Annotated in this window: 50 protein-coding genes (1 of these 50 running past the window's edge); 33 read left to right on the top strand and 17 right to left on the bottom strand. The window is 59.9% G+C overall.

What is annotated here, in order from left to right; translation table 11 throughout:
- The first annotated feature begins 395 nt into the window (after positions 1-395).
- From GDA65_06955 to GDA65_06930, 6 genes are all read left to right on the top strand, one after another.
- Positions 396-3,152 (top strand): response regulator, encoded by a 2,757-nt coding sequence (locus tag GDA65_06955; protein MBA5862430.1) that lies wholly within the window; start codon positions 396-398, stop codon positions 3,150-3,152.
- A 50-nt stretch (positions 3,153-3,202) separates the two neighbouring features.
- Entirely contained in the window at positions 3,203-4,279 is a 1,077-nt protein-coding gene (locus GDA65_06950; protein MBA5862429.1) for a response regulator, read from the top strand.
- A 179-nt stretch (positions 4,280-4,458) separates the two neighbouring features.
- Positions 4,459-5,331 (top strand): metallophosphoesterase, encoded by an 873-nt coding sequence (locus tag GDA65_06945; GenBank protein MBA5862428.1) that lies wholly within the window; start codon positions 4,459-4,461, stop codon positions 5,329-5,331.
- A gap of 62 nt (positions 5,332-5,393) precedes the next feature.
- The gene (gene nikR / locus GDA65_06940) at positions 5,394-5,810 is read left to right on the top strand and encodes a nickel-responsive transcriptional regulator NikR (GenBank protein MBA5862427.1); all 417 of its coding nucleotides are present in this window, start codon (positions 5,394-5,396) and stop codon (positions 5,808-5,810) included.
- Between the two features lie 7 nt (positions 5,811-5,817).
- Positions 5,818-7,863 carry a TonB-dependent receptor plug domain-containing protein gene (locus GDA65_06935; protein MBA5862426.1) on the top strand — a complete coding sequence of 682 codons (2,046 nt, stop codon included), beginning with the start codon at positions 5,818-5,820 and terminating at the stop codon, positions 7,861-7,863.
- A gap of 384 nt (positions 7,864-8,247) precedes the next feature.
- Positions 8,248-8,823 (top strand): DNA-3-methyladenine glycosylase, encoded by a 576-nt coding sequence (locus GDA65_06930; protein MBA5862425.1) that lies wholly within the window; start codon positions 8,248-8,250, stop codon positions 8,821-8,823.
- A 59-nt stretch (positions 8,824-8,882) separates the two neighbouring features.
- On the opposite strand, the gene GDA65_06925 is transcribed toward GDA65_06930, so the two are convergent.
- The 8 genes from GDA65_06925 to GDA65_06890 form a co-directional block, all read right to left on the bottom strand.
- Positions 8,883-9,248, bottom strand: coding sequence for a hypothetical protein (locus GDA65_06925; protein MBA5862424.1), 366 nt, complete (start codon positions 9,246-9,248; stop codon positions 8,883-8,885).
- Positions 9,249-9,802: 554 nt separating this feature from the next.
- The gene (locus GDA65_06920) at positions 9,803-11,632 is read right to left on the bottom strand and encodes a GAF domain-containing protein (protein ID MBA5862423.1); all 1,830 of its coding nucleotides are present in this window, start codon (positions 11,630-11,632) and stop codon (positions 9,803-9,805) included.
- Positions 11,633-11,834: 202 nt separating this feature from the next.
- Entirely contained in the window at positions 11,835-12,308 is a 474-nt protein-coding gene (locus GDA65_06915; protein ID MBA5862422.1) for a phage holin family protein, read from the bottom strand.
- A 6-nt stretch (positions 12,309-12,314) separates the two neighbouring features.
- On the bottom strand, positions 12,315-12,635 hold the full coding sequence (locus tag GDA65_06910) for a hypothetical protein (protein MBA5862421.1): 321 nt from the start codon (positions 12,633-12,635) through the stop codon (positions 12,315-12,317).
- Positions 12,636-12,657: 22 nt separating this feature from the next.
- Entirely contained in the window at positions 12,658-13,275 is a 618-nt protein-coding gene (locus tag GDA65_06905) for a cytochrome C (GenBank protein MBA5862420.1), read from the bottom strand.
- Positions 13,276-13,379: 104 nt separating this feature from the next.
- Positions 13,380-14,189 carry a carotenoid biosynthesis protein gene (locus GDA65_06900; protein ID MBA5862419.1) on the bottom strand — a complete coding sequence of 270 codons (810 nt, stop codon included), beginning with the start codon at positions 14,187-14,189 and terminating at the stop codon, positions 13,380-13,382.
- Between the two features lie 118 nt (positions 14,190-14,307).
- The gene (locus GDA65_06895) at positions 14,308-15,291 is read right to left on the bottom strand and encodes an NAD-dependent epimerase/dehydratase family protein (GenBank protein MBA5862418.1); all 984 of its coding nucleotides are present in this window, start codon (positions 15,289-15,291) and stop codon (positions 14,308-14,310) included.
- A 108-nt stretch (positions 15,292-15,399) separates the two neighbouring features.
- Complete coding sequence (locus GDA65_06890) at positions 15,400-16,290, bottom strand: geranyl transferase (protein ID MBA5862417.1); 891 nt, start codon at positions 16,288-16,290, stop codon at positions 15,400-15,402.
- Between the two features lie 472 nt (positions 16,291-16,762).
- Here GDA65_06890 and GDA65_06885 point away from each other — a divergent pair, with 472 nt between their 5' ends.
- The 10 genes from GDA65_06885 to GDA65_06840 all read left to right on the top strand — a co-directional run bounded on the left by GDA65_06885 (position 16,763) and on the right by GDA65_06840 (position 24,798).
- A complete protein-coding gene (locus tag GDA65_06885) occupies positions 16,763-17,179 on the top strand; it encodes a hypothetical protein (GenBank protein MBA5862416.1) in 417 nt (138 codons plus the stop codon).
- 27 nt (positions 17,180-17,206) lie between these two features.
- Positions 17,207-17,587 carry a hypothetical protein gene (locus GDA65_06880; GenBank protein ID MBA5862415.1) on the top strand — a complete coding sequence of 127 codons (381 nt, stop codon included), beginning with the start codon at positions 17,207-17,209 and terminating at the stop codon, positions 17,585-17,587.
- A 317-nt stretch (positions 17,588-17,904) separates the two neighbouring features.
- The gene (locus GDA65_06875) at positions 17,905-18,534 is read left to right on the top strand and encodes a hypothetical protein (GenBank protein ID MBA5862414.1); all 630 of its coding nucleotides are present in this window, start codon (positions 17,905-17,907) and stop codon (positions 18,532-18,534) included.
- A gap of 153 nt (positions 18,535-18,687) precedes the next feature.
- Complete coding sequence (locus tag GDA65_06870; GenBank protein MBA5862413.1) at positions 18,688-19,338, top strand: hypothetical protein; 651 nt, start codon at positions 18,688-18,690, stop codon at positions 19,336-19,338.
- Between the two features lie 45 nt (positions 19,339-19,383).
- A complete protein-coding gene (locus tag GDA65_06865) occupies positions 19,384-20,445 on the top strand; it encodes a hypothetical protein (GenBank protein ID MBA5862412.1) in 1,062 nt (353 codons plus the stop codon).
- A 73-nt stretch (positions 20,446-20,518) separates the two neighbouring features.
- A complete protein-coding gene (locus tag GDA65_06860) occupies positions 20,519-20,965 on the top strand; it encodes a hypothetical protein (GenBank protein ID MBA5862411.1) in 447 nt (148 codons plus the stop codon).
- 104 nt (positions 20,966-21,069) lie between these two features.
- The gene (locus GDA65_06855; GenBank protein MBA5862410.1) at positions 21,070-22,182 is read left to right on the top strand and encodes a DUF2914 domain-containing protein; all 1,113 of its coding nucleotides are present in this window, start codon (positions 21,070-21,072) and stop codon (positions 22,180-22,182) included.
- A 145-nt stretch (positions 22,183-22,327) separates the two neighbouring features.
- On the top strand, positions 22,328-23,335 hold the full coding sequence (locus GDA65_06850; GenBank protein ID MBA5862409.1) for a DUF2167 domain-containing protein: 1,008 nt from the start codon (positions 22,328-22,330) through the stop codon (positions 23,333-23,335).
- A complete protein-coding gene (locus GDA65_06845) occupies positions 23,332-24,045 on the top strand; it encodes a site-2 protease family protein (GenBank protein ID MBA5862408.1) in 714 nt (237 codons plus the stop codon). Before GDA65_06850 ends, GDA65_06845 begins: the two co-directional genes overlap by 4 nt.
- A 42-nt stretch (positions 24,046-24,087) precedes the next feature.
- Positions 24,088-24,798, top strand: coding sequence for a hypothetical protein (locus tag GDA65_06840; GenBank protein ID MBA5862407.1), 711 nt, complete (start codon positions 24,088-24,090; stop codon positions 24,796-24,798).
- A 180-nt stretch (positions 24,799-24,978) separates the two neighbouring features.
- Here the strand turns inward: GDA65_06840 and GDA65_06835 are convergent, their stop codons facing one another.
- Positions 24,979-25,164: a hypothetical protein gene (locus GDA65_06835; GenBank protein ID MBA5862406.1), complete on the bottom strand. Its 186-nt coding sequence runs from the start codon at positions 25,162-25,164 to the stop codon at positions 24,979-24,981.
- A 146-nt stretch (positions 25,165-25,310) separates the two neighbouring features.
- Between GDA65_06835 and GDA65_06830 the strand changes: the two genes are divergently transcribed.
- Both GDA65_06830 and GDA65_06825 read left to right on the top strand, forming a co-directional pair.
- Entirely contained in the window at positions 25,311-25,754 is a 444-nt protein-coding gene (locus tag GDA65_06830; protein ID MBA5862405.1) for an S-adenosylmethionine decarboxylase, read from the top strand.
- A complete protein-coding gene (locus tag GDA65_06825; GenBank protein ID MBA5862404.1) occupies positions 25,672-26,160 on the top strand; it encodes a hypothetical protein in 489 nt (162 codons plus the stop codon). The genes GDA65_06830 and GDA65_06825 overlap by 83 nt, the downstream gene beginning before the upstream one ends.
- A gap of 154 nt (positions 26,161-26,314) precedes the next feature.
- Here GDA65_06825 and GDA65_06820 read toward each other — a convergent pair whose 3' ends face one another.
- The 5 genes from GDA65_06820 to GDA65_06800 all read right to left on the bottom strand — a co-directional run bounded on the left by GDA65_06820 (position 26,315) and on the right by GDA65_06800 (position 32,669).
- Complete coding sequence (locus tag GDA65_06820) at positions 26,315-29,494, bottom strand: MMPL family transporter (protein MBA5862403.1); 3,180 nt, start codon at positions 29,492-29,494, stop codon at positions 26,315-26,317.
- Positions 29,495-29,572: 78 nt separating this feature from the next.
- The gene (locus GDA65_06815; GenBank protein ID MBA5862402.1) at positions 29,573-30,766 is read right to left on the bottom strand and encodes an efflux RND transporter periplasmic adaptor subunit; all 1,194 of its coding nucleotides are present in this window, start codon (positions 30,764-30,766) and stop codon (positions 29,573-29,575) included.
- On the bottom strand, positions 30,756-31,427 hold the full coding sequence (locus tag GDA65_06810) for a TetR family transcriptional regulator (protein ID MBA5862401.1): 672 nt from the start codon (positions 31,425-31,427) through the stop codon (positions 30,756-30,758). The genes GDA65_06815 and GDA65_06810 overlap by 11 nt, the downstream gene beginning before the upstream one ends.
- A 111-nt stretch (positions 31,428-31,538) precedes the next feature.
- A complete protein-coding gene (locus tag GDA65_06805; protein ID MBA5862400.1) occupies positions 31,539-32,078 on the bottom strand; it encodes a hypothetical protein in 540 nt (179 codons plus the stop codon).
- 3 nt (positions 32,079-32,081) lie between these two features.
- Positions 32,082-32,669 (bottom strand): hypothetical protein, encoded by a 588-nt coding sequence (locus GDA65_06800; protein ID MBA5862399.1) that lies wholly within the window; start codon positions 32,667-32,669, stop codon positions 32,082-32,084.
- Positions 32,670-32,769: 100 nt separating this feature from the next.
- Here GDA65_06800 and GDA65_06795 point away from each other — a divergent pair, with 100 nt between their 5' ends.
- The 14 genes from GDA65_06795 to GDA65_06730 all read left to right on the top strand — a co-directional run bounded on the left by GDA65_06795 (position 32,770) and on the right by GDA65_06730 (position 48,645).
- Positions 32,770-33,267, top strand: coding sequence for a sulfopyruvate decarboxylase subunit alpha (locus GDA65_06795; GenBank protein MBA5862398.1), 498 nt, complete (start codon positions 32,770-32,772; stop codon positions 33,265-33,267).
- Positions 33,264-33,842, top strand: a complete 579-nt coding sequence (locus GDA65_06790) for a sulfopyruvate decarboxylase subunit beta (protein ID MBA5862397.1) — start codon at positions 33,264-33,266, stop codon at positions 33,840-33,842. Before GDA65_06795 ends, GDA65_06790 begins: the two co-directional genes overlap by 4 nt.
- A gap of 69 nt (positions 33,843-33,911) precedes the next feature.
- Positions 33,912-35,006 carry an aminotransferase class V-fold PLP-dependent enzyme gene (locus GDA65_06785; GenBank protein MBA5862396.1) on the top strand — a complete coding sequence of 365 codons (1,095 nt, stop codon included), beginning with the start codon at positions 33,912-33,914 and terminating at the stop codon, positions 35,004-35,006.
- The gene (locus GDA65_06780) at positions 35,003-35,722 is read left to right on the top strand and encodes an NTP transferase domain-containing protein (protein MBA5862395.1); all 720 of its coding nucleotides are present in this window, start codon (positions 35,003-35,005) and stop codon (positions 35,720-35,722) included. Before GDA65_06785 ends, GDA65_06780 begins: the two co-directional genes overlap by 4 nt.
- 29 nt (positions 35,723-35,751) lie before the next feature.
- Positions 35,752-37,299 carry a hypothetical protein gene (locus GDA65_06775; GenBank protein MBA5862394.1) on the top strand — a complete coding sequence of 516 codons (1,548 nt, stop codon included), beginning with the start codon at positions 35,752-35,754 and terminating at the stop codon, positions 37,297-37,299.
- Complete coding sequence (locus tag GDA65_06770; protein MBA5862393.1) at positions 37,292-38,287, top strand: flippase-like domain-containing protein; 996 nt, start codon at positions 37,292-37,294, stop codon at positions 38,285-38,287. The genes GDA65_06775 and GDA65_06770 overlap by 8 nt, the downstream gene beginning before the upstream one ends.
- 198 nt (positions 38,288-38,485) lie before the next feature.
- The gene (locus GDA65_06765) at positions 38,486-39,649 is read left to right on the top strand and encodes a glycosyltransferase (GenBank protein ID MBA5862392.1); all 1,164 of its coding nucleotides are present in this window, start codon (positions 38,486-38,488) and stop codon (positions 39,647-39,649) included.
- Between the two features lie 17 nt (positions 39,650-39,666).
- On the top strand, positions 39,667-40,878 hold the full coding sequence (locus GDA65_06760; protein MBA5862391.1) for a glycosyltransferase: 1,212 nt from the start codon (positions 39,667-39,669) through the stop codon (positions 40,876-40,878).
- Complete coding sequence (locus tag GDA65_06755; GenBank protein MBA5862390.1) at positions 40,815-42,002, top strand: glycosyltransferase; 1,188 nt, start codon at positions 40,815-40,817, stop codon at positions 42,000-42,002. Before GDA65_06760 ends, GDA65_06755 begins: the two co-directional genes overlap by 64 nt.
- Positions 41,999-43,246, top strand: a complete 1,248-nt coding sequence (locus GDA65_06750) for a hypothetical protein (GenBank protein ID MBA5862389.1) — start codon at positions 41,999-42,001, stop codon at positions 43,244-43,246. The genes GDA65_06755 and GDA65_06750 overlap by 4 nt, the downstream gene beginning before the upstream one ends.
- A 20-nt stretch (positions 43,247-43,266) precedes the next feature.
- Positions 43,267-44,805 (top strand): oligosaccharide flippase family protein, encoded by a 1,539-nt coding sequence (locus GDA65_06745; GenBank protein MBA5862388.1) that lies wholly within the window; start codon positions 43,267-43,269, stop codon positions 44,803-44,805.
- A 15-nt stretch (positions 44,806-44,820) separates the two neighbouring features.
- Positions 44,821-45,738, top strand: coding sequence for a glycosyltransferase (locus tag GDA65_06740; GenBank protein ID MBA5862387.1), 918 nt, complete (start codon positions 44,821-44,823; stop codon positions 45,736-45,738).
- On the top strand, positions 45,731-47,035 hold the full coding sequence (locus tag GDA65_06735; GenBank protein ID MBA5862386.1) for a DUF2088 domain-containing protein: 1,305 nt from the start codon (positions 45,731-45,733) through the stop codon (positions 47,033-47,035). Before GDA65_06740 ends, GDA65_06735 begins: the two co-directional genes overlap by 8 nt.
- A complete protein-coding gene (locus GDA65_06730; protein ID MBA5862385.1) occupies positions 46,891-48,645 on the top strand; it encodes a hypothetical protein in 1,755 nt (584 codons plus the stop codon). Before GDA65_06735 ends, GDA65_06730 begins: the two co-directional genes overlap by 145 nt.
- A 62-nt stretch (positions 48,646-48,707) precedes the next feature.
- Here GDA65_06730 and GDA65_06725 read toward each other — a convergent pair whose 3' ends face one another.
- From GDA65_06725 to GDA65_06715, 3 genes are all read right to left on the bottom strand, one after another.
- Positions 48,708-49,715 (bottom strand): alpha/beta fold hydrolase, encoded by a 1,008-nt coding sequence (locus GDA65_06725; protein MBA5862384.1) that lies wholly within the window; start codon positions 49,713-49,715, stop codon positions 48,708-48,710.
- Positions 49,716-49,834: 119 nt separating this feature from the next.
- Positions 49,835-50,230 (bottom strand): hypothetical protein, encoded by a 396-nt coding sequence (locus GDA65_06720; protein MBA5862383.1) that lies wholly within the window; start codon positions 50,228-50,230, stop codon positions 49,835-49,837.
- Positions 50,231-50,416: 186 nt separating this feature from the next.
- On the bottom strand, positions 50,417-51,064 hold the full coding sequence (locus GDA65_06715; GenBank protein MBA5862382.1) for a glutathione S-transferase family protein: 648 nt from the start codon (positions 51,062-51,064) through the stop codon (positions 50,417-50,419).
- A 350-nt stretch (positions 51,065-51,414) separates the two neighbouring features.
- On the opposite strand from GDA65_06715, the gene GDA65_06710 reads away from it, so the two are divergent.
- On the top strand, positions 51,415-52,118 hold the 5' portion of the coding sequence (locus GDA65_06710) for a carbon starvation protein A (GenBank protein ID MBA5862381.1). 1,303 nt of this gene lie beyond the right edge of the window; the window shows 704 of its 2,007 coding nt (coding positions 1-704); its start codon is at positions 51,415-51,417; its stop codon lies beyond the right edge, outside the window.

Genomic DNA, 52,118 nt, shown 5'->3' with positions numbered 1-52,118 from the left:
GTGGTGGTGGAGCCTCAGGTGGGGCGGGGGGCGGTGCGGGTGGTACGAGCCCCAGCGGAGGCGCTGCTCCGAGTAGCAGCGCGGCACCGCCTCCTTCCGGTGCAGGAGGAGGCGGTTCTTCCAGCCCGGCCTCCAAGAAATCATCGCCCACCAGCTTCTGGTTCGAGCCCGACAGTGCGTATGCCGCGGCGCCGCTCAGCACCGGACGTCCAACTCAACCGCGCAAGGATCGCTTTCTCCATCCGATCAATTCCGACTATGACCTGTACAGTGTGGGGAAAGATGGTGAGACCGTCATTCCTCTCACGGCCAGGCCAAGTCACGACGACGTGATCCGCGCGAACGACGGCAGCTTCGTCGGGCTGGCCGTCGAGTTTTAACGAGACGAAGGTATCGTGCAGATCGAATATTCCTTCCTCCGCAGCCGTGTCGCCCGCCGCGTGTTTTGGCTCTTTCTTCTCTGTGCCTTGTTACCTGTCGGTGCGTTGAGTCTGGTATCGCTCAGCGACGTGACTAGCCAGCTCACGCAGCAGGCGGAGCGCCGTGTGCGACAGGAAAGCAAGGCCATGGGCATGGCCATCTACCAACGGTTCTTACTCCTCGAAGCGGAACTGCTTTCGGCCATCGCACAACAGCGAGCGGGTGTGGCGACGCAGTCCGGGGAGGTGTCCCCACCGGTGTTGGCGCGCCTTCCGGGATTTGCCGGAATGGCCTCCGTGTCCGAGACTGGTGAAACCTCTCTGTTTTTCGGTGAGCTACAGGGAGTCCAGGCCTTGGCCCAGCGACAGCGGGCGCTGCTTCGTCAGGACAAGACGTTGCTCACGGTCGAGCCGAATGGCCTGGAAGGGGCCAGGATTTTTCTCTCGCGACTCTCGGAACTTGACGGGCGCGTGGTGGTGGCGGAAATCAGTCACGAAAATTTGTGGGACTTGGGCGGGAGTATGACCTTGCCCGACGATACCTCGATGTGTGTCTTTGGCCACGATCGCAATGTCCTGTTTTGCAGTCATGCGGTATCGGCGACGTTGATGCAACAGTGGGCGGCGCAGGGAAGCGGTCGTGCGGGGCTGTTCGAGTGGCGAGACGAGCAGGACGTGTATCTGGCCAGTTCCTGGGCGATTCCACTGCGATTTCAATTTTTATCGGCGCCTTGGACGGTGATGCTCAGCAAGCCCAGGAGTTCGGTGTTGGCGCCGCTGGCGAGTTTCCACTATCGGTTTCTTCTGATCGTCGTGATCGCGTTGCTCGCCGTGGCCCTGCTCAGCGTGACCCAGATCCGGAAGACAATGGTGCCGCTTGAGCAGTTGAGGGAGGGCACCAGGCGCGTCGCGGCGCGAAATTTCTCGCAGCCGGTTCAAGTCCGGAGCGGCGATGAGTTCGAGGAGCTGGCCTCATCGTTCAACGCCATGGCGGGGCGATTGCACCAGCAATTCACCCAGCTAGCCACCATCCATGAAATCGGTCGTTCGGTGCTGTCCGTGCTTGATCCCAGCCGCATCGTGGATACTGTCCTGGCGCGCTTGCGTGAAGTCTCGCCGTGCGAGGGGATCGCGATCCTGCTCATCGATCCGGCAGATGCTGCCCGTGGCTGGCTCTATGCGCGGGTCGGATCGTCCGGTGCGGAGACCAGCATGACGGGGGTTGCGGTGAGCGGGCAGGAACGCGCAATGCTCGTGGCGCACCAGGGCAGCGCGGCAGTAAGCGGTCTGGTGGCGGGCGGGGTGTTCGGGCCTCTCTGCGGGGCCGGCGCGGAGTCGCTGTTGGTTCTGCCGTTGTTCCGGGGGCGGGACCTGCTGGGCGGGATTGCGTTGAGTTACCGGCGCGCTCCCGGCATGGATGACGAGCGCCTGGCGCAATTGCGCCAATTGGCCGATCAGGTGGCGGTGGCATTGAGCAACGCTTCGGATCTGGCGGAGCGGAAGCGGGCGGAGACGTCGCTGCGTGAGAGCCACGCCCGGCTGGAGCAAACCATGACCGACCTGCAGACCGCGCAACAGCAGATGGTGCAACAGGAGCGGCTCCGCGCGTTAGGTCAAATGGCCAGCGGCATTGCCCACGATTTCAACAATACGCTGTCGCCCATTATGGGCTTCAGCGAACTGTTGCTCATTGCCCCGCAGATGTCCGCCGATCCGGCGCAACTGAAGGAATATCTGCAGACCATCAATATGGCGGCCAAGGATGCGGCGAAGGTCGTGAGCCGTCTGCGTGAGTTCTATCGTCCCCGCCTCGATGCGGACCTGGCCGGCATTGTGGATCTGAACCGGTTGGTCGAGCAGAGTGTGAAGCTCAGCCAGCCGAAATGGAAGGATCAGGCCTTGTCCAATGGAGTGGCCATCGAGATCAAAACGGAATTGGATTCGGTGTCGCCGGTGGCCGGCCACGAATCGGAGTTGCGCGAGGTGCTGACGAATCTGGTCTTTAACGCCGTCGATGCCATGCCGAAGAGCGGCTCGATCACGTTGCGGACCAAGGCGGACGGCGACCATGTGCGACTGGAAGTCAGCGATACCGGCACAGGCATGACCGAAGACGTGCGCCAGCGTTGTCTCGAACCATTTTTTTCGACAAAAGGAGAAAAGGGATCCGGGCTCGGGTTGGCGATGGTGTATGGCATTATCAAGCGGTTGCGGGGCACCATCGACATCACCAGCGCCGTCGGGGTTGGCACGACCTTCAGCATCCGATTGCCGATTCAGGCGGGGCAGGAGGTGAGCCACAAGCAAGAGAGCAACAGCCTGGATGGCGTGCGGCTGCAGATATTGGTGGTCGACGACGATCCGCTGGTGGGGCGTGTCACCGGAGAGTATCTGCGGGTGGCGGGCCATCAGGTGGAAGTGGTCACCAGCGCGGCCGAGGCTGTGAAACGATTCAACCCTGAGCGGGTGCATCTGGTCGTGACCGATCACGGCATGCCGGACATGACCGGCCGGCAATTGGCCGAGGTGATCAAACGGGTGTCGCCCGAGACCCCGGTGGTACTCCTGACCGGCGGCGACGAGATTGAAGTGAAGGAAGTCGCTTCGGCGGCCGTGGATGCCGAACTCTGCAAGCCGCTGACCATGGCGGCCCTCCAGCGGACACTGTCGACCTTGACGTTTCCAGGTGCCCTTTTTGCGGAGAGCGGAAAAGAAATTGGTGATGCGGCCTGAGGGTGGTAGGCTCAACGGAACACATATACGGGCGAAGGAGTGGTGAGAGCGTGATGCAGGACCTTGATCTGACGACTATCAAGATTCTTCTGGTTGACGACGAAGCCCATTGCACCAAATTGATGGAAGCGGTGCTGAAGCAGGCCGGGTATAGCCGCATCGTGATGACCAACGATTCCCGGCAGGCCGTCTCCTTGTATCAAGAGGGCAAGCCGGATCTGGTGGCCCTGGATATGCGTATGCCTCACATGGACGGTTGTGAGGTCATGCGGCAATTGAGGCAGCTCATCCCTGCCGAAGACTATGTGCCGATTCTGATCATCACGGGTGAGTTGGACGCGCCGACGAAACACAAAGCCTTGGCCGAAGGCGCCAACGACTTCATCAACAAGCCTGTGGACGCGACGGAAGTGGTGTTGCGGATCAAGAACCAATTGGAGACCCGGCGGCTACATCGACAGATCCGGATGCATAATGAACATCTGGAGGCCCAGGTCCGGTTGCGCACCAGAGTTGTGGAGCAGACGCAGCTGGATCTGCTCAATCGATTAGTCCTGGCGTCCGAATACCGGTACGATGCGAAGGGCGCCCATGCCTGGCGTGTGGGCCGTGTGGCCATGTTGCTGGCAGACATGAAGGGGTTGCCGCCGGATCAGGTAGACATGATCAAGAAAACCGCTCCACTTCATGATGTGGGCAAGATCGGCCTGCTCGACTCCATTGTTATGAAGGAAGGCGCCTATACTGCGGTTGAGCGGGAAGCGATGAAGACGCACACCAAGATTGGATCGAAGCTTCTGGCCGATAGCCAGGCGCCGCTCTTGATGATGGCGCGCGAGATTGCGTTGACGCACCATGAACGGTGGGACGGCGCCGGATATCATCGGCTGAAGGAGGTGCAAACTCCCCTGTCCGGGCGGATCGTCGCGCTCGCGGATGCGTTTGATATCATGACCCATGCCTGTTCGTATAAAGCCACATTGCCTCTTGCGCAGGCGAGGGCAGAGATCGAGCGGAATGCCGGAACCCAGTTTGATCCCGAGTTGAGCGCCCTCTTTCTCAAGCTCATCGATCGCGAAGGAGAGAATCTGCTGGCCGATGCGACGGCTCAGCAGTTGTTTGCGTAATCTCCGTTTCCCCCCCGACGCACCGGCCTGCCCGATCGGGCGCAATCGCAGTCACCGCACTCAATTCATCCTCGAGCGAAACGGTACTATGAAGTGGCGAGTCCCGATGTTGAGACCGCTCCGTCGTTGGACGCACGGCCAGATGGGCGTGTGCCGGTAAGGATGCTGCCTTGATGGCCATGCGAGTCAGACGGTGGACGCTGCGTGGCGCGGGCTATTTCCTGAGCGGGCTCCTGGTTGTGCTGGCCGGTTGGGGATTGTGGTGGGAGCCGGCCTCCCTGTCTACGCGGGAATATGAGCTCGCGCTCCCTGGATGGCCCGCCTCTGCCCGCGACCTTCGTATTGCGGTGTTGGCTGATTTGCATACCGGCTCTCCGCATAACGATCTGGAGAAATTGCAGGACATAGTGCAGGCAGCCAATCGCGCTCAGCCGGACCTTGTCCTGCTGGCGGGGGATTTCGTGATCCATGGCGTGGTCGGCGGGCATTTTATCGAACCCGAAGCGAGTGCCAGGGTCCTTCGATCACTGCAGGCGCCGCTCGGCGTGTATGCGGTCTTAGGCAATCATGATTGGTGGTTTGACGGTACCCGCGTACGGAAGGCGCTAGAGGCCGAGGGGATTCCGGTTCTGGAGGATCGCGCCATTCCTCTCATGTTCCATCACACGTCGATCTGGTTAGCCGGTGTGAGTGATTTCTGGGAAGCGGCACATGATGTGCGCCGTGCGTTGAGCGGTGTGGATGAGACGAGTCCGGTGATCGTCGTGACGCATAATCCGGATGTGTTTCCCGAGATCCCGGGCCGGGTGACTCTCACCATCGCCGGGCATACCCATGGCGGGCAGGTTGCGGTGCCCGGATGGGGACGGCCTGTCGTGCCGTCACAATTCGGTGAACGGTATGCCATTGGGCATATCGTGGAAGGGGGGCGGCATTTATTTGTGAGCACGGGCATCGGCACCAGTATCCTGCCCGTTCGCTTTCGAGTCCCTCCCGAGATATCGATTATGACCATCCGCTCTACGCTCACTCCTAATCAGTCCTCCTCGTGATTGACGCCTCCTTCATTCTGGTGTTACAAAAAAATATTTGGTAGCACGATGGAGAAGGCGTCATGGACACACTCGCGCGATTCGGGATCTCACTTGACCGGCATCTACTCCATGATTTTGATCGTTTGATCGAGCGGCGGAAATACACCAATCGCTCTGAGGCTATCCGCGACCTGATTCGGGATAGCCTGGTCAGTCAGGAATGGAACGAGAACAAGGAAACGGTGGCGACGATCACCTTCGTCTATGACCATCATGTGCCGGATCTCGCCAGAAAGCTCACTCGCATTCAGCATGAGTTTCAGGGCCGCATTATGGCCGGGATGCATGTGCATCTGGACCATGACCATTGCCTCGAGGTCCTCGTGGCACGGGGCAAAGGGGGCGCCATCCGCAGGATCGCCGACGCCTTGCTCAGCGTCAAAGGCGTGAAACACGGCAAGCTCACGATGACGACGACCGGTACAGGGCTGCGGTGAGCCGCCGGTGACGCGTGCGTGTCGCTGCTTCGTGATTGCGCTCGGTGTGATCCTCTGGACTGCGCCGGTGGCCGCCCATGATCCGGATGCCGTCGATCTCGAGGTGCCGGAAGTCGAAGTCTCCACCGATCGCCCCGTGGCGGCGTCCTCCCAACAATTCATTCCCGACAAGGAATTTCTCATGCAGCCGCAGGGGCGACCGGCCCAGGTGTTGCGGCTGATCCCCGGATTCATTGCGGTGGAACATTCTGGCGGAGCCGGAAAGGCCGATCAGTATTTCCTGCGCGGGTTCGATGCCGACCACGGGACGGACGTCGCGTTTTTCACCGACGGGATGCCGATCAATTTGCGGAGTCATGCCCACGGGCAAGGGTACACCGATCTCAACTTCATCATTCCAGAAACCATCGAAGGGGTGGATGTCTACAAGGGCGCGTATCTTCCGGAGTACGGCGACTTTGCGACGGCGGGCGCGGTGAATTTTCGCACGCGTGAAATGGTGAAAGAAGGGGTCGTTCAGTCGGCCGGCGGACAGTTCAACACCCAGCGGCATCTTGTGATGTTCTCGCCGACCAAGGATGCGGTGCGAACACTGTTCGCGGCGGAGGGCTACTACACCGACGGGCCGTTTCAGAGCGATAATCGCTATTTCCGAGGGAATCTATTGGGCAAGGCCACGATGAATCCGCTCGGCCGGGACGAACTGGTCATTACCGGCACGTTTCAGAAGTCGCAGTGGAACGGTTCGGGCGAGATTCCATTGCGGGCGGTGCACGATGGATCGCTCGACCGGTTCGGGTCCATCGATCCGAGCGAGGGAGGCAAGACGCTTCGCAGCACCGGACGGATCAACTACCATTACGACATGCCGTCTGGTGGCCGCTTCTTCGCCAATGCCTATGCGCAGTATTACCGGTTCGATCTGTTTTCGAACTTCACGTTTTTTCTGAACGACACGGTCAATGGCGACGGCTTTCAGCAATCAGACCGGCGAGTCGTCTATGGTGGGGATGTGGGCTACAAACAGCCCGTTCGATTTTTCGACATGGACGGCGCCGCGACAGTGGGCTTCCAGACACGGGTGGACGATATCCATGCGCGTCTGGCGCCACAGGTGAAGCGGTCGCCGCTGGGGACAACCGTGGACAGCACCATGCTCGAAGCCTCCTCCGCACCGTTCCTGAAAGTGGACCTGCAGCCGGCGCCCTGGTTGCGACTGTCTGGTGGTGTTCGCACCGAGGTGTTCACGTTCGATGTGCGGAACCGCTGTGCAACCTGCTCGGAACAACCAGCCGGCAATACGAGTTCAGGGCTCGTGCTGCCGAAAATGAACGTCATGCTGGGGCCCTGGTTCAGGACGGAGTTCTTTGCCAACTACGGCGAGGGGTATCACAGCAACGATGCCCGTTCGGCCATAGCCCGGGCTGCCTCCCCTCTGGCCAAAGCGAGAAACTACGAAGTCGGCATTCGTTCCAAGCCCTGGGGGCCTGACGGAGTCGAACTGATCGCGACCCTCTGGGCGCTAGATTTGAAGCAGGAACTGGTGTTCGTGGGAGATGAAGGGACAACGGAGATACGCGGGGCCTCGCGCCGCCGCGGCATGGAGGTCGCGGCACGTGGACAGATCTGGGGACCGCTCTACTTCAACGGCAGCGTGACCTGGACGAAGGCGGAATTCACCACCGGCGCCGCGATTCCGCTGGCTCCGGAAGTGACGGCGTATGGAGCGTTGCTGCTGCGCTGGCCGGAAGGGCTGATGTCACAGATCCAGGCGACTTATCTCGGCGTGCGGCCGCTGGTGGAAGACCGCAGCGCGAAAGCGCCGTCCTGGACTACGTTCGACCTGTCGGAACGGTACCAACTTCCGGTGAAACTGCCGCACGGTCGGTTGGAGGCATTTCTCTTCGTGCAGAATCTCTTCAACGCGAAATGGGAACAAGCCACGTTTTTCTTTGAATCGCGCCTGCGTCACGAAGCAGCCGGTGTCGCGGATACGCATTTTGTGCCGGGGAGTCCACGGTTTGTGATGGCCGGTCTCGCCTGGTACTTCTGACAGGCGGCTGAAACTGCCCGCCAGCTTCGTTCTCACCTCGGCATCATCCTCGACGTAGCCAGAGGCTACGCCTCCGGAGCTGACATCGGCTGCGGCCTTGCTGAACGGGCAGTTTGAGCCGCCTGTCTCGACCGCTGAAAACGACTTCGAACGCCGTTCTCAGCTCGAAAATATCCTCAACGTACCGCAAGGGTACGTCTGCGGTATTTTCTCGCCTGCGGCCTTGCTAGCAACCATTTTGAGAAGGCTATTTAGATACATCTGAGTGATCAGCCGCTACGCGCCGGTGCTGCCATCGGCTGCAGCGGCGCCTCCATTGATTGAACGTATGGATGATCGCCATGTACAGTTGGGGCTGTCCGGTTACCTTAGGTTGGAGCGGCGATGATTCTTCCTCGTGACTATTTCGATCGTCCCACCCTCGAGGTGGCCCGTGCATTGGTGGGGAAATATCTCGTACGCGAGCAGGGCAGCGGGCTGCTTGCCGGAAGGATCATCGAGGTCGAGGCGTACATCGGCACGGAGGATAAGGCCTGCCATGCCTCGAAGGGGCGGACGGCACGGACGGACGTGCTGTTCGGACCGCCGGGACATGCCTACGTGTACCTGTGTTACGGCATGTATGAAATGCTAAATGTGGTGACGGAGCAGGAGGGATTTCCGGCGGCGATCCTCCTGCGGGCAGTGGAATGCGAGGGACGGGTGATCGATGGCCCCGGGCGGTTGACTCGTGCCTTCGACATCGATCGCCGCTTGAATCGTTGCGATCTGACGATCGGCCAGTCCCTCTGGTTTGAAGACCGCGGCGAGGTCGTACCGACCGGCGTGCTGAAGACCCATCCGCGTATCGGCGTGGATTATGCCGGTGAGTGGGCGCACAAGCCCTGGCGGTTTCGTCTGACAATGGAGCCGTCCAAGCCCCGCCGTACCACCGCCAGATTCTCTAGTCCCAAGAAATAAAAACGGGGAAGCCGGTGTGCGGCTTCCCCGTTGGAGAACAGAGTCGGAAGAATTAAAAACTAGTCGATCTTGCGCTCGCCGGTGATCTTCGTTGCTGAGGTCACAGGCGGCTCGATCTTGATCTGCGGGCCCTGCACGTTCGGCAAGCGGCCTGCGCCCTGGCCTTCGGTGATCCGGGCATTGTCCGTTTTGGTCAACTTCTGTTCGGCATGCTTCGTGGATTCGAAGGACTTGAGCAAGGTGGACTCCCCGCGTGCGTCCTTTTGTCCGGGATCATTGGCCGTCGGCTGTCCGTTCACCGGGCTACCGTCGTTCTTCATCGGATAACCTTCGTGCTTCGGCAACAGCGCCGGGTTTGCGGAGGCCATCGAACACAAAAACAGTACACCTGCAAGGGTCGCGACGCTGCCGATCACGAGTTTCATACCCCTACTCCTTTGAAAGAATGTGAAAGTATGGTGGTCGAGTATATAGACGTTAAAAGCCTTAAGAGTGCCGGAATATTAGCTGCCTGAAGAAGCCGTGTCAAGAATAAAGGGGGGAGGAGAGTGGGTGGTCATGAGGCCATCCAGTTGCTCGCAGACCGCGCACCATCGGAATGTGCTCGGCCCATGCGCGCAGGCGGACGGCCTCGATGACCACCCGCAGGTATGTGGGCGATTGGTTCGGAGGGATGTGACCTTGAATCGGCTTTGCTTGTGAAAAGCGGCCTTTTGGCGCAGCCAGTGGGTAAAGCGGATGACCGGCGCGAGAGCCTCCTTTGCTCGCGCAACGCGCGGCCTCAGAAGGCCCTCGTTGGACGCGCGCAGGAGAAGGCTCACCCCGCCGGTCCGTATGAATGCGAAGGATAATGGCATGTTCGGCGCACGCGCGCGACTGGCCGGACCTAGGAGGAGACGTTGTTCGACGCGAGAGAAAACGCGCTGAGGGATAAGTTGTGAGAGATACAACCTTCGAATTTTGAAAAGTAAAAGCCGAATTAGGAGGCGGCGGTGGGGCGGCGCGGCGGGCGGCGGCCGCGCCCCCGATAACGATGCGCAGGCCCACGGCTGACACCGGGCAGGCGAATGGTTACCGTCGTGCCTTCGCCGGGTGTGCCTGAAATCCCGATACTGCCCTGATGCTCCTCCACGATCTTTTTGACCGTGGCGAGACCGAGGCCCGTGCCGGAGCGTTTTGTCGTGAAGAACGGCTCGAAGACCTTGTCGACATGTTCCGGCGGGATCGGCGTTCCGTTATTCTTGATCAGGATCTGGACTTCCAGATGTTTTCCGGCCCGTTGGTTGTTCATGGTGATCGTCAGGATTCCACCCGGGGTCATGGCCTCGATCGCATTTTTGAAAATGCTAAGGAAAACCTGCTGCATCTTGGCTTCATCGGCACGCACCGGGGCGAGAAGCCCGGGATATTCTTTGACCACTTGAATGCGGGTGGCTTCCAGTTCGGTGGCGACGACGGTCAGCGCGTTTTCGACCATTTCCGGGACGCGGCAGAGCCGGCGCGTGAGATCCAGTGGTTTGGCGAAATCGAGGATTTCGTTCAAAATCGCTTCGATGCGGATCAGGTCTCGCATGGCGTTCTCGACACGGGTCTGCGGGTCGAAATCGAGAATGCCCTCCGCAGTGACCTCTTCCAACTGGGCGCGAATGGAGCCCAGCGGCTCCCTGATCTCAGTGGCGAGGAAGGCGCTGAACTCTCCAATGGCGGCCTGCCGTTCCTGTTTTCTGATCACCGGCTCAGCTGAAATCAGCGCCGCGGAACCAGCTTCGGAATCGGCCGCTCCTTCGACTTTAGGGGCGCCTGCCGCGGAAGGAGGCGCAGTCTGGAGCAGATCCACCAACTTGAGGTTGATCGGCTCGAGCAGGCGGGCATCGGGTACCGTGTACCGGTCTGCTTCCTTCGATGCCAGCGTGATGGTTCCCCCGACTTGGCCGCGCAAGAAGAAGGGCAGAACCAACGACGACTGGAAACGGTCCTTGTACAAGTGCTTGTGATCGAGAAAGCGCCCCTGCGTGGAGGCGAGATCATGGTCGACCCGCGGCTTCCGGTGACGCACCACCCACCCGGCGGCGGAGGCATCGAGTGTCAGGCGCTGGCCTGCTTTGAGATCTTTCTTTTGGTCTTTGGGGTCGGTTTTTTGTTCCCCGGCGATTCCCAGAACTTCCACGTTGCCGGCGAGTGGGTCATAGGCGCCGATCCAGGCGCGATCGAAGGCCAGGGTTTGGTTCAGCTCATTCAGCAGCACCACGATTTTCCCTTGGATTTCAGGCGTGGCGTGGGAGGTTGGGGCATTGTAGACATCGGGGGCGGCAATGACCGGTTGCGGCTCCTGCAGCACCAGCGGGCGACTGAGCAGCACGTTGAGGTCGAAGAGGCTGTCGCGCTCGAGGGCCTTGGTAATGTCGTCGCCGGCCTGCTCGAGCATGGTCTTGTCTTTTTTGGCATAGACCGCATTGTCTTTCCGCCCGATGACCAGAAATCCATAGGTGCGGTTCTTGTGGCGGAGCGGCATGCCGAGGAGCGACTTGGCGCCAGGGGTGATCAGGCGAAGGCGAATGGTGCGCGACGCTTCGGGATCGTTCCCGACCGGAACCGACGTGAACACCTTCTGCGAGGACAACGTGCGGCCGATCGATTGGACGTCCCGCGGGGTAAATCCTCGATGCACCTGCGTGGTCAACGGACCCTGTTCCTGATGGAAAATCGCGACCAGCGCGGCATCAGCCGGCAATCCGTTGAGGACCGAGGTCAGGGTGCGTTGAAGATGGGTTTCCGCTGTGGCTTTCGCTGGTTCGACTGGAGGACTCATCGACCTCTATGCAGGATGCTTGCGATCATGCAGGGGGGCGGCGATTGTCGATCGGCGCGTTCAGCGCTGATCGTGAACCATGCCCCGCAGCACGTTCGAAACACGATGCCGGTTATAGGTTGTACGCTCTCTGCGGTGAAGATCGAGCGCCGGGGCGCATTGTAACAGTCATATCAGAGTAACTCAAGGAAAGACGCAGCCCTCACGAATGCTCTGACCCGTCGGGATTGATGATGGTTGGCGGGCGTTGCGGACGCTGGCCCGGTTCGATCCGGCTCTGTTCGACCACCAGCAGCATGTTGAGAATGCTGCTGACCAGACTGATGACGAGGGCGCCCCAGAAAGACGCGCCGAATCCGGCGACGGTAAACCCTTTGACCAGGGCAGCCGTGAGTTGCAGCAACAAGGCGTTAATGACGACCATGAACAGACCGAGGGACACGACGATCAGCGGGAGCGCCAGCAGGTACAACAGCGGGCGAATCAGGCTGTTCAGCAGCGTCAGGACCAGCACGGCGGCCACCCCGGCACCGAGACTGTCGGACTCAATGCCGGGCACAGTGGTCACGGCCAGAAAGACGGCGAGGCCCATGATCAGGACCCTCATCATCAACGGCCGAAGGCCGTCGCCGCCCGGTCTGGCTTGCTGGTTGTGAGAAAGTTGAAACACGCGCATGGAGGGTTATTGGGCTGCCTTCGGTTGCGAATCAGAATAATGCACTTCCGTCGCCGTCAGACCATCGGTCCCTTTCTCCGCTTCGACGACCACCCGGTCTCCCACCTGAGGCGGACTCTTCGGGCGGCGTAGATTGCGCACCTTGTACTGGGTCTTGTCCGTGAGGCGAACCGAGACCATCTGGCCCTTCGGAGTTTTGATTTCCATGTGGGTGGCATCAATGGCCGAGACGACGCCGAGCACATGTTGCCCGCTGCCGTGGGCGGCGACGATAGCCGGTGCGCAGATGAGAAGGAATGCGGCGATAAAGAGTCGAAGGAATGTCACGGGGGGTCCTTTCGTTGGTGCATTAATGGCGGTGCGCGCCGGCGGCCTTGGACGCGGCGGCGTCGTCTCCGCTCAGGAACTGGTCGATCAGCAATTCTTCTTGTAACTCTTTCTTCGTCTTGGGATTCAGGGCGGCCATTTCCTGCAGTTCTTCTTCGGTAATGCTGGGCAGGTGACGAATGAAATGCACGAGTTCCCAGCTCCCGCTGTCCTTCGCCGGGTCGCCGGTACCCCAGCCGGGCATGGCCGTGAAACGAATGCCGTTTTGAATGATGAAGAACAGCTCGCCGTCCGACATCGTTTGTGTGTCGGGGAGGCGGAGGTCCGGCGCTTTCGGGTACACATTCCTCCCGATCACCGTGTCCCCGCTGCCGTTGTTGGCATGGCAGGAGGCGCAATGGTCGGCGAAATGGGCGCGGGCTTCCTTCATCATCTCTTGCGTGACGGGCAGGGGATTGCGGAGTCGCCTATTTTCATATGGGATGGCCAGATGTCGAACTTGCCTGGCGATCAACACTTCCAACTCGTTCGGTTCGGCTTTGGCGCTGAACCCGGTCGTGTAGGATTGGTAACCGAACCACCCGAGAATTCCCAGGGTCGCGAGGAAGCCGATCATCAAGAGTCCGCAAATTTTCTTCATCAGAGACAAACCTTCCTGCGCTGGCGTCGCGCCGTTCTCCACTATACCGTCTCAGTCGAATGAATGCCAATTGGCCCCGCTTCGCCACAGGCGGAACACGCGGATTACGCGGACGCCGGCGCAGGGGCGAGCAATCGTAGCAGGAGCATGGCAGTGACCGGCACGTACATCAAGAGGCCGGTCGTGCCCTGGAGTGACTCGCCGATCCAGAAGGTGACCGCCAGGTTGAAGATCAACACGCCATAATAGAGGCCGGTTCCCAGGAGGAGTCGGTGCGTCGTCGACGGTGTATGCGGCGGGAGCGGGTCGGCCAGCCGCTGGTCGAGGGGAAAATAGACCAGGAGCGAAATCGCCCCGACGACCGCCCAGCCGATATAGTTGGCCATCGGCACGCCGTAGTGCACGCCAGGATCGGGATAATAATAGATCTTGCCGAGGAACCAGCGGTCGCCGCGCAGTGCCACGGGATCGATCACCATGTCGATGAAGGCAAAGAACAGCACGGTCAAGATGAACACCGGCCAGGAAGTCCGCTCGGCGGGCGCGAACGAAAGGCGGGGGAGTCGCAGGCCCGGTCCTCGGTGGTCCTGTGCCATCGGCAGGAGCAACATGAGCGCGAGCGTATAACTGGCGAAGAGTAGGAACGAAAACGAGATCGAATCCATGAACGGAATATTGGAAACGTAGAGTTCCTGGCCGACCGTGGACCCGTTGTAGTGGTACCAACCGAAGGGAATGCCGTTACGCGTGGAGGAGTACTCACAGACGAAGGCCGTCATCCAGCTGATGAGCCAGAACCGCCACGTCCGCGGCCAGCCGATCAGCGCAATGGCTGAAAACAAGAACGCCGCCAGAAAGGCGAACACGTAGGGGCGGAGGAGGATCGTCTTCGCAAAAAGAAGGAGAAGTTCCATCGGGTACGTTGAGGATGCTCAAACAGGTCTTCCGGCAAGGCCGCAGGCGTACCCTTGGGGGTACGTTGAGGATCTTGCCGAGCCGAGAACGCAGCTGGAGGCCTGTTTCAGCATCCGATTAGGCATAGCCATGCTCGCGAAACCACCTCACCGCCTTTTCCAGCGCGACCTCGACCGGCGTTTGCGGTAAGCCGAGTTCGCGGATGGCCTTACTGCAATCGTAATGCATTTTATACTTGGCCATCTTCACGCCTTCGAGCGGGATACGTGGGGGCACGCCGGTCAGGTTCGCGATCCACTGATTCGCGTAGGCGAGCGGCAGGATGGCCAGGCGCGGCAGCTTGACGGAGGGCGCCTTCACCCCGGTGATCCGGCTGAGGATCTGAAACACCTCGTTCAACAACAGATTTTTATTGCCGAGGATGTAGCGTTCTCCCTGACGGCCCTTCTGCATCGCCAACAGGTGGCCCTGGGCTACGTCGTCCACATCGATCAGGTTCATACCCGTTTCGATATAGGCGGGCATGCGGCCCTTCATGAAGTCCACGATGATCTGCCCGGTGGGGGTCGGTTTCACGTCGGCTGCCCCGACCGGCGCACTCGGGTTGACGATGACAACCGGCAGGCCTTCCTGCGCGAGTCTCTGTACTTCTTGTTCGGCGAGATATTTGGAACGTTTGTAATGTCCCGCCATCTGTTCCAGCGAGACCGGCGTCTCTTCGGTGCCGAGTCCTCCGCCCGGCGGCAACCCGATCGCACCGATCGTGCTGCAATACACGCTGCGCTCTACACCGACCTCGCGCGCTGTCTCGAGAATGTTCCTCGTGCCGGTGACATTGATGTCGTAGAAGATCGACGGATCTTTGGCCCAGAGGGCGTAATGTGCCGCCACATGATAGAGCTGCCGGCAGCCGCGTAGGGCCTGGCGAAGGGAGTCGCGATTGCGGAGGTCTCCATGCACTTGTTTGACCGGAAGCCCGGCCAGGTTTTGCAGATCGGCGCCTTTGCGCGTGAGGACGCGGACCTCCGCGCCGGCTTGGACCAGCGCACGCGCCACGGCCCCACCGACAAACCCGGTTGCTCCGGTCACGAGAGCATTCATGGGTACACCCTCGTGAGGCGTGAAGCGTGAATGGTGAAATGTGAGTGACGGGAGATGAGCGCGTGATCGAGGAGATTGCGTTTCACGTCTTACGTTTCACGCCTCACGTCAGTTTTTTCGTGCGGTGATATAGCGGGCCAGCTCGCGGAGGGGATCGGCCTTGGCGCCGAAGGAGGCGAGACGGTCGTTGGCGCGAGTCACGCAGTCATCGGCCAGTTGCTTGGCCCCTTCAACGCCATAAAACGTTGGATAGGTTTTCTTGCCGCGTTCCGCATCGGTGTTCGGATTCTTGCCCAATTCCTCGCGGGTGCCCGTCACGTTCAGCACATCGTCGGCAATTTGGAATGCGAGCCCGATGTCCTCAGCGTAGCCGGTGAGGTCGTCGAGTTGCCGATCGGAGGCGCCTGCGGCGATGGCCCCCATGCGAACGGCGGCCCGGATCAGCATCCCGGTCTTGTGTTTGTGAATGTTCTGCAGCGTGGGCAGGTCGATATCCTGGTTCTCGGCCTGAATGTCGAAGACCTGGCCGCCGACCATGCCCAAGTTTCCGGAGCCGTAGGCCAATTCCCGTATGATGCGTATCTGTCGCGAGGGTTCGCAGCCCTTCATGAGGTCGGGGTGGCTGATCAAGTCGAAGGCCATGGTCAGCAGCGCGTCACCCGCCAAAATGGCCATCGCTTCGCCATAGACCTTGTGGTTGGTCGGTTTGCCCCGGCGAAAGTCATCGTTGTCCATCGACGGCAAGTCGTCGTGGATCAGGGAATAGGTATGGATGAACTCCAGCGAACAGGCGACGGCCATCAGCCCGGGCGGCGTCGTCCCTACTGCTTCGGCCGCAGCGATCGTCAAGATCGGGCGGACCCGCTTGCCGCCGGCCATCAGGCTATAGCGCATGCTCTCGTGGAGCGTCGTCGGCGGGGTGGCAGCCGGAGGGCTAACCTCATCCAGGAATCGGTCCACCGCAAGCCGGTTGTGTTCGAGATAGTCCTTAATGTTCATGGGTATATAGGGTGCCGATCAGGAATGGTGTAGAACCGGCGCGGAGAGTAGCAAATGGGTTGAAGGGGTGTCAATGAAGCCGGGCCTCACCGGCATCCTCTTATTCGTGGAACGCGCGACATAGGCATTCGATCATTCCTACGTCTCTTACCAAGGAGCTCACCTGGCAGTCCTTCACTGCGCGCCTAGGTTGATGTGCATCGCCTCCTTCCTCCCCTTCCCTCCTTGTTTTTTCTTGGACCCCTTCGTTATACTGCCGCCCCATGAATATTCTTCGCAATGGCGGTGGTGACTGGGAGCCGATGCTGCTGGGGATCGAACCCCGGAACTGCAAGGTGTGCAACCAGGGATTGTACCGCGATAAGACGATGCTCCGCGGGGGATGGTCGCGCTGTGCAGTCTGCGACGAGTTCGTTCATTATAGTTGCCTTGCGAGCGGGAAAATCAGCTTCCTCAAGCAGCGCCCGCGGATGTGCAAAACCTGCAAAACCGCCGCAGAGCAGGCCAAACAAACCCCTTCGGCTCCGTCCAGCCAACCCGCGCCCGTCGGGTCATGACCCTGTTACTGGATCCGCAGCAGCGTTCGACCAGGCCGGCCTGGCATGTGTTCTTTTCGCACAGCCTTCGGTATGTGCTCGCGCCGCTGCTCTTCGTGTCCAGCGGATTCTTTACGGCCAATTTCATTGTGAGCGGTCATTACACCTGGCCGCGTACGAGCCGGGTTTTCGTATTGACCCTCACCCTGCTGATTCTTGCCTACGAGTTTATCTACAAGGATCGCGCCATTCAGTCGAATGCCCCGGATCGAGCATTCAATGCGGTGCTGTATTCCTGTATGATTCCCTATGCGCTTGGTGTCCTCATGATGCTGGCGTTGGCAAAACTGTAGCAAGTCCCGTTTCCTGGTGCTTCATCGGTGGCTATGGCACAGCGGTTTCAAAGCGGCGCCTTCGTGCAACAATGTTTTGCCGTCCATCCCTTGTGTCTGTCGCTGAAGCGCATTGACGAGAACGGACGGCTCGTGATCGCCTGCACCTCCTGCCGCATGATGCATCTCATGAGACCTGATCAGGTCGTGGGCCGGGTGGCGGCCGTGCCGCTTGGCGGCGAGGTGGAGAGTCCCAAAGTTGTGCCCACGGCGAGAGAATCGCTGGAAGACTGTCTACGCGCCCATCCCGTGTCCGTGACTATCAGGGAACTGGATGTGATCCGCGACACGGTCGGATTGCGCTGCGGTGAGTGCCGGCGAATATTCGATATGCAGGTCTCGACGTTTGAATCCCACCAGAAATCCTAGCCGGATGCTGAAAAAGTCCGCCAGCAGCGTTCTCGCGTCGTTCGGACCCTCAACGTACCCCGGAGGGGTACAGAGCCTGTCGCGGCAGGCTCAGGGTGGGCGGGTAAGAACGTGACGCCTGCGGCAAAGACACTGCCCGCTCACCGACTCGCGGGCGCGCACAAACGTGATGCTCCTTATTCGTCGCATCGTGCGCCTCGCTACGGCGGGACAGCCTTTTTGAGCATCCGACGAAAGCGGGGTACTATGCCGCTACACGCCTGGGCATTCGGAGTTCGCACCCGTCAATATTGTGTTTCTGTGAGCTGTTAGCCTCCGTGGTCTTCCCATCACAAAACCAGTCCCTGACACCCGCTGAGTTCGCGCTGGTTGCGGACGGGGAACTCTTTCGCGCCAAGGAACGGATCATCCTCAAAGTGCAGGTGTTGCTGGCAGCGCTTCAGGCGGGGTTGCAGGACGATCTGGCACGGATGACATTGCTGGCGCCTCCCGGGTTCGATCAGACGAAGGCGCAGTCTGTGAAAGGCGAGCGGCTGGAGGCCTGCCCCTACCAATACTTGGACTATCCGAAACATTTTCTCGGCGACGAGAAGTTCACCTTTCGCTCGTTGTGTTGGTGGGGCCACCATCTGGTGTTTGCGATGATCATCGAGGGCGGTCAGGTCAAGCAGTGCAAAAAGAATTTTTTTGACCGGTTTCACCAGCTGGCCGGCCAGGGGCTAGAGCTCTCTCTGGCTCCCACGTTATGGGAATGGAAGCGGGGGGAGGGCTACACCTTGCCGATCACGCACGATCGGAAGGCTCAGTTGGCCGCCGTGTTGTCTGGACGAGCCTGGTTCAAGATCGCCCGATTTGTGCCGCTGGATTCGCCGGCCTTGCGCGAGGGCCGTCTCCCGGAGATCGGACGGGAGACCTTTCGAAGCCTCCTCCCCCTCCTTGGCCCCTGACCCGCCCGATGTTCTGATTCCGACCCGGCAAGGCTCCATTGGGCCGGCCGCGAATTTTCCTGCTGAACCGGGCCCTTCCTGTTTGTTATCCGGCTGCGAGTTGGGTAGACTGGGCCCGTTTTAGTAAGGCCACATACTGACAGGGAGGCACGTGTGATTGCACAAGGATGTCGAATCGCGAGTCAGGTCTGTATTGCGGTGGGGTTGGCGCTGCTCTGGGGCTGTGCCGGAACCGGAGAAATGGTGTCGCTCAATGTGCAGCCGCAGCAACCGTTTGTGCAGAGCGGCCAGCCCGAGCCGCTGAAGATCGTCATTGAACCGTTTGAAGACCACCGCGCGGACAAAACCAAGATTGGTCAGCGCACTCATCTGGGCGGCGGGGTCACGAATTTTAATGTCAGCGGAGGCTCGCCGGGAGTCACGATCGCCGAAGCCTTGGCCGAAGCGTTGCGGTGGCGGGGCTGGAACCGCCGTGGCTGGGATGCGCGCGTGGTGCAGTCGGGCGTCGAGGTTTCGGGCGCAGACATCGTCATCGGCGGAGAAATTCGGGATTTTTCGGCCAACGCCAAGAGCCGCGTGTTCAATACGAAATTAACGGGCGAGAGTCGCCTGGTGATTCGAGCCAGGAACATGGCGGACGACAGCAGCACGCAGCGCAATCTGCAGGGCGAACAGAGCAAGCTGGTGTTCTGGTTTACCAGTGAGGATCTCGAGATCCTCATGTCCGGTCTGTTGCAGGACGGCATCGAACGGTTTATCGCCGATACGAAGATTGAGGGCCGCGCGCTGAAGTCGACCAAGTGAGGCAGCTCAGGTGTGACAGCGGCGCGGGGATCGCGGAGGAGCGTTGTGCGTGAACGCCGCTGGGAGACCGCCGGCAAGCTGACCTTTCAGGAGATCCTGGCGGTCGGCGAGCGCCTGGGGGCCTTGGGCCTCAAACCGGCCCAACCCGCCAAAGACGTGATCTGCTATGTGGAGGATTGGGCCGTCGAGTCTCCTCAGGCTTTTGATCAGCTCGATCAGTGGGCCACGGAAGACGTCACGCTCCTCCACATTCGCGACGCCTGGCAGGGCGATTTTTTTCTGCTGGCAGGCGGCTACCACACCGTGTATCAGCGGTTTCAGGATGTCGGTACCTACTGCTCGATCAGTCATCCCTGGCGCACCAGACCCGGCTTGCGGTTTCATCACCCGACATCCATGTTCTGGCTGGGGTTTCGTCACAATCATGCCTTTATCCGGGTGCGTCTTCACACGCGGGAAGTGGTGACGCCGGGGGAAACGCGCGAGGATGCCCGGCGGACCGAGTGGATCGATGAACGGCGGGCAATCTTTCTCGATGCGATCGCCACGCTGGATCTGCCGGTGGAAACATCCGTCGATAAGGGGAGCCTGGTGCTGACGCCCGCCGACCCGGCGACCCCGTTTTTCTGTTCCTGGCCGGATGCCTTCGGACCCTGCCAGTTTGAATACAATTCGCTCGACGCCTATGAGTTTCTCGTGCCGGCGAGCCGGTTGGCTGCTACGTTCACGCCGCAAGCGGCCTCGGTGCGTGCGTACCTCACAGGATTTTCCGAACAGGCGCTCGAGGCCTTCGCCGCCGTGCAGCCGGGCGCCCGGTCGGTCTACCGCTGCTCCGTCCATTGCGCGCTGGGTGAATTGCCGGAAGTGCTGGCGACCATCGAGCCGCAGGGCCGCCTCTACAGTACTCTCTGCGAGTTTCAGACTCAGGAATTGATGCCTGACGGGGAGGATGCCTCGGCCATTATCGGGATTGTCGGCACGGCCGCGGGGTTTCAATTGGAGGCCCGTCTCAATCGTGCTCCGCTACCGGAGGACCACATGGCCGGTTGGTTGGAACGCCTCTTGGGGATGCCGGTCGTCTATGCGCCGCTCCCGCCGTTTATGTAATTCCTCGGTAGTGTCTCAGTTTAGAAATGAAAACAAAGATACACAGGTTTCTTTATGGAGGACGAACGAGAGTATGATGCACTCACTACTCGTTGGCTTCATGGCGCTGCTCCTCACCGGCTGCACGATCCTCTCGCCACAAGAAGAAGCGCACTACCGCTCGCGGGTCTACAATCTGAGCCAACCCGTCGTCTTTGACGCCGTCAAGGCTCAGATGATCGATTATACGATGGCGCTCGCGACGGTCGATCCGGCCAAAGGCCTCCTCAAAAGTCAGCCGAGCGGCGTCGGCCATAGTGCCGCGCTTGCCGGCGGCACCGTCGGCTATCAGCTCACGGTGCAGGTCGAGCCAGTCACCGAGTCCTCTGCGCGCGTCACGCCGGCATGGGCCATGAATGTCTCGTCAGAAGCCTTCAGGCCGAACCTCGTGGCGATCCCCATCGAGCACCGGCCGATCCTCTACGTCGATTTCTTCGACGCCCTCGACACCCGACTGGGCCTCAACACCGCTGCACGATAGGGTTGACTCAAAAGTGCAGACGTCTGCCCTCTGTTATTCAACTGACCCACTACTAATTTCGTCTCTTCGTTTGACAATCGCCTGAGTCTCCTGAAATCTAGCGCATGGTCTCATTGCAGCGGTTCCAATCGGTATTGGGCAAGCCCTACCTGCCGCCGTTATTTTTCTTCAGCGGCGTGACGTACGACACGCTGGTGCTGACGCGCATCGACCGGCTACGGGATAACCTGTTGCTGCTGGCCTATCTCACGCTCTTGGGTTTTCTGATCGTCCTGACCGGGCGCTTGGGAACACAGGAAGCCACGGTCGACGATCTCCCGCCGGATGCGCCCTTCTTCATGAAATGGGTGGTGCAGGCAAAGCCCTACGCACCGATGGCCATTCAGTTCCTGTTGGGCGGCCTTTTCAGCGCCTATGCGATCTTCTATTCCAAAAGCGCCGCCTTCGCGGGAACGGCCGTGTTTTTCTGCATTCTTGTGGCGTTCCTCGTGGCGAATGAATTCCTCCGCAGCCGCCTATCGAACGTGCAACTGCTGGTGAGTCTCTATGCCCTCGTCTGTTTTGCGTTTTTTACCTTCTTCTTTCCGGTGATGACCGGCTGGATGAATGCGGCGATCTTTCTGGCCGGAGCGGTCGTGACGGTGCTGGTCGTCCTGCGGGTCGTGCAGTTGATCTATTGGAACAATGCCGATCGAACGAGGCGCGAGGCGATGTGGGCCGCTGCGCCGGCACTTGGGCTCATCGGGCTCTTGGTCGGCTTCTATTTCCTGAACTGGATTCCCCCGGTGCCGCTCTCCTTGAAGCACGGCGGGATGTATCATGAAGTGAAACGCTCAGGCGACCGGTATGAACTGAGTTTTGAGAAATCGTGGTATGAAGTGTGGAAAGCGTCGGACAATGTGATCCCGGCCGATGATCCCGTCTATTGTTTTACGGCGGTGTTTGCGCCGGTGGCGCTCAAGGCGACCATCTATCATCACTGGTATTACCGACCCGACTCCGGTCAGCCCTTCACCCCCGCCGACCGCATTCCACTTAAGATTTCCGGTGGTCGGGAGGGAGGCTATCGCGCCTACACCTTCAAGGAGGGACTCGATCCGGGTGATTGGCGCGTCGATGTGGAAGCGGAGGACGGACGGGTCATCGGCCGGGTGGCGGTCACGGTGCTGGACAAGACGGCCGTGGGGCCGCTGTCATTGACGACGGTGATGTATTAATCGATGAGTGTGCGTGATTGAGGATGACTCCACCGGCGCCGACCTGCGCGAAGAACGCACAGGTGACGGCCCTGCGGCTCGAACGGGCGATCGACTGATTCACATTGCCGGATGTTTTTACCTCGCGGTGATGAGGGGCGGATGAATGAACGGCAAGCGGCGACCCTGTCGGCACACATGCTCAGGTCGAAGCCGGATGGTAAACTGTAAACTCTACGCTTCATCTTCACCCACTGCCCAGGGAGGCCTTGGTATGATTCGTCGCCACATCGGGCTGTTGCTCATATTGCTGGGCTTGGTTGTCGGCTTTCCTGTCTCGTCGATCCTCGCCGATGAGCCGAAACCGGCGGCGCTGCACTGGATTGCGGGGCCGACCGAGGCCAAGCTGGGCGATCAGGCGTTGCTGAAACTTCCCAAAGGCTATCAATTTCTTGGAGCGCAAGAGACGCAAGCGCTGTTGAAGCGGATGGGGAACTTCCCCTCCGGTTCCGAGCTGGGGTTGATCACGGCGACCGGCGAAGGCGAACAGTGGTTCATGGTCGTGCGCTATATCGACGCAGGCTACGTGAAGGACGATGAGGCGGCCAATTGGGATGCCGATGCGTTGATGGCTTCCATCAAGGAAGGCACGGAGGAAGACAACAAGACCCGCCAGGCGCAAGGCTTTTCACCGCTGATTATTCGCGGGTGGGAAGAGAAGCCGCATTATGACAAGGCTGCGAACAAGGTGGTATGGGCGATCTCGGCGCAGGAGCAGGAATCGGCAGTGGGGGTCAATTACAACACGCTGGCCTTAGGGCGGCAGGGATATCTCAGCATGAATATGGTGGGATCGCTGGAGCAGCTGCCGATGCTGAAGCCGCACGTCAGCCTCCTGCTGGCGAATGTGGAGTTCGTCGAAGGGAAACGGTATACCGACTTTAACAGTACGACCGACAAGGTGGCGGCGGTCGGCCTGACGGCGCTCATCGCGGGCGCAGCCGTCAAGTCAGGCCTGTTGGCGAAACTCTGGGCCTTCATGATTCCCTTGGTGCTGGCCGGAAAGAAGCTGTTGATGCTGCTGGTGATTGCGCTCGGCGGATTGGCCGCGAAATATCTCAAAAGGAAACCGCAGGCTGAGCAGCCGGGCGGCGGCGGGGGATTGTCGTCGTGAAATTTCTCCTGTTGCTCTTGAGCGGCCTCAAATTTGGCAAGATCGCGCTCACCGGCGGCACTATGCTGCTGTCGATGGTGGCATACAGTTTCATCTTCGGCTGGTGGTATGCGGTGGGGTTCGTGCTGCTGATTTTGTTTCACGAACTGGGGCATTACGCCGCCGCCAAACAGCGGAATCTCAACGTCGGTGCTCCGACCTTTATTCCCTTCGTGGGCGCCTGGATTCAACTCAAAGAGCAGCCGATGGACGTGGAAACCGAGGCCTATGTGGGGATCGCCGGGCCGGTTGCCGGGACCGTGGCGGCCATGGCCTGTTATTACGCGGCCGAATATACTCAAAGCCAATTGTTGCTGGCTCTGGCCTACGCGGGATTCATGATCAATCTGTTCAATCTTATCCCCCTGTCGCCATTGGACGGCGGGCGGATCACGGCCATTATCTCGCCCAAGGTCTGGTGGCTGGGGGTGCCGATTCTGATCGGCCTGTTCATCATGAACCAGAGCCCCATGCTGCTCTTGATCGCGATCCTGGCGATTCCGCATGTCATGGCCACCTTCCGTGGTGGCCCCCACGGCCTGCCAGAACGGTACTACGAGGTGCCGCTCGCGACCAAAATCAGTTATGGCCTGTACTACCTCGGCCTCGCCGCATTTCTTGGTATCATGAGTTATGAGACGCACTTGCTGCTGCCATCCGGGCGAGGGTAACCGGATTTTCCATTCCCGTCACTTCGTCTCAGGCTGGAAGCCGTGAACACGTTCACGGCTGAAGTGAGCCGCATCCAGGATCTGACGCACGACGTACGGGCGATCGAGCTGCGTCTCCTGGAGCCGACGAGTCTCACCTTCAAAGCCGGGCAGTTTGTCTCGTTCGAAGTGCCGAAGGAAGGGCAGCCCCGCCCCGTGACCAGGCCCTATTCCATTGCGTCGTCGCCGGAGCAGCGAGATCGAATCCTCCTGGTGCTTAATCTCGTTCAAGGCGGGCCCGGTTCTGGGTATCTGTTCAGTTTGCGGGAAGGATCGCGAACCTCATTCAAGGGCCCGGCGGGCGCGTTCTACCTCAAGGACGATGGGGACAGGGAACTGTTGTTTGTGGCGACGGGAACCGGCATTGCGCCAATGCGGAGCATGATTCTGGCGCAATTGCAGCGCGCGCCGGACCGGCCGGTGACGCTGTTTTGGGGGCTCCGCAGCCAGCGGGATCTCTATTGGCAAGATGAATGGGCCGCGCTGGCTTTGGCTCATCCCAACTTTATTGTCGTGACGACGCTCTCCAGGCCGGAGCCGGGGTGGTCAGGCGCCCATGGTCGAGTGACGGCCTTGGTGGAGGAGCGGATCAACTCCGTCAGGAATCTTGCGGTCTATCTCTGCGGGGGAAGCGCGATGATCAAGGACGTGACAGCGCGGATCAACGCCAAGGGATTGTGTCCGATCTATCGCGAAAAGTACTACGACGAGTGACGGCCGATGAAAGAGGGCGCCAGCGGCGCTCTCGGTTGCACGCCTCCCTGCAACGTACCCAGAAGGTACGCCTCAGTCGTCATGCTTCCTGCGGCCTTGCTGGACGACCTCTTTGATCGGCCCGACCGCCGGGTGACTAAAAAAGGTCGCCAGAATCGATCTCGCCGCGCGTCGAAAGAGCTATTGCGCCTGGGGCGTTCGCTTGGTCGTGTGCTGAAACACACATTTGGGGCAGGTGTAGTGAATGAACTGGCCTCCGGCCACCAGGCGTTTGGTCATGGCCACCTTGCACCAGGTGCACAGGCGGTCAGGGAGTTCAGCAGTCGGGGTCGAGGCGTTGGATTGCGGTGTGGGTGTGTCAGACATGGGCGGCATTCTCGCTAAGGGGTCGCGAGTTTGTCAATGCGCGTGAAATTTCGGAGATAAATATTTACAGTGTTTCGAACGTTCAGTATAGTGCAAATACATGCTTCACTACTCCCACCATCCCCAACAGAAAGGTCATATCGCATATGCACAACGCCGAAGGTGCCACTTCAGACGACATCTCATCATCTTCAGCCAGGATTGCTGACTCCGCGGTCCATCCGGACTCTGTCGGACCCGGCAAAGCCTGGGGCATTTGCACCTCTGTTGACCTCCACGATTGCATTCCCGAACGCATCCGCGATGCCAAACAAATTGAAGCCTATGTTGTGCAGCTCTGCGAGCTGATCGAGATGAAGCGGTATGGCTCCTGCCAGATCGTGAATTTCGGCGAAGGCCGGGTAGCGGGTTACAGCATGGTGCAGTTGATCGAGACGTCCTTGATCAGCGGACATTTCGCCAACGATACCAATAGCGCCTATCTCGACATCTTCAGTTGCAAGGGATATGAGCCGGCCGTCGTTGAAGAGTTCTCCAAGGCCTTCTTCGGCGCCCGTCGTTCGAGCCACCGGGCTATGTTGCGGTACTAGACCGATCCCTCCTGGATCTCGGCCCCGGCAGGGGGCTGTTCTCCTGCCGGGGCTCCAAGTCATGAAGCCATCACCACCTAAGACCGTTCGCGCGTTTTTCTCTACCCTCGCAGACAAGCTGGACTCTGAGGCTGCCGAAGGACTGGACGTGGTCTACCAGTTCGATTTGAACGGAACTGACGGGGGACAGTATCAACTTCAGATCCAGAACGGGGCCTGCCAGGTGTCCGAAGGGACCCATCCGGACCCGAATGTCACGCTGGCGATGTCAGGTGAGGATTGTCTGCGTGTATTGAATGGCCAGGTCAGCGGCACCATGATCGCCATGACCGGTCGCCTTCGCATCAGCGGTGATATGGGCCTCGCGCTCCAGCTCGCTTCCCTCTTCCCAAGCCTCCGGCCCTAGCAGGCTGTCGAGAAATGCCGCCTGCGGCGTTCTCGGACGCGCCTCTCCTTGCGACGTACCCTTCAGATACACCTCAGTCGCCGTGCCTCCTGCGGCCTTGCTGGACAGCATTTCTGAATAGCCTGCAAATCTCAAAACATAGGCCACGCGCTTGCTAAGCCTGTTGTCCGGCGAGTTCGACGTCTGCCGGGGTCTCCCCCAGTTGATCGGCTCGCCGTGGAAACCGCTCTTCCAGCATCGTATAGACGGTCGGGACGAGAAACAGCGTCAGAATCGTCGAGACGGTGAGGCCACCGACTACGGCCCGCGCGAGCGGCGCATTGGTTTCACTACCGGTCCCCAAGCCGAGGGCCATCGGGATCAGGCCCACGACCGTGGCGAGAGAAGTCATGAGAATCGGCCGCAGTCTGGTGCGAGAGGCCGTGACGACAGCGGTGGAAAGGTCGAGCCCCCGGCGTCGCAAGACGTTGGTGTAGTCCACTAGCAGGACGCCGTTCGACACGACGATACCCAGCATCATGATGATGCCCATCAATGATGAGGTGGAGATGGTAGTGTTGGTGAGGTACAGGATCACGATCACGCCGGGAATTCCCATCGGGACCGAAAACATGATGATGAAGGGATCGATGAGCGACTTAAACTGTGCGGCCATCACCATGTACACCAGGATCAAGGCCAGGGCGCTGGCATACATGAGGCCCTCGAAGGTCTCGCGCTGTTGCTGGATTTGGCCGGCGAGCCGGATGCTGAAGCCCGTTGGCAATTGCAGCTGGGCGAAGGCCGCTTCCAGGTCCTGGGCAATCGCGCCGAGATCACGACCGACGGGGTTGGCTGTGATGTGGACGACCCGCTGGAAATATTTGCGCTCGATTTTTACAGGGCCGGCATTCAGCTTGAGGGTGGCAAGGTTCTTGAGCAAGACCGGCTCGCCGTTTTTGGTCGTGAGCAGCACATGCTCAATGGCTGTCAGGTCCTTGCGGTGCTCCTCCGCGAGCCAGGCGCTGATGTAGTACTCGTTCCCGTTTTGCGGGTCGGTGTAGATAATCGGGTCAGTCTGGCCGTTGCCGTTCAGGGAAAACAGCACGGCATTGGCCACGTCCGTTTCGCTGATACCCAGGAGCGCGGCCTTTTCTCGATCCACGACCACGTTGACTTCAGGGTAGTTCTCCTCCCGGCTGACTTCTATGTCCGCCATGCCGGGGATCTTGTGCATGATCTCCTGCGTCTGTTGGATGACGGTGCGGGCCTTCTCGAAATCGTACCCGTAAATTTCCACGTCGATGGATTTTTGCGACCCGAAGCTCGTCACGCGTTTGACCAGGCCGCCGGGATCGAAAAACATCGCCACGCCGGGAAAGAGTTTGACCACTGACGGCCGGACGGCGTTCATGATTTCAACCTGGTTGCGCCGGCGTTTATCGGGAGAGGCCAGATAGACGGAAATGACTGAGGTATGCGGTCCCGTGTTGGGATTAAACAATGAGGATCGGCCCTGCGCGAGCACGCCGGTGCTGGAGGCGATCGCTTCCAGTTCGTCCGGCGGAATCTTTTCACGCAGCACCCGTTCGACCTCGGCGACTTGCTCGACGGTTTTCTCCACCCGCTGGCCCACGGGCGCCCGCAAAACGATGCGGAACTGGCTTTCATCCGACACCGGCAGAAATTCGGTTCCAATAAAAGGTAGTAATGCAAGAGAACTGACAAACAGCGCGACCACGGCGACCAATAACGTGCGGCGATGGGCCAATATCCAACGCAGGCTGCGTTCGTACCCTTCGTCGAGGGCTTCGTAGCGGCGCTGGCTCCACTGCATGATGCGCACGAACCAGGCGGGCAGGGAACGGTGCGCCTCCTGCTCCGACTTCAAGAAGCGATAACAGAGCGCCGGGGTCACGGTCCGCGAGACGAAGAATGAGGTGAAGAGGGCAATGGCGATCGTGAGAGTCAGCGGAATAAGCAGGAGCCGCGCGATGCCCACGATAAAAAACATCGGCAGGAACACGACGACGGTGGTGACCGTTGAGGCGAAGATCGGCATGGCGACCTCGCGCGCGGCGTTGACGATGGCGTCCCAGCGGTTCCGGTCGACATTCAGATGGCGTTGAATGTTCTCGAGTTCGACGATCGAATCGTCCACCAGACGTCCGATGCCCAGCGCCAGGCCGCCCATCGTAAACACGTTCAGCGTCTGGTTGGTGAAATACAGCACGATGAACGTCACGAGAATCGAGAGCGGGATGGCGACTGAGATGATCAACGTGCTGGTGAGGTTTCTCAGGAACAGGAGGATGACCGCCGCCGCGAGCAACGATCCGTGGAGCGCCTGCTCGATGAGGTTCTTGATCGATTGCCGGATGTAAATCGATTGATCGAAGGAGATCCCCAACTGCACGCCGGGCGGGATGCCGATCATTTTGGGAATCGCTTTGCGCAACGCATCGACGACTTCCACGGTATTGGCGATCGGCTGCTTGTTGACGCGCAGATAGACGGACCGTTTGCCGTCCGTGCGGACGACGTTGGTTTGAATGTCCGATGAGTCGGAGAGGACGCCGACATCCCGCACGCGCACGGGATTGCCCCGCGCGTCGATCTTCACGACGACGTCGTTGATCGGTTCCACGGTTTTGAACTGCGTGTTGGTGAATACGTTGTAATCGAGGTTCCCGGCCTTGATGTCGCCCGAAGGCAGGATCAGGTTGGACGCCTTCACGGCCTTGACGACATCGAGGATCGAGAGGCCGCGCGCCTGCAATAAAGCCGGGTCCAGATTGATGTTGATCTGTCTGATCTTCCCGCCTTCCACCGTGGCAGCTGCGACGTTGGCGATTTGTTCAATTTGCGGGGCGACGGTGTTGTAGGCCAGGTCGTAGAGCGCGCGTTCGTCAAGGTCGCCGCCGGAGGCCGTCACGAAGGCGACCGGGATGTTGGAGACGTCGAATTTGACGATGAAGGGCTGCAGAATGCCGGGCGGGAGGCTGTTCAAAATCTGGGTGATGCGCTGCATCACTTCCATTTGGCCGACGTTGATATCCGCCCCCCAATTGAACCAGATCTGCACCGCACCGATGCCCTGCTTGGCAAAGGACTCCACATGTTCGACGTTGGAGGCGGAACTGACGGCCTTCTCGATGGGGTAGACGACGCTCTGTTCGATGTCGAGCGGAGGCGCGCCCTTGTAAATGACGCCGACGAACGCGACAGGAACTTGAATGTTAGGAAAGAGATCGACCGGAAGGCGTTCCAGCGAAGTAGCCCCCAGAATCACCATTGCCAGGGACAACATCAGGATGCCGATGCGATTGCGGAGCGCGAGGAGTGTCAGCCACATAATGGAAGCGTGAAAGGTGAAAGGTGAGAGGTGACACGCAATGAAGACAACGCGAGAGGTTCCTTCACCTTGTACTTTTTACGACTCACGTTTCGCGGCATCTATCGGCTGCGTTTGTACCGGGACACCTTCGCTGACCAAGTCTTTGCCGGAGACGATCAGTTGTTCGTCCCCTGCGAGGCCTTTCAGCACTTCGACACGGTTCTCGGCGCGCGCGCCCAGTTCGACCGGCACTTGGTGCGCCTTCCCGTCTTGTACGACATAGACATACTGCGAGTCTTCGAGCCGGCTCACGGCGTCCAGAGGAATCTGAATCGCCTGGGGATGTTTTCCGACCAGGACTTCGACGCGGGCGAACATGCCGCCTTTGAGGCGGTGGTCCTTATTCGGCAGATCGACCTCCACGGTCATGGTGCGGGTGGCGCGGTTCAATGCCTGCACAATGCGGGTTACTCGGCCGTCGAACACCTCATTCGGATAGGCCTCGGCGCGAACGTCGGCGCGTTGCCCGACTTGCACAAGGGGCACATCCTTCTCCACGACTTCGATCAATGTGCGCACGGTTTCAACGTCGTGCACGCTCAGGATGCCGCGCGACACGGTAGACGTGCTGGCGGTTGTGCCGCTCACATAGGCGCCGGGGTCGAGGTTGCGCTCGGCGATATAGCCGGCAAAGGGGGCGCGGATGTAGGAATAGGCAAGATTCGTCTCGGCCTGTGCCAGGGCGACCGTCATCTGTTGCACCTGCGCGCGCAGAGAATCCTGTAGGGCCACGGCCGCATCGCGGTTCACCAGGGCCGTATCCAGGTCCTGCTGCGAGACAAACTGGTCTTTGATCAGCGCTTGCATGCGGTCAAGCGTGAGGGTGGCGTTCCGTACTCCGGCGTCCTGCTGGACGACCTTCGCTTTGGCCGACAAGAGATTGGCCTTGGCCTGATTGACCGCATGGATGTAGTCGGTATGGTCGATTTCGACCAGCAACTGATTCGCCTTTACCAAATCGCCCTTATCCACATAGATCCTGGCAATGTAGCCGTCCACGCGGGAGAAGATGTTGACGAGCTGGTTCGGAATCAAATCGGCGGTATAGGTCAACCGCACGTCGAGATCCTGTTTGATGGGCGTCATGGTGCCCACGGTGAGAATCCGGTTCTTGCGCGGGTCCGTTTTGGCGCCGCTCGTGAGGCGGAACACGACCAATGCCGCTACGGCGACAAAGAGGATGATGCCCAGGGTGACGATCGGATGCCGTTTGATCGGATTACCGGACACGAGTCAGGCCTCGTTTTTTATCGGTGGATGAAGGCTGGAGGCCGTTCAAAAACAGTTCCGCATAGGTGGCGACAATCTCTTTATGGGGACAGTGCAAGGGCACGTCGAAAATTTCGTGTAGCAGTCGGTGGTGCACGACCATGCCGATGAAGGCGCGCGCCGCGAGCAAGGGATCGATTGGACGAAAAGCGCCCTCGTCGATCCTGGTCTGAATGTAGCCGGCTAAATAGTCATAGAATACCCGGTGTTGTTTTCCGAAAAACATATCGGCGAGCTCATGGCCCTCCAACGCGCTGAAGAGCAGTAGCCGTAACATCGTGGGATCGGCGCCCGGGCGGATCCGGTAGCTGGCAATCAGGGTAAAGACCCGATGGTCGTCACGTTTGTGCGCACATTTCTCCACGGCGCTCAGCAGTTCGCTCAACGGAGCCTTTTCGGCCAGGATGGCGGTGTACAGTGCCCGCTTAGTCGGAAAGTACTTGAACACCAGCGCTTCGCTCACGCCGGCGGCCTTGGCGATTTCTTTGGTGGTGGTGCCTTTGAAGCCCTTGGCGGCAAACAAGTTCGCGGCAGAGGCAATCAGGCTGGCCTGGCGATCCTGGCTGACATTGCGAGAACTGGCGCTCGTCGGTTTCACGTCATCGTTCGTCCGGTGAGTGATTACTCACCACTCAAGGTATCACGCAACAATGAAGGGTGACAAGGATCGCGAACATTCCATCCGCAGGGGGGAATGTCCTGGAGGACAGGGGGAGAGAGGACGATAGCCCGGTCACGGGGCGGAAGGCGAATTGCCTTCATTCAACTTCACGCGAAACGCTTCGCTCTCGAAAAAAATCACGCCCTGGCTGGTACGAAGATCATACCGAAGGATGATCGCGCTGTCTGGTCCCTGCCAGTTGAAAAACTTGACCGCGCCACCCGTCATCTGACCGGGGCTCTGATCGATCGGGCCGAATTGTTGCTGCAGGAAGGTCAATAGGTGGTCGTGGGTGTCCTTTCCGGTATACCGGACCATGACGCGGGCGAATTTCCCTTCGATGGTGCTGAACTTCATGGACTCGACCGTCGCCGGTCCCAATGTCCGGGGTGTGGATGTCAGTTCATAGGTTTGGACCCGGCCCGCATCCTCCACCTTCAGGAACCGATCGGATTCGGTAAACGCTGCTCCCCAGGGAATGCCTTCGAAACCATTCGGGTCGTTCTGCATGGGGACGGCCCCCGCCGGGGCGATCGGCGGCAGTAGCAGGATCCCGATGGCAAGAATACGCAGCCAGCGTGTGTGGGAGCGGAAGGTCTGTCCGCGCAGCATAGGTTAGTCCGCCGTATCCGACATGCGATCTTGAAAGCGTGGCGCCAGGTTGCGGCTTTCGATAAAAATAAAGCCCCGGTCCCGGTTTGCCTCATAGGTCAGCGTGATTTCTGTTTCCGGTCCACGCCACGTATATTGCTGGTTGAGTCCGCGCATCATTTGGCCGGGAAGCCGTTCAATCGCCCCATAGGTCCGTTCGAGATATTGCAACACCTGCTGATGAGCCTGCGCGCCACGGTATCGGATCGTCACGCGCGCAAACTGGGCGTCCACCGTCGAAAGGTGCAGGCTCTCGACGGGAATGTCGGCATAGACCGGGGGGCGGTCGCGAAATTCATAGTCGATGGTATGCGTGTTCTCACGGGTGACGGCGAGGTCAGAAATGCCGGCGAGGGGCGTGCCCCAGGAAAGATCGTGATAGCCGTGCGGATCGTTGACCATGGTAATGGCGAAAGCCGGCCCGGCTGTGAGGAGCAGCAGCGCGCTGACGGACCCGATGCACTGCAGGAGACGGAGAGGCGACCATATTGAAAACGCGTTGCGCATGGCTTTCACAGGGTCCCGATATGGCACGCTACCATGGGCGTTCACGCGGCGGCAACTCTCCGTGCGGTGTTCTTGTGAATGAAGGACCCCTTGGCTATAATGCGCCTCTTGTGCCGGGGCCCGTCAGGCGACAGGAGCATGGTTCATGGTCGACAGTGATGTGTTCGTACAGGCGCTCGAGAATATGGGCGTCAACTTCTTCACCGGTGTGCCCGATTCCCTGTTGGGCGGCATCATCGAAGAGTTGCTCACGCGCAAGCTCTACACCTCGGCCGTGCGCGAGGATGAGGCCGTCGCCATGGCTGCCGGCGCCTTCATGGCCGGAAAAATTCCGGCCGTGCTCATGCAGAACTCCGGGCTCGGCACGTCGTTGAACACCCTGCTGTCGCTCAATATGATCTATCGGCAGCCGTGCCTCTTGCTGGTATCCTGGCGAGGCTTTGAAGGAAAAGACGCTCCGGAACATCTGGTGATGGGCGAGACGATGCCGCAGTTGCTCGACACGATGAAAATTCCACACCGGACCCTGTCGGAACAGACGATGGCGGACGATCTCCGGTGGGCGGGACAAACCTTTATGAAGCAACGTATTCCGGTCGCCCTCCTGATCAAAAAGGGCATCATCAAGGGGTTGCACCCATGAGGCCGGAACAGGGGACGATGCAGAGCCGGGCGCAGGCGATGGCTGCCCTGCTAGAACTATTGACGGATCAGCCCGTCATCATCTGCAACGGATTTCCTTCGCGGGAAGCCCAGAAACTGGCCGATCGGCCGACACATTTCTATATGATCGGGTCGATGGGCAATGCCGCAGCCATCGGCCTGGGCGTGGCGCTGTCCAAACCTTCAAAGAAGGTGATCGTCTTCGACGGAGACGGCAACGTGCTGATGGGGATGGGCACATTGGCGACGGTGGGCGCATTGCGACCGAAGAATTTCGTCCATGTCGTGTTCGACAATGAAGTGTATGGCTCGACGGGGAATCAGCCGACCATCTCGAACGTCGTTCAGCTGGAAAAGGTGGCGAAGGCGGCGGGATATGTGGCGGTCGAACGGGTGTTGGACCGTGAAGATCTCGTGTACGAATTCAAAGATATGTTGAAGAACGATGGACCGAGTATGTTGCTCGTCAAGGTGAACGAGTTTGTCGAGGATGCCGGACGGATTGCGCTGGAGCCGCCGGCCATCACCGCGCGCTTCATGAAAGCCATCGAGTAGTGGCGGTGCCCTGAACGTGCTGAGTGAGCCCGTCCTACTCTGTCCCGATCACCAGCCTGAGGGATAATCATGATACTTCTGAATCCAGGTCCGGTCAATGTGAGCGAACGGGTGCGGCAGGCCTTGTTGCGTCCGGATATTTGCCATCGGGAATCCGAGTTTTCCGAGATGCTGCTTCGCATCCAGCAGAAGCTGCTCACCGCCTTCGTGCCCGGTGCGGAGTCGGACTACGTGGCCGTCGTCTTGACGGGGTCCGGCACGGCTGCCGTGGAGTCCGCCGTCATGTCCTGCCTCCCGTTGGGCAAGCGCATGTTGGTGCTCAACAACGGGGTCTACGGCGAACGCCTGTCCAATATGATCGGGTTGCAGCGGCTCGGTGTCTCTGAACTGAAGTCGGACTGGCACATCCGGCCTGATCCGGAACGGCTCCGGTTAGCCCTCCGGCAGCACCCCGAAGTGCACGCGGTATCGATGGTGCACCACGAGACGACGACCGGCTTGATCAATCCGGTGAAAGAAATTGCGGAAGTGGCTGATAGCCTCAACCGGGTCTTCGTCCTCGATTCGGTCAGCGGTCTGGCAGGCGAACCGATCGATATCGCCGGATCGCACATCTATATGGTGGCGGGAACGGCGGGGAAGTGCATTCAGGGGTTCCCCGGCGTCTCGTTTGTCCTGCTGCGCAAGGGATTCCTGGACCAGATGCGCAAGTATCCAAAGCGGTCCTGGTACCTGACCCTGACTCATTATGTTGATGAACAGGGACGAGGGATCGTGCCGTTCACGCCGGCTGTGCAGGTGTACTACGCCTTTGAAGAGGCCCTGGACGAGTTGCTGGAAGAGGGGTTGGCGAACCGCTTTCAGCGGTATCGGCGCATGGCAACAAGAATTCGCGAGCGGATGGCAGGTATGGGAGTGCAGCCGTTCCTGCCGGCGGACCTGCAGTCGAATACGATCACCACCTTCCATCTACCGGCCGGGCTGAGCTACGCCACCCTGCATGATCAGCTCAAGGACCGCGGCTATGTGATCTATGCCGGTCAGGGACAACTGGAATCGAAGGTCTTTCGGGTCGCCAACATGGGAGCCCTCACTGAATCCCAGATCGACGGCTTTCTGGGCGCGTTCGAGGAAGTCATGGCGGGTGCGGCGGCGCGCGCATGAAGGCGATTATCCTTGCGGCAGGAGTCGGCAAACGCCTCTGGCCGGTGACCCAGCATAAACCAAAATGCCTGATCGAGATCGGCGGGCAGACCTTGCTGTCCCGCTATCTGGAATCCCTGGCCTCGGTCAAAATCAAGCACGTGACGATTGTGGTCGGATACAAGCAGGAGATGATCAGGGCTGCCGTTGGCTCGCAGTGCCATGGGGTAGACATCTCCTATCTCGTGAACGAGGAGTTTCATCGCGGCAGCATTTCGTCGCTGTGGATTGCCAGGCAGGCGCTGATAGACGACGTGGTCATCATGGACGCGGATGTGTTGTTTCATCGGGAAATCCTACGTCGCCTGGTGGCGTCTCCCTACGAAAACTGCCTGCTGATGGACGACACGGTGAAGCAAACCGGCGAGGAATGTATGGTCGTCGTACAGGGCGAGCGTGTCATCGCCTTGAGCAAAAAGGTGCCTGATCGGTACGATCTCGCCGGCGAAGGCGTCGGGTTCCTCAGGGTGCGCCGGGCAGATACTGCGCATGTGATCACCTCCCTCAAGGGATACATTGATCAGGACCGTTGGGACATGGAATACGAAGACGGATTGCTGCAGTATTTCCGCGAGGTCAAGGTCGGGCATGAGAAAATCGGAGGACTGCCCTGGACCGAAATTGATTTCCCTGAAGATGTGACGAAGGCGGAGCGGGAGGTTCTGCCCCGGCTATAGAGCCCGTGCTCGCCGCACGCGACGCATCAATGGCGACGCGCTCTGGGGAAAGATCCGACACCGATACGCTGTTGCTAGCGACTTCTCGTGTCTTTGGCGAGGGACGAACAACGAGTCCGACGATGAGCGAAAGTACCTTACAACGAGGCGCCGAACTCCAGGGGTTGAGCACGGCCATTCTCCTGCCGGGCGCCGGTCTTTTCGCCGATCGCCCTGGGCGCGGGCTTGCCAACGTGGGCCCCTTGACCCACATCGGAGGGTTGAGCCTCTTTCAACGGACGGTCCTCACCTTGCAGCGAGGCGGCATCCGCCAATTGATCATCTTGGCCGGTCCCGATGAAGAGTTGTTGAAACAGGCGTTGGCGCGCGGGGCCCGCGTCACGATTCCGGTCCGGTGGATGCCGGTGCGGGAGTTTCCCCTCGACGATCCGCGCACATGGGAATCCCTGGCCGCTGAGGTCCGGGGCTTTTGCCTGGTGGCCGGAGTCCAGGCGGTTTTCTCCAGGGGCTTGATCGAACATTTGCGACAGACTGTGCGCGACGGCGAGGCGGTGGTGGTCACGCGAGAAGCGGGCCCGGTCGAGCCTGTGGCCGGTCGTCGGAATCCGGTGGTCGCATTTCAGGAGGGGCGGCTGATTTCATTTCATAATCAGCCCGGCCAGGTAGGCCACCAGGTGGCAGCCGATCTGGTCGTGTTGCCAGCCAGTATTTTGAACCCGCCCAACGGGGCGGCTGAGGCGTCGACGAGCGGCGCCACGGATGCCACCGGGATGACCCCCATGCGCCGCTGGCTGGAACGAGCCGCCATCGAAGGGCGTGTACGGGTGGTGTCCGCCGCATCCCATGCCGGACTCTGGTATCGCGAAGTATGGGATCAGGCCAGTATCGGCCAGGCGGAGCGGACGTTGTTCCGATCGCTGAAGGGCGACGCCGAGGGATTTGTCGACCGCTACTTCAACCGCACCTTCTCGCGCCTGTTGACTAGACTGTTCTTGCAGCTGAAGTGTTCACCGAACACCATCACCATGGTGGCGACTGTTATCGGGCTCCTCTCGGCCGTCGGGTTCGGTCTGGGTACGTACACGACCGGCATTATCGCTGCGTTGTTATTTCAACTCGCCGCTATTATCGACTGTTGCGATGGCGAGGTGGCGCGCCTCACCTTCACGGAATCCCCGTTCGGCGCCTGGCTGGATATCGCCATGGACAATGTGGTGCATATCGCCATCTTTGCCGGAATTGCCTGCGGCGCCTATGTTCGGCAGGCCGATACGGCCGAAGCGTGGGTGCCTTTGGCGCTAGGGGGCGCGGCCGTATTCGGCAATGCCATGGCGTTCTGGCTGGTCACGAAGGCGCAAAAAATCGGCGCCACCCGTGGGTGGAGTACGCCGAAGCAGGCGGCCTGGTCCGACTTCATTCTGAAAAATGTGGCGAGCCGCGATTTCTCGGTCGTGGTGTTCTTGTTTGCCCTGTTGGATAAACTCGACTGGTTTTTATGGATGGCCGCACTCGGCTCAACCGTCTTCTGGTTGATGATGGTGTGGGTGATCCGACCCTCGGCACGGGCCCGTGCTTAAGGCCGCCCTCCTTGTCCTCGGGGCGCTGACACTCTCGGCACTGGTCTGGCACATCGGCATCGGGCGTATTTACGATGCGGTGACGCAACTGGGTCCCGCCGCCATGGCGCTGATCCTGCTTCCCTCTCTCCTGATGTATGTCCTCGAAGCCTATGGTTGGCGCGTGACGCTCGGCGTCTGGGCGAACGGCGTCCCGTTTTGGCGCATCTTGGCAATTCGCACCGCCGGAGAAGTCGTGAATATGACCACTCCCACGGCCTACGTGGGAGGCGAACCGCTGAAGGCCTATCTCCTGAATCGCCAGGGGGTGCCGCTGGTTGAAGGCCTTGCCTCCGTGGTGACGGCCAAAACCACCATGACCATCGCCCAAATTCTATTCATACTCGCGGGCATCGGCCTGGGATTTTGGTTGTTGGGTTCGGGCGGATCTGCCGGACAGACGATCACCGCCGGGATGGTCAGCGTGGGACTCCTGCTGTTCGGGGTCGGCGCCTTTGTCATCGTTCAACGGCAGGGTATGTTCGGGTGGATCCTCGCAGTACTGAGGCGTATCGGCCTACGCATCCAATTTCTGGAAACTCGCGAACAGCAGTTGCTCGAATTGGATCGCACGATCGCGAGTTTTTATTCCCATCAACGACAGGCCTTCCTGCTTTCGACGGGACTGTTTCTGCTCGGTTGGCTGGCGGAAGCGCTAGAGGTCTATGTGATGGTTCTTTGCATGGGGCAATCCATCAACGTCTTGCCGGCTGTCGCAATTGGGGCGCTCTCCGTCTTTATCAAAGGGGGGACGTTTTTTATTCCAGGCAGCTTGGGTGCTCAGGATGCCGGGAACCTGTTTCTGCTCTCTGCGTTCGGATATGGCGAGGTCACGGGCATCACCTTCGCGCTCCTGCGGCGTTTTCGGGAGTTTGTCTGGATTGCGCTGGGGCTCGGCTGTCTGGCAATCGTGACCAAAGGCGCCGATCCCTCTCTTTCAAAAAAATAATTATCACCCCTTCTGAAAAGCGAATGTGTGTCAGGTTGCGACAGCGAGGACGATTCCGAATGTCCTACGGTGCGATTTCACGACAAGATGTGGCCTGATTGGTTCTCCTCGGCTACACTAGGGAGCAACACTGAGTGTGCCATTCTAAGATGACCAGCGGCATGCCCTTACAACGATGAGACAACGATGAGTGGTTCTATGCAGCCGTCACCGCAGTCCGGTCCGCGAGATTGGTCTGGCCGGAATGAGATGTCATCAGCAAGAGGGCTGCCGTCGAGCCAGGGGCGTCGATTGCCGCCGACACAGGATCCGCAGGAAGCCCTGGAATTCTGCCGGGCCTTGGCGTCGGCAATGGAACTGACAGCCACTGCCGAAGACCATCGCCAGCCACCGGCATTGATTGCCGCCATTCTGGGGCAACGCGTCGCGTCCGCTCCTCCGCCGATGTTGTCGATCGTGATTCCGGTCTTTAATGAAGAAGAGAATTTGCAGACCCTCCATACCCGCCTGACGAGAACGCTCACTGAACAAGGGCTGGATTACGAGATCGTCTTCATCGACGACGGCAGTCACGATCACAGCCCGGAAATATTGCGGCGCCTGGAATCAGAGGATCATCGGGTTGTCGTCGTGGAGTTTGCCCGAAATTTCGGCCACCAAGTCGCGATCAGCGCCGGATTAGAGCATAGTCGCGGGCGCGTCGTCAGTATTATGGATGCCGATCTGCAGGATCCTCCCGAAGTCCTGCACACCTTTTTGGCGAAATGGCAGGAAGGGTGGGAAGTGGTCTACGCCGTGCGAACCGAACGCAAGGAATGGTGGGGCAAGCGGTTGGCCTACGCGGGATTTTACCGGCTGCTTCAACGGGTCGCCAATATCGAGATTCCGTTGGATGCCGGAGATTTTTGCGTCATGGACCGGAAGGTGGTGGATCTCCTGGTCCGCATGCCTGAACGGAATCGATTTGTCAGGGGAATCCGCAGCTGGGTGGGATTCAAGCAGGTGGGGGTGCCCTATGAGCGCCAGGCGCGCCATGCCGGAACGCCCAAATACACGCTTCGGAAATTGATCTACCTTGCGCTCGACGGATTGATCTCCTTCAGCCACATGCCGTTGCGCATCATCACGTTGCTGGGCTTTACCGTTTCGCTGCTCTCGTTTCTGGTGGCGCTGTTTTATTTCATTAAGAAACTCACCATCGGTGTCGGGGTTGCCGGTTTTACGACCTTGGTCGTGTCGATCTTCTTCCTGGCTGGCATTCAGCTGATGACCATCGGCGTGATCGGGGAGTACATCGGCCGGATTTCCGACGAGGTCAAGAACCGCCCGCTGTATGTCGCCCGCCGCGTGACCAGGAGATAACCGCCATTCGCATTCTCATGTTCGATAATGAGTTCCCTCCCCTCGGTGGCGGCACGGGTGTCGTCAATTTCCATCTGTTGGAAGAGATGGCCCGGCGAACGGACGTGACGGTGGATCTCGTCACCTCCTCGCGTAGCCGGACCCGGTACGAGAGGGAGCCGTTCGCCGATCGCATCACGATTTACAAGGTGCCGGTCGACAATCAGAATATCCATCATGCGACCAACCGTGAACTGTTGCGGTACAGTTGGCGCGGCTGGCGGCAGGCTACACGATTGCTGTCCCAGCATCGCTATGACGTGAGTTTCGCCTTCGCGGGCGTGCCGGCCGGCGCTATCAGCTATCTCCTGCGCCGGACGCATGGCCTCCCCTATATCCTGTCCCTGCAGGGCCCCGATGTCCCGTGGTTCGAAGCGCGATATAACTATCTGTATCCCGTGCTGACACCGGTGATTAGACAGATCTGGCGGCGGGCCGGGGCCGTGACGGCGATCAGCGCCGAGCAGATTGCACTGGCGCATCGGACAATGCCCGATCTGAAATTGGTGACCATTCCCAATGGGGTTGATACGCGGTCGTTTGTTCCCACGGGGCCTGCGCCGCTACGTCCTTTTACGATCATCTGTGTGGCCCGTTTGATCGAACGCAAAGGCCAGCATCATCTGTTGCGTGCGTTTGCCCACCTGCGCGCAGCCGGGACTGAGCCGCTGGCGTTGATGTTCGTGGGGACGGGCGATGCCGAACCGCAGCTGCGTGAGCTGGCCGCGAGTCTGAATGTGCTGGACGCGGTGACCTTCAAGGGGTTTGTGCCGCGTGAACTGATGCCGCGGGTGTACCACGATGCCGATCTGTTCGTCCTGCCGTCCCAACACGAGGGCATGTCGATCGCGCTGTTGGAAGCGATGGCGTCCGGACTGCCGGTGGTCGTCACCAATACGGGAGGTACCGCTGAATTGGTCACGCAGGAAGAGAACGGCGAGATTGTGGCCTGGGCCGATGTGCCGGGCCTCACCGCCGCGTTGCAGCGTCTGTTGAAGGACGGCGAGCGGCGCACGCGGATGGGGCAGGCAGGGCGAAGACGCGCGCAGGAATTCGGCTGGCCGGCCCTGGCGACCCGATATCTCGAGTTGTGTGCGGGCCTGACCGTGCCGTCGATCGAGCGCCGATGCACGAGTCGTCGCCCCGTGGTGGAGGCGGCGCGCCGATTCAAGAAGGAATCGCGAGGATGAGCAGATACCCGCACGTGTGCATTCTCACCAGCCAGTATTTCGACTGGGGGATTTATGGCGGATTCGGCAGCATGTCGCGGAAGCTTGCCGAGAGCCTCGCGTCGTCGGGCCACAGGGTCAGCGTCATTGTACCAGGGCGCCGGGGGCAACAGCCGCTCGAAACCATCGGCGGGGTGGAGATCCGCAGTTTTTCTCCGCGCAATGTCAGGGACGCCTGCCGTCTCATTCGGGAATCCAACGCCGACATTTTCCACTCGCAGGATCCGACCGTACTGACGTATCTGGCGCAACGAATCCACCCGCGCTGTGCCCATGTGGTGACCAGCCGTGATCCGCGGGAGTTGAGCGACTGGTGGGTGGAGTTTCTCTACGCCACCCCGATGCGGCGCCTCCTGACACCGCTCAACTACCTCACGGAATCCGGGATTCTGGTAAGGCGCGCCGTGCGCCGTGCGGACGCGGTCTATTGCCCTGCGCATTTCCTGAAAGAGAAGGTCAAACGCCTCTACGGCCTGAAGGAATTGCCGACGCTGCTGCCCAATCTCATTGATGTGCCTGCAGCAGTGCCTCGCAAAAGCGACCGGCCGACCATCACCTTTGTCGCGCGATGGGACAAGCGCAAGCGTCCCTGGCTCTTTCTGGAACTCGCCGCACAGTTTCCCGAGTACCGGTTCGTGGCTGTCGGGAAGGGGAGCGCCTCCGCAGAAACGGGGTTCGATGCGGAGTTGCGACGGCGATTCCGTGACGTGCCAAACCTGGAAATGCCGGGGCTGATCAACCGCTTCCGCGAACCGGACCGCATGCACCAACTGCTCTCAGACACCTGGATCTTTGTCAGCACGGCGGTGCGCGAAGGGTTGCCGTTGACGTTTCTCGAAGCGGCGGCCTATGGATGCCCGATCATCAGCCGGGTGGACCCGGACCAGTTCGCGACGCGGTTCGGAAAACAGGTGCATGATGATGACTATGCCTCGGCCATACGGAGCCTCCTCGCCGAGTCGCCCTTGGAGAAGGGCCGGGCGGCGTATGACTACGTGCGTGAGACCTACGAAACCTCGCGGGCTTTGCAAGCCCACATCGAGCAGTACGGCCGCCATATTGAAGGAAGAGGTCAGGCCGCATGAAGCCTGTCTCACGGTCACGGCGTCCGATGCGGTTCTGTCTCACCGGAGGATGGTTCGACAGCCCCAATGTCGGCGACAATGCGCTTCTCCTCGGCATTGTCGAAAGCCTGGGGAAGGCCGCTCCGGCTGAATTCACCGTGTTGACGCCGGACCCGGTGCGGGTGCAAGCCCTCCATGGACTGTCGGCTCTCGCGCCGCGCCGCCATCCGATCACATTGATCCGTCTCCTCTACTCGGTTGATGCGCTGGTGTTCACCGGGGGATCGCCATTCTTCGACCATACCGTTCATATGCTCTATTGCGCGACGCTTGCGGCTGTGGCTCGGCTGTTCGGCGCCAAAATCATCGTGTGGGGGATATGGCTTCGCCCCCTCTCCAACCGGCATTGCCGCGCACTGGTGCGCTTTATATGCCGCCGGGCCGATTACCTTAGCGGACGAGATCCGGAGACAGTCCGTGGGCTATCGGAGTTGGTAAACGGAGGAGCCTCGGTTGAATTTCTCCCCGATCCGGCCACGCAGATGACACCTCTTTCAAGCGACCAAGCGAAAAGGTTGCTGGCCATAGAGGGCGTGAGGCCCAATGAGAAGGCCGTCGCGATTTGCATGAGAGACTTTCATGCGGGGCCCGAGTTCGGTGTGCATCATTACGACCGACAGTTTTCGCCGGGCGATGTGGAGCAGTATCAGGACGCAATGGCGCAGTTGGTCCGGACCTTGCTGGAGAAGACCGACTACCATATTCTGTTCTTTCCCATGCACACCGTCGATCCCGATGATGATCGTGTTCCGGCGGTGAAGGTCGTCGAGCGCCTGGGAGCAGCAGCGGATCTGGCGCGGGTGAGCGTCGTGACTCGCCAGTATCAGCCGAGAGAAATGAAGGGTATGCTCGGGCTCATGGATCTCGTCGTCGGGATGCGGTTCCATTCGTTGCTGTTGGCCTCTTCGATGGGGACGCCTATTGTCAGCATTGCTCACGCCTCCAAGTCAGAAAGTATCATGGAGCTCATCGGACAACACCAACATATGATCCGGGTTTCAGATGTGACGGGGGCGTGGTTGAGCCGTCATGCCCTCGACGTCCTGTCCCAACATGATGCGCTCCAGTCGGCCCTCAGGAAACAGTACGCATCGTTTGCGGCGGTCTATGAAACACAATTGTCACGACTGATCATGCTCCTTGGCGGAGCTGAGGGCCCCTCCTCTTCAGGGAAGTCGCAGCCACTTGCCCCCGCTGGGACGTAGGTTGCCGCCCGCCGCCTGCCATGTCAGCGAAAACCATCACAAAGGGCATCGTCTCCGTCGGAACCTGGTCTGCCACCAAGCTGGTCGTGACGGGGCTGGTTCTGCCGATCTACTCGCGCATCCTGGGGATCGATGGCTATGGTCAATATGCGTACTATGTCGCGCTGTTACTGATCAGCTCACATCCGGCCAACTTCGGTATGCGGCATGCGTTGACGAAATACATTGCCGAGCGGCCGAATGATCGGGTGTGGCAAGAGCGGTTGGCCGAATTGGCCGCTGCCGTGAATACAGTCAGTGCCGGCATTGTAGGGGGAGCCGTGCTGCTCATTCTGCTCGCCGGGGCAGGCTTCAGCCCTCAGGCGCTGATAGTGGCGGCGGTTGTGGTTGGAATTCTTTGGTGTGAACAGGCATCTCTATACGCCAGCGGCATTCTCTATGGGCTCCACCGCGAAGAAGAGGCCACGCTACCGGCCTCATTGGGAGTCATCGTCGGGGCGGCAGTGGGTGCGGGGCTGGTCACGACCGGATTCGGCGTCCTGGGGGCGCTGAGCGGAATGCTGTGTTCTGGTGTGCTCGTCGCCGCGATCACGCTTCGACGCTCACGGCGGGCGATTCATGACGCCCCTGATACCGGAAACGATGAGCCCATTCCTCGCCGCGCGTTCATGCACTTCGGCATGTCGACCATGGCATACGCCGGCGTCGCAATGATGTTGTATTCAATCGATATCCTGCTGGTTCGGCATTTTTCCGGCGATCAACAGACGGGATTCTACGCAGCGGCGGTGCAGTGGTCGGAGTTTGTCTGGTTCCTTCCCATCGCCATTGAGGGCGTGATGGTGCAGTCGACGGCTCACTTATGGGTGCGTGGCCAGGTGGAAGAGATCACGCGCTTAGTCAGCCGACTGATGCGGTATGTCGCCATGACGACGGCCTTCTTGCTGATCTTCGTCCTGGCGTTTGCCGAACACATTGTGACTGTCTACTTCGGCCCCGAGTTCCAGGGCGCCACGTTGCCGTTGCAATTGTTGATTCCCGGGGCCTTTGCCTTCTCGCTCGCACGAGTCATCAGGCCCGTGATCCAGGCGCATGGATGGGTCGTGACGTTGTTGAAGATCGTGTTCGCGGCCACGGTGATGAATATTCTCCTCAACGTGGCATTCGTCCCGCGCTGGGGTGCCGCGGGAGCGGCCGTGGCCACGTCCGTGTCGTTCATCGGCGTAGCGATGGTGTATGTCCGGTTGCTGCAGGAGGAGGGGGCCCACCCCTTTCAAGGTTTTTCTTGGGGGCGATTTATGCTCTTGTGCGCGGGGACCAGCGCGGTATTGGTGCCGATAGCCAAGGCAATTTCTGTCCCGTTGGTGGCGCTCACAGTCGGCGGAATCGTCGCGTTCGGCCTGTATTGGGGCGGCGTCTTCCGACTGGGCTTGATCCGCCTTCGTGAACTCGAGCAGATGGTGGACAGTTTGCCTGGGCCGATTCGCCGGATCGCCATCAGCCTCATGCACCTGCTCCAGCCGATCCTGGTTCGCCTTGGCGCCACTGCCGCGAACTGAACGAGTGAGAAGTCGATGGCACAGGATCATCATATCGTTTCGGTGGTGATTCCAACCCTGGGGCGGGAGACATTGGCCCTATGTCAGGCCGCCTTGGCGAAGCAGACGCGGCTACCGGATGAAGTCATCGTCGTGATCGACCGCGATCGGCGCGGCGTCGCCTGGGGAAGGAATGAAGGAATTGCCCGGGCAACGGGCGATCTGATCGCCTTTGCCGACGATGACGGCATTCCGCCGCCGGATTGGCTGGAACGATTGGTGGGCGCGCTTGATCGCTACGAGGCGGCTGTCGCGGGCGGCACCTTTCAAGAAACGGATCCCCTCCTGGATGCGATCCGTCGCCGCACGCCCCTTCCGACGGTTGAACAACTCGATCCGGGAGGCTTGGTGGGAAACGGCGGGAACATTCTTTTTCGACGAGATTGCCTGATGGACTGTGAGCGGGACGACGGGTATGTCTTCAATCCTGCCTTTGGCGGAGCGGGGGAGGATTGGGAGCTGATTTGGCGTCTACGGAAACGCGGGGCCCGAATGGTGTATGTGCCGAATCCGGTGGCCCATCTGCGCCGAGCCACGGGCGTGCAACATTTGCGACATTCATTTCAACGCGGCATGGGTATCGCACGGTTGTTTCGAGCGATGCAGGGCGATGCGAGCGGTATTGTGCCGCAGGATAGTCTGCTATGGGGAGCGGCCGGCCGAAAGATCAAGCCGCGCTGGCTGAAAGCCGTCTGGGTCAAACTGTTTGGGCCGTTTGCCCGGAAACAGTTTCGCAGCGCACGCCATTTCTGGTGGTTTTGGCTGGGAGAAAAATACCAGGCTGTCGGTTTTCTATGGGAGATGTGGCGGGGGATGTGGACATCGAACGGGAACAACCAGGGGAACGGTCGCAGCCGTCAGGCACCGTCCTCACAGCGCGCGAACCATGAGTAACGTCGAGTTGCGTACCAGGGCCTGGTTCGGCGATGAGCCGCTGACGATCGGATTCCCGTCGACGTGGAAGATTGTGGAGGTTGGCCCGCAGGACCATCCGGCGCTGACGGCAGACGGGTTGCGTGAGGGGCTGCAACGTCCCATTGGCTCTCGGCGACTCTCCGACATCGCTGTCGGCAAAACGCGAGCCGTGATCATCGTCGATGATCTCACCAGGCCGACTCCTGCCGCCGGCCTGCTTCCCGTACTCATCGAGGAACTGCTGCGAGCGGGAATGCCCGGCCGCGCGATCACCGTGCTACTGGCGGGTGGCACGCATCCGCCTGCCTCCGCAGAGGACAAGGCAAAAAAGGTCGGCCATCATCTCCCTGCTGAGGTGCGTGTATTGGCTCACGATAGCCGGGGGGAACTCGTGAACGTGGGCCGATCTCCGGGAGGCTTGCCCCTGTTAATCAATCGAACCGTGATGGAGTGTGATCTCAAGATCGGGGTCGGGTGTATCTACCCGCATCCCATCGCAGGGTTTTCAGGCGGCGCGAAGATCATCCTTCCGGCCGTCTGCGGGGTCGAGACCACCAGGATGATGCATGATTATTTGCGTGGCTCGCGTGAGCGGGGAGGCTCCATTCACACCGAACTGCGGCGCGAGATGATTGCGGTGGCAAGAACCGTCGGGCTCGATTTCATCGTGAACGTCACCATGAATCACTCTCGACAGATCAGCGGGCTCTTCGCGGGCGATGTCGTGGCGGCGCATGAGGCCGGCGTGCGTGCGGCGCATGCGATGTACACGGTGCCGTTCGTGCCTGAGGCCGACATCGTCGTGGCGGATATGTATCCCTTCGATACCAGTTGGCAGTTTGCGCAGGATCGGGGGATGTGGCCGATCGAGTATGCGGGTCCGGAGGCGTCCCGGGTGGTGATCGCCGCCTGTCCGCTTGGATTGGGCACCCATGAGCTGTTTCCCGTCGACAGTCCTCTTTGGTCACGCATTGCGAGGAGGCTGACGCATTTCCGGTGGGCTGATTTGGATCGTCCGCTCGAGAAGCTGCGCACGATGGCAAAACTGATTCGCCAGAAGCAACACCGTCTGATAGTCCTGTCCCCAGGCTTGAAGCCAGACGAGTTGACGGCGGTGTTTCCTCACGCGCAATGGTTCGGCGAGTGGCCGGCCTTGCTGGCGGCGCTCCAGGCACGACATGGCGACGGGCCGTTGACGGTGGCGGTCTACCGTTGTGCGCCGTTTCTCATTCCGAGCGGGGCTGCGGAGTTACAGCCCCACACGGTGAACCATTGAGATCCTGCCCGTCTGCCCGCACCCGCCCGAGTGGTGACGTTCGTCCTGGATATCCCATGAGCATCAGTCGAATCGGCATCGGGTTGTTCCTTCTCGTGTCCGCCTGCGCGATGGGCTTGTTTGAATTGGCCGTCACTCCACCGGTGTGGTGGGATGAGGGATGGACGCTCTGTGTTGCGCGGCAGTGGGTGGAAACCGGTCACTATGGGTGTCTGCTGAACGGTGAGCCGGCCCCACCGATCCTGGCCGGACACTTTCCTGTGGTGGCATCGATTGCTGCTGGATTCCGCCTGCTCGGCGTCGGCGTGTGGCAGGCGAGGTTTGTGGAACTGCTGTATGCCCTCGGGGCGCTGGGCTGCCTCTATTACCTTACGTTGAAACTATTCAGTCGTGATGTTGCGCTCGGCACCCTGGCGATTCTCCTGTTCATCCCCGGCAACTGGGGGATGCATCCGTTGATCATAGGGCGACAGGTCTTGGGTGAGATGCCGATGCTGTGCTTCTTCCTGGCCGGTTCCGTTTGTCTGTTGCTGGTGGACCGGCATCCTGTTTGGTGGGGAGGGGCTCTCGGCTGCTGGGGCGTGGCCCTGATGAGCAAGGCGCAGATTCGTCCATTTTTCACCCTGGCACTTCTGATGTCGAGTCTGCTGGCTGCGTTACGGGGCGAACGAAGAATCGCAGGGCTGCTGACGGGCAGCGCCGCCGGCAGCTGGGTGGTGATGTATGGCTTGAACGGGTTGCGTTCTTTGGCGTTGGAAGGCCATACCCTGCCCAACCCACCCATGCCGGGGCTTCTACAGGTATCGGCCCTTGTGTTAGTGCCGACGATCCGACTGGATGCGCTGTGGTTCACCCTGCGATTTTGCCTGCCGACAATCTGTGGATTGAGCCATGGAGTATGGACGATGTATGTGCAGTGGCGATCTCGCGTTGAGTTCACGCTGACTGACGCGGTTCGTACAATGTTGCTGACATTCGCGCTGAGTTGGTTCGGCTGGTTCTTTCTGCTCTCCCTTGGCGGGGCGCGGTATGCGTTTCCGGCATGGTTCGTCTCGACCCCATTTTTCCTGGCGCTCCTCTACGAATGGAGCCAGGGGTATGATCTGAGGGAGACGGCCCGCTCAATTTGGTCCGGTTTTCGAGCCGGACAGGCGAGGATGCCGGGGATCAAGAGTCTCGCGGTGGTGTCGCTCGTGCTCCTGTGTCTGTGGACGGCGGTGACGGCACGATATGCCTTCCGTGGGCGTGAAGATGGCAGGGCGTTGCAAGAGGTGGTGACCTATCTTCACAGTCGAGTGCCGAACCATGCCTTGATCGAAACCTATGAGAGTGAGCTGCTATTTCTGCTGAACCGTCGGTATCACTATCCGCCCGCGCAACTGAACGTGGACTTCATCCCGCAAATGTGGAAGAAAGAGCGGCATCTGACGTACGACGCCCTCGAGGCAGATCCAGACTACGTGGTGGTCGGCGAATTCGGCCGCTGGGCAGGGATCTACCGGACGCTGATCAACACCGGGCAGGTGAGGCTCATTCTCCAGGTGGGCCGCTATCAGGTGTATGAACGGGTACGTTCCTCGGGCGCCGTGTCTGGCGCATTGGCCCAATGAATTCAGGTGGTCAGTGGGTTCGCGACGCGGGTTTCGCGCTGCCCCGGTCTTCGATCGAACGCCTACCGGTTTTTTGATGGCTGACGAATGGTGCTGACCATCTGGCGGATGGTCTCGCTGACGAGCGCCGGCTGATCGAATTGGATGAAGTGACCGCTTTGGTCGGCAAAGACCTGGCGGCTATTCGTCGAGAGCTTGGTCAGGTCCTGCTGCAGATCCCCCCACATTTTCCTGAACTTGGCAGGGTTCACCTGGCCCGGCATATCCGGCCGCCAGGTCGGGCCCGTGGCCGTGACGACGACCAATGGAAGATCGCCGAGCGAACCGCTATGGCGCACTTGCTCCAGGGTTTCAATCAGCCCGTCGTGTTCATCGCTTAAGGTGGAATAATAGCCGGTCCGCAGCCAGCCGGCGCGCAGCATCGGGCGAACCTCCCGAGTGACCTTCTCCTCCTGTCCGATCAACAGCGGCGGCAGTTGGTCATATGACGCCATCAGGCGTGAGATGCCCAGCATTGTCATGGCGCGAATGGCGGGCAGTCTTGATTTTTCGATATTCGCGAATAATCGAAATTCAGCCTGACGCATTTCCAGTTCATGTCCCGCGTCCACCAGCACCATGCCGACCACTTCTTTGGGATAGTCGTGTTGGTAGAGCCGGACAACAAGACCGCCGAGAGCATGCCCGACGAGCACATAAGGACCGGAGATGCCGGCGCGCTCCAGGAGGCGATGAAGTTCACGCGCCATCCGTTGTCCCGTGCGCGGCAGTGGTCCGCGCTCGCTCCACCCGAGGCCGGCGCGATCATACGCGCAGACGCGGGTCGTCCTGGCAAGCTGCTGGTGCACCGTGCTCCAAGACAGCGACCAGCCGGGTGCAGCCGCCTCCAGCACCACCGTCGGACTTCCTGTTCCAAGGCAATAGAGGTGCAACCGGTGTCCTCCTATGTCGACCATTTGGCCGGGAGGCGGATACTGTTGCCGATCGAGCACCATGCCGGAAATTTGATAGAGGGCGCCTCCGGCCGCCAGTGCGACGACCAGACCGAGGACCCATGTGAGTGCGCGCATGCGAGCATCATCCCCTGTAACGAGTGGCGGAAGCAAACCGAGGCCAACGAGTGCTTCGTCGCAAACCAATGGCTTGGCATGGCCCCGATCGGGAAATCAGGGAACTTTGATGCTGCCGCTCACGCGGAATAGTGTTCCTGCAGATGGTCGCGCTGAAAACGAAGGATGGATCTGACAAGCAGTTCCCGGTTTTGCGAGCTCAGCCCGACGAAGCGAGCGTGGAGGCGGTACGTATCGCCCAGGAGCGGGAGCGGATCAAGCCGCAACACCTCGATAGAAGATTTGAAGAGAACTTGGCCGGGGAGGAGGAGGGTGAGGGACAGGATTTCCCCCGATTGATAGAGCGTCGTCACCATCACGCCAATACCACCGGCGCTGAGGTTGACGGATGTTTCCGTCAACTCGCCTTCGGTGTCGTCCGCGGCAACCTGAATGCAGATGGGCAGAAGGACGGTGATGCGATAAAATTCGCGGCGTTCTCTTCCGGATGGCTCTGGAGGCATGTCGGACGCCATGGCGGAGGTCAGTATAGCAAAGTCTCAGACCTGTTGAACGTGAAGCATGAAGATAGGCATGACCGCTGCCACGTTCTGGTCGAACGTCGTGTTTCGATGTTTTCATTGAGTCTGTATGGTGGGAGCCACCGGGTTCCCCTGGCGGTTGGAATCAGCTACCGCATGGGTTGGAAGAGACCAACGTGGTCAGTTGGATTGCCCCATCCTGTGTTGCCAACGGCGCAAGTGTGTCAGCTTGGGCAACTTCGTTTTGCCGTTGAAAAGATAGTTTCCGATCACACCGTACAGGTTGTAATCGACGAACAAGGGCCGGTCGGAGAGCAAATAGGCAGACGAGGCCAGCATGTGGTCGATCGGCAACAGGAGTTCGGCAAATTGAGTAGAGAGATATTTCCGGTGACTGGTCCATTCCTGAACGCAGCCCTTTCCGAACTTTCGCTCCTTGTGACGGATCAGCATGACGCGCTCGACCAGTGGTCGGGAGGGAATCACGTAGGTATCGTTCACTTTGAATCCCACCATCTCCAGGTCGGTCTCAATATAGCGGGATAGAATCAGCTGAAGGCCTTCGAGCTCCTTCGGGAAGAGGTCGAGCTTGAAGCGTCGGTCGATATAGCGCGCAACGTCCTGCCCAAAATCTGTGCGGTCGCAGATCGCGTGTTTCCCGTCGACGATGCAGGGTACCGTATGGCCACGCCCATTTGTAGCTTGGATAATGGAAGCCCGCTCGTGATAGCGGATGTTGCGAAGGCGAAATAGGATGCCGTGCCGTTCAAGGATATGCCGCACCGTGATGCAGAACGGCGACCAAGGAAGCTGGATCAGGGTGAGCATGGCGTCTATATGAAGGAAGCGAGGGGAAAGATCAACAGAGGACGGGAACGGCTGCCCGATCGTCTTCCTGCTCGCGGAACGCGCGCCCTCAGAACCGGCCTCGTTCCGCTGGTGACTATCTGTGCCTGATCAAGTTTTCGGAGCTTCCCGTCGCAGGGACTGTCGCCCGGCTAGCCCTGAAGAACTTTGGCGATCTGCTCTCTCTTTGGGTGCACGCATATACACCTCCCCTGTCGTGATCGTTCAGGATTATCATCCGGGTACCATACGAGCCGAATTAGGACTGATGATGAGCATTGCAGGAAGGTCGTTGATTTACAACACGTCGATGGGTTGTTAGTATGCCGCGCATGAAATTAGCCGTTGTGCTGTTCTGGGCGCTGCTCTCGATCCTCGCGGCTGTGGCGCTTGCCCATGTCGTCGGCGTCGTCAATCCTCACGAAAAAGTGAACGGCTTATGGCTGGTCGTGGCGGCGGCCTGCATCTATGTCTTGGCCTATCGCTTCTACGGTCGCTGGCTGGCGCGTCGCGTCGTGCACTTGGATAACACCCGTCTGACGCCGGCCGTGCGGTTGAACGACGGGGTGAACTTCCATCCCACAAATAGAGTCGTCCTGTTCGGCCACCACTTCGCGGCGATTGCGGGCGCGGGTCCTTTGCTCGGGCCGGTGCTGGCGGCGCAGTTCGGGTTTCTCCCCGGCTTTCTCTGGCTGGTGATCGGTGCGGTTTTGGCGGGGGCGGTGCAGGATTTTATTATTCTCGTCGCCTCGATGCGGCGCAATGGCCGCTCGTTGCCGGAGATCGCACATGATGAACTGGGGTCCATTACCGGCACGGCAACAGCGGTGGCGGTCCTGTTTATTGTGGTGGTCGCGCTGGCCGGGCTCGGCTTCGCGGTGGTGAATGCGCTCTACCATAACGCGTGGGGCACCTTTACGATTGCCATGACGATTCCCATCGGGTTCATCATGGGGTTTTATCTCCAGAAGTTTCGTCCGGGCGCGGTCGCCGAAGTGTCCGTGATCGGCCTGGTGTTCCTGGTTGGGGCGGTGCT

Origin of the sequence: Nitrospira sp. CR1.1 (genome assembly GCA_014055465.1) — a bacterium.
GTDB lineage: Bacteria > Nitrospirota > Nitrospiria > Nitrospirales > Nitrospiraceae > Nitrospira_A.
The sequence above is the reverse complement of the archived record's forward strand: the minus strand, read 5'-3'. Positions and strand labels throughout refer to the sequence as shown.

Coding starts and splice junctions, on each gene's coding strand:
- GDA65_06715 (MBA5862382.1), bottom strand. CDS start 51,064: ATGCTCACCCTGATCCAGCTTCCTTGGTCGCCGTTCTGCATCACGGTG.
- GDA65_06860 (MBA5862411.1), top strand. CDS start 20,519: ATGATGCACTCACTACTCGTTGGCTTCATGGCGCTGCTCCTCACCGGC.
- GDA65_06785 (MBA5862396.1), top strand. CDS start 33,912: ATGATACTTCTGAATCCAGGTCCGGTCAATGTGAGCGAACGGGTGCGG.
- GDA65_06735 (MBA5862386.1), top strand. CDS start 45,731: ATGAGTAACGTCGAGTTGCGTACCAGGGCCTGGTTCGGCGATGAGCCG.
- GDA65_06730 (MBA5862385.1), top strand. CDS start 46,891: ATGGTTCGGCGAGTGGCCGGCCTTGCTGGCGGCGCTCCAGGCACGACA.
- GDA65_06915 (MBA5862422.1), bottom strand. CDS start 12,308: ATGCGCGTGTTTCAACTTTCTCACAACCAGCAAGCCAGACCGGGCGGC.
- GDA65_06740 (MBA5862387.1), top strand. CDS start 44,821: ATGGCACAGGATCATCATATCGTTTCGGTGGTGATTCCAACCCTGGGG.
- GDA65_06775 (MBA5862394.1), top strand. CDS start 35,752: ATGGCGACGCGCTCTGGGGAAAGATCCGACACCGATACGCTGTTGCTA.
- GDA65_06720 (MBA5862383.1), bottom strand. CDS start 50,230: ATGGCGTCCGACATGCCTCCAGAGCCATCCGGAAGAGAACGCCGCGAA.
- GDA65_06745 (MBA5862388.1), top strand. CDS start 43,267: ATGTCAGCGAAAACCATCACAAAGGGCATCGTCTCCGTCGGAACCTGG.
- GDA65_06765 (MBA5862392.1), top strand. CDS start 38,486: ATGCAGCCGTCACCGCAGTCCGGTCCGCGAGATTGGTCTGGCCGGAAT.
- GDA65_06850 (MBA5862409.1), top strand. CDS start 22,328: ATGAACGGCAAGCGGCGACCCTGTCGGCACACATGCTCAGGTCGAAGC.
- GDA65_06835 (MBA5862406.1), bottom strand. CDS start 25,164: ATGTCTGACACACCCACACCGCAATCCAACGCCTCGACCCCGACTGCT.
- nikR (MBA5862427.1), top strand. CDS start 5,394: ATGGACACACTCGCGCGATTCGGGATCTCACTTGACCGGCATCTACTC.
- GDA65_06890 (MBA5862417.1), bottom strand. CDS start 16,290: ATGAACATTAAGGACTATCTCGAACACAACCGGCTTGCGGTGGACCGA.
- GDA65_06780 (MBA5862395.1), top strand. CDS start 35,003: ATGAAGGCGATTATCCTTGCGGCAGGAGTCGGCAAACGCCTCTGGCCG.
- GDA65_06805 (MBA5862400.1), bottom strand. CDS start 32,078: ATGCTGCGCGGACAGACCTTCCGCTCCCACACACGCTGGCTGCGTATT.
- GDA65_06920 (MBA5862423.1), bottom strand. CDS start 11,632: ATGAGTCCTCCAGTCGAACCAGCGAAAGCCACAGCGGAAACCCATCTT.
- GDA65_06945 (MBA5862428.1), top strand. CDS start 4,459: ATGCGAGTCAGACGGTGGACGCTGCGTGGCGCGGGCTATTTCCTGAGC.
- GDA65_06925 (MBA5862424.1), bottom strand. CDS start 9,248: ATGAAACTCGTGATCGGCAGCGTCGCGACCCTTGCAGGTGTACTGTTT.
- GDA65_06855 (MBA5862410.1), top strand. CDS start 21,070: ATGGTCTCATTGCAGCGGTTCCAATCGGTATTGGGCAAGCCCTACCTG.
- GDA65_06825 (MBA5862404.1), top strand. CDS start 25,672: ATGAGCCGGCCGTCGTTGAAGAGTTCTCCAAGGCCTTCTTCGGCGCCC.
- GDA65_06830 (MBA5862405.1), top strand. CDS start 25,311: ATGCACAACGCCGAAGGTGCCACTTCAGACGACATCTCATCATCTTCA.
- GDA65_06725 (MBA5862384.1), bottom strand. CDS start 49,715: ATGCGCGCACTCACATGGGTCCTCGGTCTGGTCGTCGCACTGGCGGCC.
- GDA65_06755 (MBA5862390.1), top strand. CDS start 40,815: ATGCACGAGTCGTCGCCCCGTGGTGGAGGCGGCGCGCCGATTCAAGAA.
- GDA65_06895 (MBA5862418.1), bottom strand. CDS start 15,291: ATGAATGCTCTCGTGACCGGAGCAACCGGGTTTGTCGGTGGGGCCGTG.
- GDA65_06820 (MBA5862403.1), bottom strand. CDS start 29,494: ATGTGGCTGACACTCCTCGCGCTCCGCAATCGCATCGGCATCCTGATG.
- GDA65_06760 (MBA5862391.1), top strand. CDS start 39,667: ATGTTCGATAATGAGTTCCCTCCCCTCGGTGGCGGCACGGGTGTCGTC.
- GDA65_06900 (MBA5862419.1), bottom strand. CDS start 14,189: ATGGAACTTCTCCTTCTTTTTGCGAAGACGATCCTCCTCCGCCCCTAC.
- GDA65_06905 (MBA5862420.1), bottom strand. CDS start 13,275: ATGAAGAAAATTTGCGGACTCTTGATGATCGGCTTCCTCGCGACCCTG.
- GDA65_06930 (MBA5862425.1), top strand. CDS start 8,248: ATGATTCTTCCTCGTGACTATTTCGATCGTCCCACCCTCGAGGTGGCC.
- GDA65_06795 (MBA5862398.1), top strand. CDS start 32,770: ATGGTCGACAGTGATGTGTTCGTACAGGCGCTCGAGAATATGGGCGTC.
- GDA65_06790 (MBA5862397.1), top strand. CDS start 33,264: ATGAGGCCGGAACAGGGGACGATGCAGAGCCGGGCGCAGGCGATGGCT.
- GDA65_06750 (MBA5862389.1), top strand. CDS start 41,999: ATGAAGCCTGTCTCACGGTCACGGCGTCCGATGCGGTTCTGTCTCACC.